Source organism: Sphingomonas sp. (assembly GCF_964263785.1).
Classification (GTDB): Bacteria; Pseudomonadota; Alphaproteobacteria; order Sphingomonadales; family Sphingomonadaceae; genus Sphingomonas.
Window position 1 is genome coordinate 1 of the sequence record NZ_CAXVWL010000008.1, and the last position, 55,851, is coordinate 55,851.

Here is a 55,851-nt window from a genome sequence, read left to right on the forward strand (position 1 = left end):
GCTTCCTCGAACACAGTCGTATCTTCTGCTTCGGCAACGGCAAGGCGCTGCCCAATGACGGGGCTGGCGTCTACATTTCGTCCGCCGACTGGATGCAGCGCAATTTCGATCGCCGCGTGGAATACATGCTGCCGATCGAGAACCCCACCGTTCACGACCAGATCCTGGACCAGGTCATGGTCGCGAACCTGCTCGACAACGAACAGAGCTGGGAATGCGAACCCGATGGCAGCTATGTACGCGAGACGCCCGGCGACCGGCCGTTCAACCTCCATCGCTATTTCATGATCAACCCGTCGCTCTCGGGTCGCGGTGCGGCGCTCGGGTCGAGCGATGCGGTGCCCACGCTATCGCTGCGTCGCCGCCGCTAGGATGGCGACCTCGCTCGACTGGCGACAAGCCGAACCGAAACGCGCGCGTACCGCGATCATCGACATCGGATCGAATTCGATCCGTCTGGTCGTATACGAAGGGCATCCGCGACTCCCTGCGATCCTGTTCAATGAAAAGGTCATGGCCGGATTGGGGCGTGGGCTCGCGGCGACCGGCGCGATCGATGCCGGCGCGCTCGCCATCGCGCAGGTCGCGCTGCGACGCTTCGCCGCGGTCGCGCGCGAGATGCAGGCCACGTCGGTTCGCACCGTCGCCACCGCCGCGGTCCGTGACGCCTCCAACGGCAACGTCCTGCTCGCCGCCGCCCGCGCATTGGGGCTCGATCCCGAGATCCTCACCGGCGAGCAGGAAGCCAAGGGCGCAGGCGAGGGCGTGCTCTCCGCCATCCCGCAGGCGGACGGCATCGTCGGCGACCTGGGTGGCGGCAGCCTCGAACTCGTCCGCATTCGCCGCGGCGCGATTCAGGACCGCGTGTCTTTCCCCTTGGGCGTCCTGCGCATCGCGGGCATGCGCGCCAAGCGCGGCCAGGTGCTCGAACGCCACGTCGCGCGGCTGGTCCGCGACGCGGGTTGGGCGGGGAAGGGGCGGGGGCTGCCCGTCTATCTCGTCGGCGGTTCCTGGCGCGCGCTGGCGCGGCTCGACATGAACCTGACCGGCTATCCGCTCCCCGTCATCCACCAATACCCGATGAGCGCGCCGACGATCGCCCGCCTGTCGCGCGCCATCGCCCACCTCGGCAAGCCCCGGATGCGCAGCGTCGAGGGGCTGTCGTCGGCCCGCGCCGCGACTCTGGGCGACGCCACCGCGCTCCTGGGCGTGCTGCTCCGCCAGCTCGGCAGCACGACGACGATCGTCTCCGCCTTCGGCCTGCGCGAGGGGCTGCTCTACGCCGGGCTCGACGCCGCCACCCGCACCCTCGACCCGCTGATCGTCGCCGCGCGCGAAGAAGGCCGCCTGCTCGGCCGCTTTCCCGAACACGGCGACCTGCTCGACCGCTGGATCGCGCCGCTGTTCGCCACCGAGACGCCGGCACAGGCGCGCATCCGCCACGCTGCCTGCCTGCTCGCCGACGTCGGCTGGCGCGCCAACCCTGAATTCCGCGCCGAGCGCGGGGTCGAGGTCGCGCTCCACGGCAATTGGGTCGCGATCGACGCGAGCGAACGCGCCTGCCTCGCGCAGGCGCTGTTCACCAGTCTCGGCGGCGGCACGGTTTCACCCGACCCGCTGGGACGTCTCGCGAGCGCCGCCGATCTGGCGATCGCGCGCATCTGGGGCCTGGCGATCCGCCTTGGCCAGCGGTTGAGCGGCGGCCTGGCAGGACCGCTCCAGCGCTCGGCGATCGAGCTCGGCACGGCGACGGTCCGGCTGAAACTCGAAGGCGAAGACCGCGCGCTCTATGGCGAAGCGGTCGAAAAGCGCCACGCTGTGCTGGCCGGCGGAATGGGCCGCAAGGCCTCGCTGAAGGCGTAAGCGGCTACGCCCCCACCTCGGCGCGCGTCATCTTGAGCTTTCCCCCGGTCACCGCGAAGGCCAGCCGTCCCTCGACCAGGTCCACCGCGTCGCGCCCGAACTGGTCGTAGCGCCAGCCCTCCAGCATCGGCAGCCCGGTCCGCACCCCCGCCGCCAGCGCCTCCAGCTCCTCCGATCGCGCGAGCAGCTTCGACGCCACGTCGATGTCGCGCGCGCGAATTTTGAGCAGCAGCTTGAGCAGATCGGCGACGAGCGCCCCCTCCTTGCCCAGCCCCGGCTTGCGATCGTCGCGCGGGGGCAGTTCGTCCTCGCCGAGCGGGTGCGCGGTTTCCAGCGCCGCCATCAGCCGCGCGCCGATATCGTTGGTGCCCCACGTCGCCGACAGCCCGCGCACCTTGGCCAGATCGGCCTGGCGCTTCGGCGGATGCCCGGCCATGTCGCCCAGCGTCTCGTCCTTGACGATCCGTCCGCGCGGCAAATCCTTGGCCTGCGCCTCCAGCTCGCGCCACTTGGCCAGCGCCTTCAGCCGCCCGAGCACCTCGGGCTTGCGCCCCGATATGCGCACCCGCTTCCACGCGAGTTCGGGGTCGTTGGCATAATTCGCGGGGTCGGCCAGCCGCTCCATCTCCTGATCGAGCCAGCCGCCGCGCCCGGTCTTCCTCAACCGCTCCAGCATCTTGGGAAAGATCACCGCCAGATGCGTCACGTCGCCGATCGCATATTCGATCTGCCGCGCGTCGAGCGGCCGCCGCGCCCAGTCGGTGAAGCGCGCGCCCTTGTCGACCTGGATGCCGAGCCAGCTGTCGACCAGGTTCGAGTAACCGATCTGCTCGCCCTGACCCAAGGCCATCGCCGCGATCTGCGTGTCGAACAGCGGATGCGGGGTCTTGCCGGTCAGATTGTAGACGATCTCGATGTCCTGACCGCCCGCGTGGAAGACCTTCAGCACGTCCTCGTTGTCGGTCAGCAGGTCGAGCAGCGGCTGCATGTCGAGCCCCGCCGCCATCGGGTCGATCGCCGCCGCCTCGTTCATGTCGGCGATCTGGATCAGGCAGAGCTCGGGGTAGAAGGTGCTCTCGCGCATGAATTCGGTGTCGACGCAGACGAAGGGCGCGTCGGCGAGACGGAAGCACAGGTTCGCGAGCGCGGCGCTGTCGGTGATAAGCGGATGGACGTGCATCCTCCCGCCATAGCGAGGGTCGCGCGCCTTGACAAAGGCGGGCGCGGCGGGGAAGCGCCCGCAACCTTTCGAGACCGGAACCGACCATGCACGCCTACCGCACCCACACCTGCGCCGCGCTCGATGCCGAGCAGGTGGGAACCACCGTCCGCCTGTCGGGCTGGGTCCACCGCAAGCGCGATCATGGCGGCATCCTGTTCGTCGACCTGCGCGACCATTACGGCCTCACCCAGATCGTCGCCGACAGCGACAGCCCCGCGCTCGCCATGCTGGAATCGCTGCGCGTCGAATCCGTCGTCACCATCGACGGCGAGGTCAAGCGCCGCTCGGAGGCGACCGTGAACCCCAATCTCGCCACCGGCGAGATCGAGGTGTTCGCGCGCGGCGTTACCGTCCAGAGCCACGCGCAGGAGCTGCCGATGCCGGTCGCGGGCGACGCCGAATATCCCGAGGACATCCGCCTGCGCTACCGCTTCCTCGACCTGCGCCGCGACCGCCTCCACCAGAACATCATGCTGCGATCGAAGGTCATTTCGTCGATCCGCCAGCGCATGATCGCCCAGGGCTTCACCGAATTCCAGACTCCGATCCTGACCGCGAGCAGCCCCGAAGGCGCGCGCGACTACCTTGTCCCCAGCCGCGTCCACCCCGGCAAGTTCTACGCGCTCCCGCAGGCGCCGCAGATGTTCAAGCAATTGCTGATGGTTGCGGGCTTCGACCGCTATTTCCAGATCGCGCCGTGCTTCCGCGACGAGGACGCGCGCGCCGACCGTAGCCCGGGGGAATTCTACCAGCTCGATTTCGAGATGAGCTACGTGACGCAGAACGACGTCTTCGCCGCGATCGAGCCCGTGCTGCACGGCGTCTTCGAGGAGTTCGCGGACTGGCAGGGCAAGGGCCGCACCGTCAGTGCGCTGCCGTTCAAGCGCATTCCCTATCGCGAATCGATGCTGAAATACGGCAACGACAAGCCCGACCTGCGCAACCCCATCCTCATATCGGACGTGAGCGACCAGTTCCAAGGCTCCGGTTTCGGGCGATTCGCCTCGATCGTGGAGGGCGGCGACGTCGTGCGTGCCATCCCCGCCCCGAACACCGCCGACAAGAGCCGCAAGTTCTTCGACGACATGAACGGCTGGGCGCAGACCGAAGGCTTTGCGGGGCTCGGCTACGCGACTCGCAAGGGTGGCGAATGGGGCGGCCCGATCGCCAAGAACCACGGCGAAGCCAAGATGACGCGACTCGCCGACGCGCTCGGCCTCGGCCCCGACGACGGCCTGTTCTTCGCCGCGGGGAAAGAAGCGCAGGCGGCCAAGCTGGCGGGTCTCGCACGCACCCGCGTCGCCGATCAGCTCGGGCTCATCGACCAGAGCAGGTTCGAATTCTGCTGGATCGTCGACTTCCCGATGTTCGAGTACGACGAGGAGGCCAAGAAGGTCGACTTCAGCCACAATCCCTTCTCGATGCCGCAGGGCGAGATGCAGGCGCTGGAGACCCGCGACCCGCTCGACATCCTCGCCTATCAATACGACATCGTCTGTAACGGCATCGAGCTCTCTTCCGGCGCGATCCGCAATCACCGGCCCGAGATCATGTACAAGGCGTTCGAGATCGCCGGCTATACGCAAGCGGACGTCGACACGAACTTCGCAGGCATGATCAACGCCTTCAAGTTCGGCGCTCCCCCGCACGGCGGCTCCGCCCCCGGCATCGACCGCATCGTCATGCTGCTCGCCGACGAGCCCAACATCCGCGAAGTCATCGTCTTTCCGATGACCCAGAAGGCCGAGGATCTGATGATGGGCGCGCCGAACTTCGCGACGGCCAAGCAGCTCAAGGAACTCAACCTGCGCTCGACGGCTGAGCAGGCAAAGGACGTGACGAAGTCTGTCGCGCCCAGCGCAGGCTAGAGATGCCTGGCGCGTAGACGACCCCCGAGGGGGCGTTCAGGAGGTGCATAGATGATCGACCTGTCCGACTATGAACGCGGCCGCAAATACCACGGCGACTACAAGGCCGATCTGGCGCACCTCCAGACCCGTCTCGAGCACATCCAGGTCGCGCACATCGTCCACGGCCGCGCCGCGGTCGTCATGTTTGAGGGTTGGGACGCGGCGGGGAAGGGGGGCATCATCCAGCGCCTCACCGCGCAGTGGGACCAGCGCAATTACGAGGTCTATCCGATCTCCGCGCCGACCGCCGAGGAGAAAGCCCACGACTTCCTCTGGCGCTTCCGCACCCATCTCCCCACGCCCGGCAACATCGCGATCTTCGACCGCAGCTGGTACGGTCGCGTCCTCGTCGAGCGGGTCGAAGGGTATGCGAGCGCGGAGGAGGTCGCGCGCGGCTACGGCGAGATCAACGCGTTCGAGGCCGAGCTCGAGGCCGCGGGCACGACGCTGGTCAAGCTCTTCGTCCACACCACGCAAGCCGAGCAGGACAAGCGCCTGCGCGCGCGCCTGGCCGAACCGTGGAAGCGGTGGAAGACCGGTCTCGACGATTTCCGCAACCGCGCGAAACGCCCTGAGTATCTCGAGGCGATGGACGCGATGTTCGCCCGCACCGACACCGGCGGCGCGCCCTGGCTGGCGATCGACGGCAACAACAAGAAGGCAGCGCGCATCGCCGCGCTGACCGCGATCGCCGACCGGCTCGAAGCGGCGGTGCCCATGGACCCGCCCCCGCTCGACCCGGAGGTGGCGCGCGTGGCGCACGAGGCGCTGGGGATTTAAGCCGCGCGGAACGCCCCGCCGGCGTCCATGATCCTGAGCATGCCGTCGGCAATCGCAAAATAGGCGCCGTGCAGCGTCAGCTTGCCCGCCGCTTCGCGCTCCGCGACGAAGGGGAAGGTCCTGAGGTTGGCAAGAGACACCCGCACCGTCTCCAGCTCCAGCGCGTGGATCGCCTCGCCGCCCGTGCCGTGCTCGGCGACGATGCGGTCGCGCGCTTCGTCGAGCAGGTCGATCCAGTGCGCGATGAACCCGCCTTCGCCGGGGGCCTGCCCCGAGAACGCCCGCGTCGCCGACGCCTTGACGCCGCCGCACGATTCGTGGCCCAGTACGACGATCTCGGGCACCTCCAGCTGGGTGACCGCGAACTCCAGCGCCGCCGACACACCGTGCCGCCCGCCGCCCGCCTCGTAAGGCGGCACCAGGTTGGCGACATTGCGCACTACGAAGGTCTCGCCTGGCGAGGTGTCGAAGATCTGCGCCGGATCGACGCGGCTGTCGGAACAGGCGATGATCATTACTTGCGGCGCCTGGCCCTGCGACAGCTCGGCCCAGCGCTCGCGCTGCTCGCGCCAACCGGTGCTGCGGAAGCGGTCGTAGCCGCGGACAAGATCGGCGAAGTCGGTCATGACGAGGCTCTCTAGCGCGTTGTACGCGTGCCTGTCAGTCGCTATCTCGCGCCAATGAACGAGATGACTCCGATCGTTGCTCGCCAGCGTAAGCCAGACTGGATTCGGGTGAAGGCGCCCACGTCGGCCGGGTTCGCCAGGACACGCGAGCTGATGCGCGCCAAGAGCCTGACAACGGTGTGCGAGGAGGCGGCCTGCCCCAACATCGGCGAATGCTGGTCGAAGAAGCACGCGACGGTGATGATCCTGGGCGACACCTGCACCCGCGCCTGCGCCTTCTGCAACGTCAAGACCGGCATGCCGCGCGCGGTCGACATGCGCGAGCCGCAGAACGTCGCCGATGCGGCGGCGCAGATGGGGCTGGCGCATATTGTCGTCACCTCGGTCGATCGCGACGACCTGCCCGACGGCGGCGCGTCGCAGTTCGTGCGCGTGATCGAGGCGATCCGCCGGTCGAACCCGGCGACGACCATTGAAATCCTCACCCCCGATTTCCGCAACAAGGCGCAAGCCGCCGTGGAGTCGATCGTCGAGGCGCGTCCCGATGTCTACAACCACAATCTGGAGACGGTTCCGCGGCTGTATCCGACGATACGCCCCGGCGCGCGCTACTATGCCTCGTTGCGGCTCTTGGAGAGCGTGAAGCGCCACGATCCGTCGATCTTCACCAAGTCCGGCGTCATGCTCGGGCTCGGCGAGGAGCGACTGGAGGTCCACCAGGTCATGGACGACATGCGCTGCGCCGACATCGACTTTCTAACGATGGGCCAATATCTCCAGCCGACCCCGCGCCACGCCAAGGTCGCCGAATTTGTCACCCCCAAGGCGTTCGACGCTTACGCTTCCATCGCGCGCGCTAAAGGCTTCGGGCTGGTCGCCTCGTCGCCGCTCACCCGGTCAAGTTATCACGCAGGCGAGGACTTCGCTAAGCTGCGTGCGGCACGCGAGACCAAATTGGCGCAGGGAGTCCGTTGATGGCCATGATGATGTCGAGCCGGTACGATAATCGCTTCGTGAAGGTGAAGAGCGAGCTGAACCTGGTTAAATGGGTAGCAGGCTTCAACCTCGCGTTGACCGCGGCGGTTCTGGCCAAACTGCTGATCTGACGCGTGCCCAAGCATCACGAAGTCCGCCACCTGCGCTACTCCGCCGAGCAGATGTTCGATCTGGTCGCCGACGTGAAGCGCTACGCCGAGTTCTTGCCATGGGTCTCGGCGATGCGCGTCCGCGCCGATTCGGCGACCGAGACTACCGCCGACATGATCGTCGGGTTCAAGGGGCTGCGCGAGAGCTTCACCAGCAAGGTCCGCAAGGAGCGCCCGACCTCGATCGAGGTCGACTACGTCGACGGCCCGCTCAAATACCTGCGTAACAGCTGGCGGTTCACGCCCGAAGGGGAAGGGTGCGCGGTCGACTTCACCGTCGATTTCGCGTTCAAGAACCGGGTGTTCGAGATGCTGGCGGGCCAGGTCTTCGGCGTCGCGCTGCGCAAGATGATCGGCGCGTTCGAGACGCGTGCGGACCAGCTTTACGGCGCAGGCGAAACCTCCGGGCGTGGCATCAGCAGTTCCAGCGCACACAGCGCCGCCTGAAGCCGGATACCGCCGCGGCCCAGATCGCCGAACGCCTTGCGGTCGGCATGGATGTCCGCCGGGTCCGCGTCGCGCTCGGCGCGGGCGAACACCACGGTGCCGACCGGCTTCTTCTCGCTGCCACCCCCAGGTCCCGCAATGCCTGTAATTGCGACCGCGACATCGGCGCCGCTCTTGCGCAACGCTGCTTGCGCCATGCTCCACGCCACCGCGATCGACACCGCGCCGAACGTCTCCAGCACGTCGGAGCTGACCCCGAGCATCGAGAGCTTGGCCTCGTTGGCGTAGGTAACGAAGCCCGCATCGAACACGTCCGACGCGCCCTGAACCTCGGTCAACGCCGCCGACACGAGTCCGCCGGTGCAGCTCTCGGCGACCGCGACGCGGCGCCCGGCGGCGCGGTTCGCCTCGATCACGCGCAGTGCGGCCTCGACGAGCACCTGCGGCAACAGCGTGTCCATCAGCGGCCTTCCGCGCAGAGCGGCAGGTCGGGGACGTCGACATTGCGCCCGTTCGCCTTCTCGGATTTCAGATATTGCAGGGTCGCGACGACGATCCCCGCCGTGTTGCGCGGCGGCAAGGGCTCCAGCAGCGTGATCAGCCGGTCGATCGTCGGGCAGTCGCCGACCGCGATCCGCCCGACCAGCTGCGGAACGAGCAGCGAGGTGATGAGCGGGCGCGCATATTCGGATTGCACCAGCATCTCGATCGCTGGATCGCTGAGCTTGACGATGGCAGTGCGCGCGATCGGCCAGGCGCGGTTCGCTTCGGCATCGTATTTGGCGAGGAAGGGTCCGTTCGCGCGACGGACGAGGCTGGCGGCGGGCAGGGCGGTCGCGCACACGCGCCCGGTCTGACGGATGATCTCGGGCATCGCGACAGAAGCAAAGGCCTGCGCCTCGGCACTGGTGACGCAGCGGGTCTGCGCACCGGCGGGTGTGGCGACCAGCGCCAGCAGCGCGGCCAGCCGCCTCATCGCGGCACCCGCACGGTCGCCACCGCCTGCGCCGCAATGCCTTCGCCGCGGCCGGTGAAGCCGAGCCGCTCGGTCGTCGTCGCCTTGATACTCACGCGGTCCTCGCTCAATGCCAGCAGCGCGGCAATCCGGGTTGTCATTGCCGCGCGGTGCGGACCGATCTTGGGGGCTTCGCAGACGATCGTCAGGTCGACGAAGTCGATTCGGCCGCCCTTGGTTGCGATCAGCTCCGCGGCATGGGTCAGGAAACGCGCCGAATCGGCACCCTTCCACTGCGGATCGCTCGGCGGGAAGTGGGTGCCGATGTCGCCCGCCGCGATCGTTCCCAGCAGTGCATCGGTCAGCGCATGGAGCGCGACATCGGCATCGCTATGCCCCGACAGCCCCTTGTCGTGCGGGATCAGCACCCCGCCGAGCCACAATTCCTCACCCGCCTCCAGCCGGTGGACGTCGAAGCCCATCGCGGTGCGCGTCTCCAGCGCGAGTCGCGCCTCTGCCGCCGCAAAGTCCTCGGGGTAGGTGATCTTTTCGAGCATCGAGTCGCCCTGCACCAACGCGACCCGCCCGCCAAGCCTGCGCACCATCTGCGCGTCGTCGGTCGCGGGCTCGGCGGTGTCCCACGCCGCATGGGCGACCATCAGCGTATCGAGGCGAAAGCCCTGCGGTGTCTGGATGCGGACAAGCGCCGATCGATCGACGGCGTCACCGAGCGTTTCACCGCCCACGGCCAGCGTATCGGCGACCGGCAGGACGGGAGTCGCACCGTCATGGCTCTCCAGCGCGCGCACCACGCGATCGATGACTGTGGCGGAAAGGAACGGCCGGGCGGCGTCGTGGACCAGCACGTGGGTTGCGCCGAGCGCCTTCGCCGCGTTCAGCCCCAAGCCGACTGACAGCTGCCGCGTCGGGCCGCCGGTGACGATATCGGCGTCCGGCAAGACCTCCGCCGCGGTGATCGGATCGGCGACGACCACGGTCGCGGCGATCGCAGGATGGTTCGCCAGAGCTTCATAGGCATAGGCGATCATCGGTCGCCCGGCGATCGGCACAAACTGCTTCGGGCGGGCGCCGCCGACGCGCGACCCGGTTCCGGCGGCGACGAGAATGGCGATGATGCGGCGGCTCATCGGCGCGCCTCTAGCGGCTTCGCTCGCGGGTTGCCAGCGACGGTGGCGTCGCGTACTGCCCGTTTTTCAGGCACATCATGAAGACGCTTTCCCCTATCCAGATCGGTCCCGTCCGGATCGACAGCCCCGTCGTGCTGGCGCCGATGACTGGCGTCACAGACATGCCGTTCCGCACGCTCGTGCGCCGCTACGGCTCCGGTCTCAACGTGACCGAAATGATCGCGAGCCAGGCGGCGATCCGCGAGACTCGCCAGTCGCTCCAGAAGGCGGCGTGGCACCTGTCGGAGGAGCCGGTGTCGATGCAGCTCGTCGGTTGCACCCCGTATGAAATGTCCGAAGCCGCCAAGCTCGCCGAGGATCGCGGCGCGGCGATCATCGACATCAACATGGGCTGCCCGGTGCGTAAGGTCACCAACGGCGATGCAGGCTCCGCGCTGATGCGCGACCTCAAGCTGGCGGCCGAACTGATCCGCGCGATCGTCGCGGCGGTGTCCGCGCCGGTGACGCTGAAAATGCGGATGGGCTGGTGCCATGACAGCCTCAACGCCCCCGAGCTCGCGCGGATCGCCGAGGATCTGGGCATCAAGCTCGTCACCGTCCACGGCCGCACCCGCAACCAGATGTACAAGGGCGAGGCCGACTGGCGCTTCATCCGCTCGGTCAAGGAGGCGGTGTCGATCCCGGTCATCGCCAATGGCGACATCTGTTCGATCCAGGACGCCCAGGCGGCGCTCGACCAGTCGGGCGCGGACGGCGTGATGATCGGCCGCGGCGCCTACGGTCGCCCGTGGCTGCTCGGCCAGGTCATGGAATGGTTCCGCACCGGACGCCGCGTCCCCGACCCATCACTCGACGAGCAATATCGCGTCATTACCGAACATTACGATGCGATGTTGAGTCACTATGGCACCATCACCGGGGTCAACATGGCGCGCAAACATATCGGCTGGTACACCAGGGGGCTGACCGGTTCGGCGGAGTTCCGCAACGCAGTCAACCAGGAACCCGATCCAGTTCGCGTCAGCGCGATGTTAGAGAAGTTCTACGCGCCCTGGTGCCACTACGCTGCCGCCTGATCGCCCTCGCAACGGCCGCCCGGGCTTTGCGGACCTGCTGGCCGCGCTGCCGGTCGCGGTCGTCGTCGTCGACCCCGAAGACCGGATCGCGCACGCCAACGCGCTGGCCGAGCAACTGCTCAACCTGTCCGAACGCCTGATGATCGGCCAGCCGCTCGCCGCAATCCTGCCGCCGCCCGAGGGCGCAGGGATGCGCGACGGGCAGGGCTTCGCGATCTACGACACCGAGATCGCGACCGCGAAGGGGCTGCGCATCCGCGTCGATTTCGTCGAGGCCGAGGTGCCCGATCACCCCGGCTGGCGGACGATTACGCTGCATGGGTCCGCGAGCTCGCGCCGCCTCGGCAATTCGGTGGACCGTACCGCCGGCGGCCGCGCGGCGATCGGCGCGGCGGCGATGCTGGGGCACGAGATCAAGAATCCGCTGTCAGGCATCCGCGGCGCGGCGCAGCTGCTGGGTGCGGGCGAGCTGACGAGGCTGATCGTCACCGAGGTCGACCGCATCGCTGCGCTGATCGACCGCATGCAGGATTTCGGCGACACCCGGCCGCTGCCATGCGCGGCAGAGAACATCTATCCGCTGCTCGACCACGCCCGCAACGTCGCGCTCGCCGGGTTCGCACGCGGCATCGTCATCGAGGAACGGTTCGATCCCTCGCTTCCGCCCGCCAGCATCAACCGCGACGCCTTGCTCCAGATCGTCATCAACCTGCTCAAGAACGCGCGCGAGGCGGTGCGCGCGGTGCGAACCCCTGTCATCGTGCTGACCACCGCCTATCGTCACGGCCTAGCGGTCAGCGTCGCGCCCGGCCGTCCGCGCCGCCCGCTGCCGATCGAGATCTGCGTCCTCGACAACGGTCCCGGCGCACCTGCCGATATCGCCGAGCATCTCTTCGATCCGTTCGTATCCGGCAGGCCGGAGGGGCAGGGGCTCGGCCTCGCGCTCGTCGACAAACTGGTCCGCGACATGGACGGCATCGTCCAATATGCCCGCGAGGGAACGCCCAAAATGACTGTTTTTCGTTTGCTCCTGCCCCGGGCCGGGTCGTGAGCGCCATCCTGGTTGTCGACGACGATGCCGCGATCCGCACCGTTGTCGCGCAGTCGCTGCGCCGCGCCGGGCACCGGGTGGCAACCGCGGACAGCCTGGCCCAACTCGACCGCGCGCTGGAAGGCGGGGCACCCGATGTCCTCGTCACCGATGTCGTCCTGCCCGATGGCGACGGGCTCGCGCATCTGGCCAGCATCGCCGCGCGCTTTCCCGAACTTCCGGTCATCGTGCTCTCGGCGCAGAACACGCTGACCACCGCCATTCGCGCCACCGAAGCAGGCGCCTATGATTACCTGCCCAAGCCCTTCGACCTCGACGTCCTCGGCAGCGCGATCGAGGGCGCACTTGCACGGGGCGGGGTGCAGGCGGGGGAGTCGCCGGTCGCCGAAGACCGCGCGCTGCCACTGATCGGTCGCTCGCCAGCGATGCAGGACATCTACCGCATCGTCGCACGGGTCGTCTCGAACGATCTGACCGTCCTGATCGCGGGTGAGTCGGGCACCGGCAAGGAACTCGTCGCGCGCGCGATCCACGATCTCGGGCCCCGCCGCGCCGCGCCGTTCGTCGCGATCAACATGGCCGCGATCCCGCGCGAGTTGATCGAGGCCGAGCTTTTCGGCCACGAACGCGGCGCCTTCACCGGCGCCGCCGCGCGCACTGCGGGGCGGTTCGAGCAGGCTGGCCGCGGCACGCTGTTCCTCGACGAGATCGGCGACATGCCGATTGAAGCGCAGACCCGGCTGCTGCGCGTGCTTCAATCGGGCGAGTTCACCACGGTCGGCGGCGCGCGCACGATCCGCGCCGATGTCCGCATCGTCGCCGCGACCAACCGCGATCTGGGCGCCCAGGTCACCGCCGGGCTGTTCCGCGAAGACCTCTTCTACCGCCTCAACGTCGTCCCGATGACGCTGCCGCCGCTACGCGAACGTGGGCCCGACGTGGCGCTGCTCGCGCACCACTTCCTCGATCGCGCGGTCGAGCAGGGTCTCCCACGGCGGCGCCTCACCGCCGATGCGCTGGTCGCGCTGGAGCGGCACGTCTGGCCGGGCAACGTCCGCGAACTCGAAAACGTCATGCGCCGCCTGGCGGTACTGGCGCGCGACGAGGTGATCGATGCCGACGCGATCCGGGTGATGATCGGCCCAGCCACGTCGTCGGCCGCCGCCACGGCGGACGCCGACATGGGCGCGACGGTGCGGACCTTGCTCGAACGGATCGCGCGCGAGCGGCCGGTGGCGCTCGACGACGGCACGCTCTACGAATTCGTCATCGGCGAAGTCGAACGGCCGCTGATCGAGTCCATGCTCGCCCGTCATGGTCACAACCAGCTTCGCGCCGCGCGCGCGCTGGGGATCAATCGCAATACGCTGCGCAAGCGGCTCGATACGCTCGGCATCGAGGCTCGGCCGGAGGAGCCCGCACGCTGACGCGGGCGATTATGTGGTTTCCATGCAACACCGGACCATGTATCCCGGCGCGAATGCTCGCATCAGCGATGACCGATATCGATCAAACGGAGCCAGACTCGCGGTTCGCGTTGACCCCGGCGCTGGAGCTGCTGGTGTTCGGCGTGGCCATTGCCGTGGCCGTCGCCAGCTATCTGGCGATTGCCGGTACGGATACCCATCACCCCCTGCTGGCGCCCTCCTTCGTCGCCGTCCTGCTCGTCGCCAATCTGGTCCCGGGCATTGCGCTCATCATGCTGCTGGGTCGCCGGATCGCGATGCGGCGCGCGGCGCGCTCGCCCGTCGGTGGGCGAGGGCGACTCCATGTCCGGCTAGTCGTGCTGTTCTCGGTAATGGCGGCGGTGCCGATCACGCTGGTCGCGATCGTCGCGTCGCTACTCATGCAATATGGCGTGGAGTTCGGATCGTCGCAGCGTGCGCGAGCGATCCTCGACAGCGCGACTGGCCTCGTGCGAGCCAGTGTCCAGCGCGAGATCGATCGTACGGCCAGCCAGACCATCGTCATGGCCGCCGACGTGGCGCGCTATCTTCGCGAAATGCCGATCGACGGCAAGCGGTTCAGCGAGCTCCTGCTTCTTCAGACCTACAATCGCGAACTGTCCGATGCGATGATCCTGCGCCGCGACGAGCGCGATCCGCTGGTCGTGCTGAACCCTTACGGCCGTCCGATGGACAATATCGTCACGCCGGCGATGATGGCGCGGATCGACGCGGGCGCGAAGGTGCTGACGCTGCGCAGCCGCGACCGCGCCGCGTCGCTCGTGCCGCTGGCTTACGGCGCACACGCCTATCTCTACACCTCGCGGGTGTTCGACGAGCAGGTCGCCGACCAGCTGCAGCGCGGCGCCGCGGTGTCGGCGGATTACCGCGCGCTGCAGTCGCGATCGCGGTCGCTCCAATTGCGCTTCAACGCGGCGCTGCTGGTGTTGTCGCTGCTGATCGTCGGTGTCGCGGTGTGGATCGCGCTGGCCGTCGCCGATCGCCTGGTCCGCCCGGTCGGCGAGCTGGTCGAGGCCGCGCGGCGCGTGGCGGCGGGCGACCTGACCGTGCGCGTTCCCGACCCGCGCGCGCGCGACGAGGTCGGCACGCTGGCGCGTGCGTTCAACCAGATGACCGGGCGCCTTCAGGAGCAGAACGGCGCGCTCGATGCACGTCGTGCGCTGATCGAGGGTGTGATGGCGGGGGTATCGGCGGGCGTGATCGCGACCGGCCTGGATCGGACGATCCGCATTGCCAATACGTCGGCGACCGCATTGCTGGGCACGGGTGACGACAGCCTTGTCGGGCGACGCCTGGCCGATGTCGCACCCGAGCTGGACGAATTGCTCGATACCGCGGGCCGTGAAGCCATCGCGGAGGTAAGCGGCGCCGGGGGGGAGGCGCGAACATTGGCTGTCCGGATCGTGCGTACCGGGGACGGTCCGATTTTGACGTTCGACGACATTACCCAGCAACTGCTGGATCAACGTCGCGCCGCCTGGTCCGACGTGGCACGCCGGATCGCCCACGAGATCAAGAACCCGCTCACCCCGATCCAGCTCGCCGCCGAACGGCTCCAGCGCCGCTATGGCGGCAAGATCGCCGCCGACGACGGCACCTTCGTACGGTTGACCGATACGATCGTGCGGCAGGTCGGCGACCTGCGCCGGATGGTAGACGAATTCTCGTCCTTCGCGCGCATGCCCAAGCCCGTGTTCCGCGAGGATTCGCTCGTCGATGCGGCGCGTCAGGCCTTGTTCCTGCACGAGGTGGCGCATCCGGCGATCGCCTTCACGCTGGTCGCCGACGATGCACCGCCGTCGCTCGTCATGGACCGCCGTCAGATCGGGCAGGCGCTGACGAATATCGTCAAGAACGCAGTCGAGGCGGTCGAGGCCAAGGGCGAGGGCGGCGGCGTGACGATGACGCTGGGCGGGGAGGGCGCCCGTTTCGCGACGATCGAGGTCGCAGATACCGGCGTCGGTCTGCCCGCCGAGCGCGACCGGATCATCGAACCCTATATGACCACGCGCGCACGTGGAACGGGGCTCGGCCTGGCGATCGTCAAGAAGATCGTCGAAGAGCATTTCGGCACGGTCGCGTTCGCCGACCGGCCGGGTGGCGGCACGATCGTGACGATGACGTTCGACACGCTGCAACTCGCCGCCTGCGACGAGGGGGAGACCTTGCCCGAATCCGCGGGGCGGGGCCGGCTCGCCGCACTCACGCGCAATCGGAACTGACATGGCCCTGGATATCCTCGTCGTAGATGACGAACTCGACATTCGCGACATCGTCTCCGGCGTCCTGGAGGACGAAGGCTATGACACGCGCTCGGCTGCCGACAGCGATGCCGCGCTGGAGGCGATCGCGGCACGGCGTCCGTCGCTGGTGCTGCTCGACGTGTGGCTGCAGGGATCGAAGCTCGACGGGCTCGACCTGCTCGACGAAATCAAGCGCCGCGACTCGTCGATACCGGTCCTCGTCATTTCCGGGCATGGCAATCTCGACACAGCGGTCGCGGCGATCCGCCGGGGCGCCGCTGACTTTATCGAGAAGCCTTTCGAGGCCGAACGTCTGTTGCTGATGGTCGCACGCGCGACGGAGACGGAGAGCCTGCGCCGCGAAGTCGCCAGCCTGCGCGCGGCGGTCGGGCGCGAGACGGATCTCACTGGCAGCTCGGCGGCGATCAACAATGTCCGTGCGACGTTGAAGCGCGTCGCGGCGACCGGCAGCCGGGTACTGCTCGTGGGACCCGCGGGCGTGGGCAAGGAGGTCGCCGCGCGCCTGCTCCACGGCTGGAGCAACCGCGCCGACGCGCCGTTCGTCATCGTCAGCGCGGCGCGGATGACCCCCGAGCGCGTCGAGGAGGAACTGTTCGGGGTCGAGGAGGCGGGCGATCTGGTCCGTCCCGGGCTGCTCGAACAGGCGCACGGCGGAACGCTGTTCCTCGACGAGATCGCCGACATGCCAATGGCGACGCAGGCGCGCATCCTGCGGGTGCTGACGGTCCAGTGCTTCACCCGCATCGGAGGCACGCGGGTCGTCCGTGTCGACGTGCGTGTCGTGTCGGCAACGGCGCGTGAGCTCACCCGGGAAATCGCCGACGGTCGCTTTCGCGAGGACCTGTACTATCGCCTCAACGTCGTGCCCGTCATCCTGCCGCCGCTGGCCGAACGCCGCGAGGACATACCCGCGCTCGTCCAGCATTTCGTCGCGCATTATGCGGTCGAGCGCCGCGTGCCGACGCCGGAGGTTGCCGCCGATGCGATGGTGGCGCTGCAATCCTACGATTGGCCGGGCAACGTCCGCCAGTTGCGCAACGTCGTCGAACGTACGATCATCCTGGCGCCGGGTGACCGGATGGGCAGCATCGACCTGGATCTCCTGCCGGCCGAAGTGATCGGTGATCCGGGGGAGATGGGCGGCGGCGGCACGACCGCGATCATGGGCGCGCCGTTGCGCGAGGCACGCGAGACGTTCGAGCGCGAGTATCTGCGCGTTCAAATCCGGCGATTTTCGGGCAACATCTCGCGCACCGCAAGTTTCATCGGGATGGAGCGCTCTGCCTTGCATCGCAAGCTGAAGCTGCTGGGGATCACCGAAACGCGCGAGGATTGACGGGGGGACCTTTACGCACGCGTGCAGCGTCCATAGATTGGGCTTGCCTCTCAAGGGCGATCGAACGCCGGCTAACGGCGCCATAGCGGAACAGGATTCCGCCAATAAGAAAGGGCTAGATCATGGCCGATAAGCAAGGTTCCCTTCAGGACCTCTTCCTCAATGCGCTGCGCCGGTCGAAGACGCCGGTCACGATGTTCCTGGTCAAGGGCGTCAAGCTCCAGGGGATCGTCACCTGGTTCGACAATTTCTCGGTGCTGCTGCGCCGTGACGGGCAGTCGCAGCTGATCTACAAGCACGCGATCTCGACGATCATGCCCGCCGGTCCGATCGACGTCGCGGCATTGGTGCAGGAGGTGGGAGAGGCACAGCGCAAGCAGCCGCTGCTACAGGAGATATTCCTGAACGCCGTCCGCAAATCGGGGACGAGCGTTACGATGTTCCTGGTCAACGGGGTCATGCTGCAAGGGCAGATCGCCGGATTCGACCTGTTCTGCATGGTCCTCCAGCGAGAGGGCATGGCGCAGCTGGTCTACAAGCATGCGGTATCCACGATCCAGCCCGCTCAGGCGCTGAACCTTGCCGAGGAACAATCCGGATCGGCGGAAGATTGAGCGCCGGAACCGATCGGGGATTCGAACGCGATCGCGACGAATTCGCGCGTGGCGCGCGGGCCATCGTCGTTCTGCCCGACCGCGGCGACGCGTCGCGCGATGCGGACGCCCGGCTGGCGGAGACCGCTGGTCTTGCCGCAGCAATCGGGGTCGTGGTGGTCGATCGTGTCGTACTGAAGGTCCGCGAGCCGCGAGCGGCCATGCTGATCGGCAGTGGTCAGGCCGAGCAGATCGCGACGCTGGTGCGGATGGAGGAGGCGGGGCTCGTCGTCTTCGACGCTGCGCTGTCGCCGATCCAGCAACGCAATTTGGAAACCGCGCTCGGCGCCAAGGTGATCGACCGGACCGGGCTAATCCTCGAGATCTTCGGCGAGCGGGCCGCGAGCGCCGAAGGACGATTGCAGGTCGAACTCGCGCATCTGGATTATCAGGCGGGGCGGCTGGTGCGCAGCTGGACCCACCTTGAGCGGCAGCGCGGCGGCTTCGGTTTTCTCGGCGGGCCGGGCGAAACCCAGATCGAGGCGGACCGCCGCCTGATCCGCGACCGCATGGCACGGCTGCGGCGCGAACTCGATCAGGTGATCCGCACCCGCAGCCTGCACCGGGACCGCCGCCAGCGCGCGCCATGGCCGATCATCGCATTGGTCGGGTATACCAATGCCGGCAAGTCGACGCTGTTCAATCGCCTGACCGGTGCCGACGTCATGACGGAAGACCTGCTGTTCGCGACCCTCGACCCGACGCTGAGGCAGATTTCACTCGCCGGCATCGAAAAGGCGATCCTGTCCGACACGGTTGGCTTCGTTTCCGACCTCCCGACCCAGCTCGTAGCCGCATTCAAGGCAACACTGGAGGAAGTCGTCTCCGCCGACCTCCTGATCCACATCCGCGATGTTGCACATCCCGACAGCGAAGCGCAGCGGGCCGATGTGGAGACGGTGCTGGCGGAGATCGGCGTCGCCGATATCACGCCTCGGTTCGAGGTGTGGAACAAGCTGGACCTGCTCGATGCGGACCGGCACGCCGAATTGATCGTCGAGGCGGCACGACGGACCGATGTCGTCGCAATCTCGGCTCTGGACGGGGAAGGGGTGAATATCTTGATCGACACCGTCGCCGCCAAGCTGACTGCGCAACACCGACGCTATCGTTTCGTACTGGATGCCGGCGACGGTGCGGGCGCGGCGTGGCTCCATGCGCATGGCGAGGTGCTTGGTACCGCGGTCGAGGGTGACGAAGCGCTGTACGATGTCAGGCTGTCGGCCGCCGACCACGACCGGTTTAACCGCCGCGACGCTTGACAGCCTGCCACACGGCTTCCTTTTCGCTAAGGTCCATTGCAGCGAAGGCTTCGCCGCCGCTCGCCTCCATGGCCGTGAAGCGGCGCTCGAACTTGGCGTTGGCGGTGCGCAAGGCCGCCTCGGCATCGACGCCGAGATGCCGGGCCCAGTTGACCGTCGCGAACAGCAGGTCGCCGATCTCCTCGGCGATCGCATCGCCCTCGGCGGCCTCGACCTCGGCGCATTCCTCGTCGATCTTGGCGCGCGGGCCGGAGGCGTCGGGCCAGTCGAAGCCGACGCGCGCGGCGCGCTTCTGGAGCTTATCGGCGCGTAGCAGCGCCGGGAGCCCGGATGCCACACCTGCAAGAGCGCCGGATTGCGCCTTGCGGCCACGCTCGTCCGCCTTGATCGATTCCCATCCGGGGGAGTCGGCCGCGCCGGCGAAGATGTGTGGGTGACGCCGTTCCATCTTGTCGGCGATCGCGGTTGCGACGTCGTCGAACGCGAAGACACCGGCTTCTTCGGCGATGCGGCTGTGGAACACGACCTGAAGCAGCAGGTCGCCGAGTTCGTCCTTGAGATCGCCGGCATCGTTGCGGGCGATCGCATCGGCGACCTCATAGGCTTCCTCGATCGTGTACGGCGCGATGGTGGCCCAGGTCTGGGCGCGATCCCATTCGCAGCCGGTGGCGGGGTCGCGTAACTTCTCCATCGTCGCGCGCAGACGCTCAACGGGGGTCACGAAGATAACAGTCCGATAATGTACATTATGTAAAACTCAGTTCGTGTTTGCGGAAGGGGGCTCAGGCGTCAGGATCAAGGTGCGGCCCTCCACCCGCCACGACGCGAGGCGCGAAAGGATGTTCATGCCGATCACGTCGGTGCCGCCGAAAGCAGGCGACACGACGACGCCGACGTTGCGCGCGGTCACGCCGCCGACCACGAGCCGATCGGCTGTGGCCGTGCGCGCAGTAACCCGACCGTTTGCGGTGTTGAGCACGACCGGAAATGGGCTGGCCTCAACATCCAACCCGGCGGCCTGCGCGGTCGCTTGCGAGATCGCGGTCGTGGTCGCGCCGCTGTCGATCAGCATGCGCCGCGAAACGCCGTCGATCGTGGCATCTGCCCAGAAATGGCCATCGTCCGCCATGGCGATGCGGGTCTCGCTTCCGTCGATCGATCGGCCCGCCAGCAGCGCACCCATGCGGCGAAAACCATCGCCTTCGCCGACGATCAGGAGCCCGACGGCGAAGATGCCGATCCACGCCGCAAGCGACAGCAAGGTTCGCGCGAGCGGCGGCCGTCGCGCGACCAGCGCTGCGACTGGGAGAATGACGAGCAGCGCGTAAACTGCGATATCCGCCATCCGGTCGCCGGTCACGGTGCGATCTCCAGGCCGTCGTAGCCGGGCTCGACACCCTTGGGCAGCGTCGCGCACAGCGCCGCATAGTCCATCGTCTGGTCCATGTGGATCAGGACGGTGCGCCGGGGCGCGAGCTCTTCCACCCACGCCAGCACCGTGTCGAGGTCGGGATGCGAGGGATGCGGGCGGCGGCGGAGTGCGTCGACGATCCACAGGTCGAGACCGGTGTACAACGTTCTCATCTCCGCCGTCATGGCGTGGAAGTCCGTGGCATAGCCAACGCTCCTGCCATCGACCGAAAACCGCAGCCCCGCCGAGACGATGCCACCGTGAGGCTGCTCGACGACGTCGATTGCCATGTCGCCACACGTCCAGTGTTCGGGCAGCGGCTCGGCGGTGACGACCGAAGGATAGCCCGAGCGGCCCGCAAAGATGTAGGTAAAGCGGCTCTGCAACGCGGCTAGGGTCCTCGGCTGCGCCAGCCCGCGGACCGGCTGGCCGATCGCATGGAATATCTGCCGCAGATCGTCGATGCCGTGGCAGTGATCGGCGTGGTCGTGGGTCCAGACGACCGCGTCGACGGTGGCGACGTCGGCGTCGAGCAGCTGCTGGCGCATGTCGGGGCTGGTGTCGACCAGCACGCGGTGGCCGTCGTGTTCGACCAGGATTGAGGCGCGGGTACGCCGGTTGCGGGGCTCGGCGGGATCGCACGTCCCCCAATCGTTGCCGATCCGTGGCACCCCCGAGGACGTGCCCGAGCCGAGGATGCGGACTTTCATGCGACAGTCTTGGCGAACAATGTGTGAAAGTTCGCGGCCGTCCGGCTTGCCAGTTCGGTCGGGTCCTCGCCGCGCAGCCTGGCGAGGAACGCAACGGTGTCGGCGACGAAGGCGGGTTCGCCCGGTTTGCCGCGGTTGGGAATGGGCGCGAGGAACGGGGCGTCGGTTTCGACCAGCAGCCGGTCGATCGGCAGGCGTGCAGCGATCGCCTGAAGATCGCGGGCGTTCTTGAAGGTCACGATGCCCGACATCGAGATATACAGGCCCAAGTCCAGTGCCTTGTCGGCGAAGTCGGACGACGCCGTGAAGCAGTGGATGACACCAGGATAGGCCCCCTTCCCCATCTCGTCCGCCAGAATGGCGTACGTGTCGTACTCGGCATCGCGGGTGTGCACGACGATCGGCAGCCCGGTTTGGCGCGCGGCGGCGATGTGGGCGCGGAAGCTCGTCTGCTGGCGGGCGCGATCGCTATGGTCGTAGTGATAGTCGAGGCCGCTTTCGCCGAGCCCGACGACGCGGGGGTGCTCGGCGCGCTCGATCAGGCGGGCGGTGTCGATGTGGGTGTGCTGGTCGGCCTCGTGCGGGTGGATACCGACGGTTGCCCAGACGTCCGGCTCGCGCTGGGCGGTGGCGAGGACGGCGTCCCATTCGCGCTCTCGGGTGGCGATGTTGAGCATGGCGGTGACGCCGCGGGCGCGGGCGCGGGCGATGACTTCGCCCTGAATTTCGGCGACGCCGTCGTAGTTGAGGTGGCAGTGGCTGTCGGCGAGCATCAGCCGGCGTCCGCCGGGAGTTCGAGCCGCGGGAAGGCGCCGGTCGGCGGAGCGATGCGAAAGCCGCTCGCGGCCATACGGTCGTACCAGCCTTCGTCGTCGACTGCGGCGTGATCGCGTTCTTCGGCGCCGACCTGATCCAGCACCTTGGCGGCGGCGGTGGGCACGACGGGCAGAATCGCGATGGCGAGCATGCGGATGGCGCGGACCAGCGTGCGCAGGACGGCGTGCATGCGCTCGGGATCGGTCTTGCGGAGTGCCCAGGGCGCCTGCGCGTCGATATATTGGTTGCAGGCGAAGACGCCGCGCATCCACGTTTCGATGCCTTGGCTGAGCGCAAGATCACCGAATGCGGTGCGCAAGCCGGCACAAGCGACGACAACCTCCTCGATCAGCATACCGTCTGCCTCGGCGACTGTACCCGTCGCGGGAAGAACGCCATCCAGGTTCTTGGCAATGAACGACAATGTCCGCTGGGCGAGGTTGCCGAAGCTGTTGGCAAGCTCGGCGTTGACACGCGTGACTATTGCCTCAGCCGAGTAGCTGCCGTCCTGCCCGAAGCTGACATCGCGGAGCAGGAAATAGCGGAGCGCGTCGACGCCGAAGGCGGCGACCAGCGCCTGCGGATTGACGACGTTGCCGATCGACTTGGACATCTTCTCGCCGCGGTGGAGCAGGAAGCCGTGACCGAACACCGATTTGGGCAGCGCTATCCCCGCCGACATCAGGAAGGCGGGCCAGTAGACCGCGTGGAAGCGGACGATGTCCTTGCCGATCAGGTGCACGTCGGCAGGCCAGTAGCGGCGCTCGGGCGAGTCCGGGTCGGGGTAGCCGGTACCGGTAAGATAGTTGGTCAACGCGTCGACCCAGACGTACATGACGTGGCCGTCGGCGCCGGGCACCGGCACGCCCCAGTCGAAGCTGGTGCGCGAGACCGACAGGTCGGTCAGCCCGCCTTCGACGAAGCGAACGACCTCGTTGCGGCGGCTTTCGGGGCGGATGAAGTCGGATTGCGCGGCATAATGGTCGAGCAGCGGCTGCTGGTATTTCGACAAGCGGAAGAACCAGCTCTCCTCGACCGTCCACTCGACCGGCGTGCCCTGCGGAGAGAGCTTGACGCCTGCTTCCTCGGTTACCTCGTCGTCGGCGTAGAAGGCTTCGTCACGCACCGAATACCAGCCTTCGTAGCGGCTGGGATAGAGGTCGCCCGATGCCGCCATCGCCGCCCACAATGCCTGGCTGGCGGCGTAATGCGCAGGCTCGGTGGTGCGAACGAACCGATCGTACGAGATGTCCAGAGCGTCGCACATATCACGAAAATAGCCCGACATTTCGTCGGCCAGGTCGGCTACGGGGCGGTCCTGCGCGCGTGCGGCCTGAACCATTTTCAGGCCGTGCTCGTCGGTGCCGGTTTGGAAGCGGACGTCGCGCCCGGCCTGCCGCTGAAACCGCGCGATCGCGTCGGCGGCAATGGCCTCATAGGCGTGGCCGATGTGGGGGCGGCCGTTCGGGTAGCTGATCGCGGTCGTGATGTAAAAGGGTTCGGCCATGCCGGCGTCCGTAGAGCATCGCCGGGACGAGGTGAAGACGGGTTGAGCCGCGGAAGGTGAGGCTAAGGTGAGGCCAACGCGCATCCGAGCAGGCTTTCCTTCCGGTCCGTCCGGACGAGCGGCCAGAGGCAAGGCGGTCCACTGTGAGAAAGAACCGGGACGGCGTGATCCGGCTTTTCCAACATCGCAAGAGCCCCTCAGGTGCGCAGGCGGGCGACGATGTCCGCCATCCCGAACACCGTCGCCTGCGGATCGAGCGACAGCCCGATTGCGGCACCGGCGAGGTCGCGCGCCGCGGCATGGGCGTCGAGCGCGGTGGCGAGGGCCGTTCCGCTGCGGGTGCGTGCCGCCTGCGCGATGTAGGCGGGAACGCGGTCGAGGAAGGCTTCGTAGCGCGGCTGCGCGGTCTTGCCCGCGAGCGCCTTGGCCAGTCTCACCCGGCGCGCGTTCTTCGGATCGCCGTCGTCGGCAATGCCTGCAATGGCCGCATCGAGCCCCGCGACGTCGAGCCCGGCGTAGCGCAGCGCACGACCGGGCGACCCCTGCCCGGCTGCGAGCAGCGCCGCCAGCTCCTGGTCGTCCGCTTCGGGGCGCGCATCGCGGATCGCCGCGGCCATGTCGCGGTCGTCGAGCGCCTCGAAGCGCAGCAGGCGGCAGCGCGAGCGAATGGTCGGCAGCAATCGGCCGGGCGCGTGACTGACGAGCAGGAAGATCGTGCCCGCGGGGGGCTCCTCAAGGTTCTTGAGCAGCGCGTTCGACGCGCCGGGGCGTTCGAGATCGTCGATCGAGTCGATAATGACGACGCGCCGCGGCCCCATCGAAGGAGTCGTTGCCAGCATCGGCTGCAGTGCGCGGACCTGGGCAATGGGGATACTGCGCGCGAGATCCTGGTCGGGCTTCTCGGCGTCCTTGGGCAGACGGCGGAGGGTCCGCAGGTCCGGGTGCGATCCGGCGGCCACGAGCGCGTGGACGGGATGTGTTTCCGGCACGGCAAGCCCGCTGCCGAGCGGAACACCCGCGGACGCTTGCGCCAACATGCGTGTCGCCGCAGCCTGGGCGAAGCGCATCTTGCCGACACCCTCGGGGCCCGCGATCAGCCACGCGTGGTGGAGCGCGCCCCCGCCGAGCGCCGCGAGGAAGGCGGCCTGGGCGGCAGCGTTGCCGCGAACCTGCGTCATGACGTCATCCAGCGGATCGCCCTTGCCCGAGTCCGTTCGTGCTGCGTGGATGCGATGCACCTGCGCCCGGTGCCTGCCCTTCGACTTCGCTCAGGGCGAACGGAGAGGTTTGTTGCCTCCGCTTCGATCATCCGAACAGTGACGTCAGCCCTGCCCAGGCGCGACCGAAGAAGCCCGCTTCGCCGACCGCGGTTTCGGCGACCAGGGGGAGGCGCTGTTCGGGCATGTCGGGCGAGGTGACGACGAGGTCGGCGATGTGCTGGCCGGCCTTGATCGGTGCCTTTATTGGGCCGTCGTACACGACCTTAGCGGACATTTCGGGGACCGCGCCCGCCGGGAGCGTGACCGTCAGTGCGGTCGGGGCGATCAGGCCGACGGTGCTGCTGCTGCCCATCTGGACGTCGGCGGTCTCGACGTGCTTGCCCTTGGCGACCAGCGGCTTGGCCTGCCACGCGCGGAAGCCCCAGTTCATGAAGCCGACCGATTCGCTGATCCGCTGGTTGAAGCTGGTAAGCCCCGCCATCACCATGACGAGCCGCCGCCCGTTCTGCTGCGCCGAGCCGGTGAAGCCGTAGCCGGCCTCGTCGGTGTGCCCGGTCTTGAGACCGTCGGCACCCGCGACGCGACCGAGCAGCGGATCGCGATTGGCCTGGGTGATGTCGGCACCCGCCCCTAGCGTCTTGCCCCAGGTGAAGCTCGGCAGGCTGTAGTACTTCTTGTACAGCGCGGGGTGGTTCTGGATCGTTGCGGCGGCGAGTTTCGCCAGGTCGCGCGCGGTGACATAGGTGACCCCGTTGTCGGGCCAGCCGTTGGAATTGCCGAAGTGGCTGTTGGTCAGCCCGAGTTCCTTGGCGGCCTGGTTCATCCGGCTCGCGAAGCCCTCCTCGGTGCCCGAGATGCCTTCTGCCAGTACGACGCAGGCGTCGTTGCCCGACAGCGTGACGATGCCCTTGAGCAGATTGTCGACGCTGACGTTCTCACCGGTCGACAGGAACATCGTCGAACCTGCGGCAGGGCCGTGCCATTTCTGCCACGTCTCGGGGCGCACCGGGAATTGCTGGTCGAGCTTCAGCTCGCCTTTCTTGATCATGTCGAACGCGACGTAAACCGTCATCATCTTGGCCATAGACGCGGGGGGCATCCGGCGGTCGGCATCGCGCGCATAGAGGATCGCGCCCGAGGACAGGTCCTGAAGGAAGGCGACCGGCGCGGGCGTCTGGAATTGCGGTGCGGCGGCGACCGAGGGGACGCCGGCGAGGAGCGCAACGAAGGCGGCGGCGATGGGGGTCTTCATGATTCGTCCCTGAGTCAGTAGATTTTCATCGGTGAATTTGGGGCGGGATAGCTGCGTCGCGTCGCCGCGTCACGCGTGCTTTAGCGCTCGACCGCATCGGCGAGCAGACCGACCGACAGCGCATAGAAGTTGGAGCAATTGTAGTCGAGGATAACGCGGTAGTTGCCGGTGAGGAGATAGGCGGTCGCGCCGGCGCCGTCGGGTTCGAACAGCGTCGCCAACGTGCTGTCTGCGGGCCAAGGGCCGGTCTGAGCGGCGACGCCGAGGGCGCGCCACTCGGCGATCGTCCGCCACGCGCTGTGACGCGCGAAGACGCGAGGACAGCGTGGGGAGAGCAGCCGGTTGCGGATCCCGGTGCGGTCGAATTCCGCGGGGACGTTCACCGCGACTCCCCAGGTCTCGCCCGCGCGCCAGCCGGCGTTGGCGAAGTAATTGGCGATGGAGGCAAGCGTATCGGGCTGGCTGGTCCAGATGTCGGCGCGGCCGTCGCCGTCGCCGTCGCGGGCCAGGCGCAGGTAGATCGAGGGCAGGAACTGCGGGTTGCCGGTCGCGCCCGCCCAGCTGCCTTTCAGTTGCTCGCGGGGCACCCCGCGGTCGATCATCTTCAAGGCGGCAACGAACTCGCCTTCGAACAGCGGGCGGCGGCGGCCGTCATAGGCCAGGCTGGCGAGGCTGCGGAGGAGGTCGAAATTGCCGGTGTAGGCACCGTAATTGGTCTCGTGCCCCCAGATGGCCACCATGATCGATTCGGGGACGCCGGTCTCGCGCTCGATCGCGGCGAGCCGGGTGCGCTGCGCCTGGTACACGCGCTGGCCACGGCCGATGCGGGCGGCGTCAACATGCTGCGCGCGGTATGGGGCGAAGGGGGGCGCGGCGGTGCTCGCCTCGTTGCCGGGCTGTGCGCGGTCGAGCTGGACGACGCGGGGATTGAGGGTGAGCGTCGGCGCGACCGCGTCGAAGGTGGCGGGCGATACGCCCTGTGCGATCGCCGACCCTCGCAGATTGGCGAGATAGGCCTGGAAACCGGCGTCGTCCTGCGCCTGCGCCGGCACGCCGCCGAGCGCGACCAGTGCCGCCAGCACCGCTGTGCGTATCGTCTTTGCCCCCGTCATTCGCGGACCCTGCCATAGCGCGTGCCCCGGCGGAACCCCGTGTCGTCGCAGGGCTTGCACGCGGCATCGCGGCGCGGCTAACGAGCGCCCTGAGGAAGAGTGGCCGAGTGGTCTATGGCAGCGGTCTTGAAAACCGCCGTGGGTTCACGCCCACCGTGGGTTCGAATCCCACCTCTTCCGCCGGACTTGCTATCCGCTCACGCGGATGCGGCACCGGCCCGCTCCCTACCCACCTCCCAGACAGTATAATGACGTGGGAGGCGGGGTGGGGGAGCGAGCCGGTGCCACCCAGGTTCGGCAAGGCCGAACCTGCAACTACAGCTTACTTGCGCAGCGTGAGCCCACCACCGAAGCGCTTGTTGAAGCGCGCGACCTGGCCGCCGGTGTCGAGCATCGTGCCGCGACCGCCGGTCCAGGCCGGATGCGCGAGCGGATCGATGTCGAGCGTCATCGTGTCGCCTTCCTTGCCCCAGGTGGAGCGGGTCTGGAACACGCTGCCGTCGGTCATCTGGACGTTGATCGTGTGATAGTCGGGGTGGGTATCGGGCTTCATGATGGGCTCCTGGAGTGGCTGGTTCCGACCAGCCTGAGGCGAAGCGGCGCGCTTAGTGCGGTGCCCGGCGAAAGTCAAAGGTGCGGCTAAGGTGAGGCCTAAACGGCCTTGGGCGGATCGGCGATCATGGCGGTGAAGTTGGCTTCAGCAACGACTTGACCGTCGATCTTCGCACGGCCTGCGAACTTGCACACCGAACTGCGCTTTTGCACGAATTCGGCCTCCAGGCGGAGCAGGACGCCGGGTTCGACGGGCTTGCGGAACTTGGCGCCGTCGATCGCCATGAAATAGACGAGCTTGCCCGACCCTGCGAGCCCCAGGCTCTCGACCGCGAGGATGCCCGCGGCCTGCGCCAATGCCTCGACGATGAGGACGCCGGGCATGATCGGGCGACCGGGGAAATGGCCTTGGAAGAAGCCTTCGTTGATCGACACCGCCTTGATCGCGACGATCGACGTGTCGGGGACCAGCTCCTCGACACGGTCGACCAGCAGCATCGGGTAACGATGCGGGAGCGCCGCCATGACGCGGGTAATGTCGAGCGCTCCCACGATCCTAGCGGCCCTGGTTGCGGCGCGGGGTCGCGGCGGGTGCGGCGGGGGTCGTCGGAGCGGTGGCGCCCTGCCCGCCTGGCTGCCAGTTGGCGGGCACCGCGGTGGAGACGGTCGGCACGAGTGCGTTCAGCTGCTGGGTGATGTCGCCGGTGATGTTCGAGGTCGGCATCGCGAAGGCGACCGCTTCGGGGCGGAGCAGGATGTTGACGCGCTTGGCGTTCATCGCGTTGCGGGTTGCCTGATCGAGCTTGGCGGTGATCTGCTCCTCGGCATAGGCGAGCGGACGCTCGAACGGTGCGGCGAGCGGCGCGAGCTCGGTCTGGATCGCCTGCTGACGATTCTGGAACGCCTGGATCTTCGGGTTCACCGTGGCTTCGGGCGAATTGTTCTGCTGCAGCGTGCGGATTTCGGTCGCCGAGCGCTGGAGCTCGGCCTGGAGCGGCTGGCTACGTGCGTTGTAGGCGTCGATCTGCGCCTTGTACTGGGTCTGCACCTGCTGGCTGGCGGTGCGGAACGCGTTGGACCCGCGCACCGCGGCAGCAAAATCGGCGATCGCGGGGTAAGCCGGAGCCGAAGCAACGGGTGCGGGCGCCGGTGCTGCGGCCTGTGCGAGGACGGCGGTGGGAGCGGCGAGTGCGGCGATGAGCGCTGCGATCTTCAGGATAGTCATCAGAACTGGGTTCCTACGTTGAAGGTGATGAGTTTGGGGTCGTCGCCCTTTTGCGTCACGAGCGCCTTGGCGACGTCGATGCGCAGTGGTCCGAAGGGCGAGTTCCAGTTGACGCCGATACCGACGGACAACCGGGGACGCGCGGTGCTGCCGTAGAACACTTCCTTGAACGGCGCGCTGCCTTGCGCACGCGCGGCGATGTTCAATTCGCTGCCGACGCAGGTTCCGCCGACCGTTGCCGAATAGCCCGTCATACACGTCGTCCCGCGCTGCGCGGTTACGCTCGGCTGGGTCGCGTCGGGTATGTAGGTGTTGCTGTAGAGCTGCAACCCGCTCGCCTGGTCCACGAGCAATGCACCCAGCGACGCGCCGACGACGGTCTGCCCCGAGGCGTTGACCGACGTCGGGAAGCAATTCTCGGTCTGGCCGGTAATGCATGTCGATATGGTCGGCAGCGGCCGGGTGATCGAGAACAGGCTGCCCGCCTGAACATAGATCGACGGCCGGAGCCCGAGCTCACGCGCACCTGCACCCAGCGGAATTTCCAGCTCGGCGCGGACCAGATAATAGGCATTGCCGCCGAGCGCATCGTCGACGACCTGATTGCGGTCGGTGATCAGCGCGGTGCCGTCGGCGGTGTACGGAATGCGCTGCACCCGCGGACCGACACCGCGGATGTCGAAGCCGCGGAACTGCGGTTCGCCGAGGTAGAAGCGATCGGTGATGCGGACACGGTCGACGCCCGGGCCACGGCTCTTTTCGAGCGACTTGATGTAGCCGCCTTCGGCCACGAGCGAGGCGATGAAGCCGGAGCCGATGTTCTTGAACTGCGATCCCTCGATGCGGGTGCGCAAATACTTCACGTCGCCACCGAGCCCGGCGAAATCCTGGCTGAACGACAGGCGGCGGCCTGCCGTCGGGCGCAGGCGGCTGTTAAGACTGTCGTAGATCAGCGAATAGCCGACCGACGAAGTGAAGCGGTTGCCGATCGCCTCGCACAGATAGCGTCCGGCCTTGAGCGGATCGCAGACGCCGTTGGTGAAGAAGCTCGCCCGATCCAACCCGACCTTGTCGTAGGACAGCCCATAGCGCCCCGAGAGCGACCAGAATTCGGTCAGCGGCACGCCCGCGCGAATCTGGAAACCGGTCGACACCTGCGAATAGGTCGTCTGGCGATTGCTGCCGATGTAGTTGAACGAATTGTAGTCGCGACGGAAGATATCGCCGCCGATCGCGATGTTCCTGTCGAACAGATACGGCTCGGTAAAGCCCAGCTCGATAGATTTCGAGTAGGTCGAGTAATTGACACCGGCGCGCAGCTCCTGCCCCTTGCCGCGGAAGTTGCGCTGGGTAATGTTCGCCTGAATGATGAAGCGTTCGAGGCTGGAATAACCGGCCGACAGCTGGAGCTCACCGGTCGATTTCTCCTCGACCGCGGCTTCAAGCACGACGCGGTCGGCCGACGATCCCTGGACGGGCTTGATCTCGAACTTGTCCTGAAAATAGCCCAGGCTGTTGATGCGGTCCTGCGAACGCTTCATCTGGAAGCTGTTGAAGGCATCGCCCTCCGCCAGGCGGATTTCGCGGCGGATCACCTTGTCCTGGGTCTGGGTGTTGCCGGTGATGTCGATCCGCTCGACATAGGAGCGCTGCTGCTGTGCGATGTGGAAGTTGATCCCCATCGTCAGCGTGTCCTTGTCCCGGTTGAACTCGGGACTGACATCGGTGAAGGCGTAGCCGAACAGGCCCGCCGACTGGCTCAAGGAGTCGACCGAATCCTCGACCAGCTTGGCGTTGTACCAGTCGCCCTTCTTGGGGGTGAGCGACGCTGCCAGCTTCTTGTTGTCGAAGTCACGGATTTCGCTGTCGACGGTGACGTCGCCGAACTTGTAGCGCGGCCCCTCCTCGACAACATAGGTGATGATGAAGTCGCGCTTGTCCGGGGTCAGCTCGGCGACCGCGGAGGTGACGCGGAAATCGGCGTATCCCTGTGTCAGGTAGAATTGGCGCAGCTTCTGCTGATCGTAGGCGAGGCGATCCTGGTCGTAGGAGGTGTTCGAACTCAGCAGGGTGGCGAGGCGCGCCTGCTTGGTCGCCATCTCGCCGCGGAGCTGGCCATCGGAGAATTTCTCGTTGCCGATGATGTTGATCTGGCGGACCTTGGATTTCGGTCCTTCGCTGATCTCGAACACCACGTCGACGCGGTTCTGGTCGAGGCTGACCTGCTTGGGCTCGATCGACGCGGCGAAGCGGCCCTGGCGGCGGTACAGCTCGATGATCCGCGCCACGTCCTGACGCACCGCGGTGCGGGTGAAGATCTGCCGCGGCGCGAGCTTGATCTCCTTCTTGATCTTGTCTTCTTTCAGGCGCTTGTTGCCCTCCAGGATGACGCGATTGATGATCGGGTTTTCGCGGATGCGCAGCACGATGTCGCCGGTCTCAGCGCCGCTGACCGAGACGTCGGCGAACAGGTCGGAGGCGTAGAGGTCCTTGATCGCCTGATCGAGGCTTTCGTTGGTATAGGCTTGGCCGATCCTGAGCTTGGTGTAGGACAGGACGGTATCGGGCTCGATGCGCTGCGATCCCTCGACGCGTAACGTCGTGATCGTGCGCTGGGTGGCGGGAACCGCAGGCGTCGCTGCTGGTTTGGTGGCCGGAGCAGTCTGCGTGGGCGTAGGCCGTGCGGCAGGCGCAGGGCGAGGCGCGGGCGCGGTTTGGGCGTGTACGGGCACGCCCGACAGCATCGTGCCCGCGAGCAGGAACGCGCCCGCGCGCACGTAATAAGAACTCGTCATTGCTGTCACTCGAAACCCACCCCAGAAAAGTCCGTACGACCCCCGTCGCGTGCGCCCTGCCCTACCTCGATCAACCGATCAACCCAGCGAGGTTCTTCCAAAGCCCGAGGCTGCCCAGATCGTTGACCGTCACCAGCAGCATCAGCGCGAGCAATGCCGCCAAGCCGCCACGATATGCCCACTCCTGAGTCTCCGGCGCGACCGGACGTCGCCGCACCGCCTCGATCGCATAAAAGAACAGGTGGCCGCCATCGAGCATGGGAACTGGCAGCAGGTTGATGAACCCGAGATTGATAGAGACGAAGGCGATGAGCAGGACCAGCGCGGTCCAGCCTAGCGAGAGTTGCTCGCCCGAAACCTTGGCGATCTGGATGGGGCCGCCGAGCTCCTTCACCGATCGCCGCCCGCTGACGATCTGGCCGATGCCGTCGAGCGTGCCGCGCAGGATATCGCCGACCATGCGGACACCCGCGACCGGGGCTTCGAGTAGCGGCACGGGTTCGTAGACGATCTCGCCCGAGCTGACGCCGAGACGTCCGATCGCGGTCTCGTTGCCGAAGCGATCACGCATCGTGGTGCGGGCGAAGGTCGCCGGGACGCTCGCAGCCGCGCCGCCTCGAACATAGTCGATGCGGACGCGCTCGCCTGGGCGCATAACCACATAGACCTGGAGGTCGCGGTAAGTGTCGATGCCGCGCCCGCCGAGTGCGGTGATGCGGTCGCCGGGACGCAGGCCCGCTTGCGCCGCCGGGCTCCCTGCCTGGATCGTGCCGACGACTGGCGGTGTGCGGTCCACGCCGACGGTCGCGGCGAAGCCTGCGAGAATGAGGATGGCGAGCAGGAAGTTCACGACCGGCCCTGCCGCGACGATGATCGCGCGTTGCCAGACAGGCTTGGCTTGGAAGGTGCGTCCGCGCTCCTCCGCGGGAAGCGCGAGCCAGTCGGCGGTGGGCTGGCTGGCGGGGCTCATGTCTCCTGCGAACTTGACGTAGCCGCCAAGCGGGAGCCAGCCGAGCTTCCAGCGGGTGCCGCGGCGGTCGGTCCAGCCGGCGATCTCGCGCCCGAAGCCGATCGAGAAGGCGTCGGCCTTTACCCCGAACCAGCGGCCGGCAAGGTAATGGCCCATCTCGTGGACGAACACGAGCGGGCCGATGACCAGCATGAAGGCGACGACCGTCAGCAGGAAGCCCGGGGTCTGGATCAAACGACACGGTCCTTTACGCGCTCGGTCGCCTGTCTGCGCGCTTCGGCATCGACGGCGAGCACGTCGTCGAGCGTTGCGGGTGCGGGCGGATCGTAGCGATCGAGCGTATCGGCGACGATTGCGGCAATTTCGAGGAAGCCGATGCGGTTCGCGAGGAAGGCGGCGACCGCTACCTCGTTGGCGGCATTGAGGATCGCGGGGCGCGCGCCGCCTGCGTCGAGCGCTTCGCGCGCCAGGCGGAGCGCGGGGAAGCGGATGGGATCGGGGGTTTCGAAGTCAAGACGGCCGATCGCGACCAGATCGAGCGGCTGCATCGGCGTCGCCATCCGCTCAGGGTAGGCGAGACAGTGTGCGATGGGGACGCGCATGTCGGAGGGGCCGAGCTGGGCCAGCATCGAGCCGTCGATATGGTCGACGAGGCTGTGGACGACCGATTGCGGGTGGACCACGATCTCGATTGCGGCGTGGGGCACGGGGAAGAGCCGGGCGGCCTCGATCAGTTCGAGGCCCTTGTTCATCAGGGTGGCGCTGTCGACCGAAATTTTGGCACCCATCGACCAATTGGGGTGCGCGACCGCCTGAGCCGGGGTGACATCGCGCATCCGCTCCAGCGACCAGGTGCGGAACGGACCACCGCTGGCGGTGAGGATGATGCGCCGGATGCCCTCGGGCCGGGCGGCATCGAGGCATTGGAAGATCGCATTGTGCTCGGAGTCGGCGGGAAGCAGGGTGGCGCCGCTCGCTTTGGCTGCGGCGAGGATGAGGTCGCCCGCGGAGACCAAAGGTTCCTTGTTGGCGAGGACGACGGTGCCGCCGGTGGCGACCGCGCGCATCGTGGGGCCGAGCCCCGCGCAGCCGACGATCGCGCCCATGGTCCAGTCGGCGCCGCTTTCGGCTGCCGTCTCCACCGCTTTCGCGCCGCCGCTCGCGCGGATGCCGGTGCCCCGCAGCGCGTCGCGGAGGGCAGGCAGGCAGGCCTCGTCCGCGACGACCGCGAGTTCGGCGCGGGTGCGGATCGCCGCGGCCGCAAGGCGCGCGACGTCGCAATTGGCGGTGAGCGCGACGACGCGGAAATCCTCGGGCGCCCGCTCGATCAAGTCGAGGGTCGAGGTGCCGACCGACCCGGTCGCACCGAGGATGGTGACGGTCTTCACGGCAAGAGCAGCGGCAACACGACGACCATCGCCGCGACCGGGGCCACCGGCACCACGCCGTCGAGCCGGTCGAGCACGCCGCCGTGGCCGGGCAGGATCGTGCCGCTGTCCTTGACGCCCGCGCGGCGCTTGAGCCCGCTCTCGTACAGGTCGCCGAGCTGCGCCAGGACCGCGAGCACGGGGGTCGCGAGGACCATGCGGAGCGGCAGCGCATATTGGTAGTGCATCGCGACGCCGAGCAGCGACGCCAGCACGACCCCGCCGATCAGCCCTGCCCAGGTTTTGTTGGGGCTCATCACCGGCGCCAGCTTGGGTCCGCCGATCGTTCGGCCCGCGAAATACGCGCCGATGTCGCACGCCCAGACGAGCGCCAGCGTCCACAGCGTATAGATCAGCCCCTCCGGCCGATCGCGGATCAGCAGCAGCGCGAACACCGGCAGGCCGACGTAGGCGACGCCGAGCGCCAGCGCGCGGCGACCGGTGACGATGACGAGGAAGAACGCTGCCCCCGCCAGCAGCCCGAGCGAGAGGAAGTTCGGTCCTGCACCCCAGGGCGACATCAGCGCCAGCGGCACGAACAGCGCATATTGCGCCAGCCGCTTGTGCCGGGGCGCGACCGCGTGGAGGTCCGCCCATTCGCCCATCATGAACACCGCCGCTACCGCGCACAGCAACCAGAAGACGAGCCCGCCGATCGTGAGCGCGACCAGCGCGACCGCAACCATCGCCAGCCCTGCGACGGCGCGCAAAGGAAGGTCGGACGCTCGCCTTGCCGGAGTGCCGTCGCTCACAGGCCGCCGTAGCGCCGCTGCCGCCGCCCGAACGCCGCGACCGCTGCGCCGAGCGCCTCGGCGTCGAAGTCGGGCCAGAGCGTATCCACGAACAACAGCTCGGCATACGCCGCCTGCCAGAGCAGGAAGTTCGACAAGCGGTGCTCGCCCGAAGTGCGGATCAGCAGATCGAGCGGGGGGAGATCGCGGGTATCGAGCTCGGCTTCGATCGCGGCCTCGTCGATCTCGTGCGGCGCAAGGCGTTCGGCGAGGCGGCGCGCGGCGGCGGCGAGTTCGGCCTGCGCGCCGTAGTTGAGCGCGATCGCCAGGATCGGGCCGGTGTTGGCGGCGGTGCGCGCGACCGCGGCATCGACCATGGCGACGAGATCGGGAGCCAAGCGGCTGTGATCGCCGATGACGCGCAGCCGCACGTTCTCGCGCACCAGTTCGTCGATGTCGCCGCGGATGAAGATGCGCAGCAGGCCCATGAGATCGGCGACCTCTTCTTCGGGGCGGCGCCAGTTCTCCGACGAGAAAGCGTAGAGGGTCAGCGCCTCGATGCCGAGCGCCCGCGCGGCGCGGGTGACCCGGCGGACCGCGTCGACCCCGGCCTTGTGCCCGGCGAACCGCGGCAGGTGGCGCTGCTTGGCCCAGCGGCCGTTGCCGTCCATGATGATCGCGACGTGGCGCGGGACGGCGGCGGCGGCGGCGGGGACCGCGACGAGGGGCGCGGTGCTCACTTCTTCTCTCCCCTCCCTACAAGGGAGGGGTTGGGGGTGGGTGCGAGCAAAGCGAGCGACAACGCCTGCCAAGCGTGCCGCAGTCGACGCTGGCGCGCCGATACCCACCCCCGGCCCCTCCCTTGCAGGGAGGGGAGAAAGGAGCCCCCAATGCTCACTTGCCCAGAATTTCTTTCTCTTTCGCCGACGCGGTCGCATCCAGATCGGCGATCGTCGTGTCGGTCAGCTTCTGGAGATCGGTCTCGTGGCGCTTGCGTTCATCCTCGCCGAAGACGTTCTTCTTCTCGTCGACTTTGAGGCTGTCCATGCCGTCGCGCCGCACGTTGCGGACCGCAATGCGCGCCTTTTCGGCATATTGGTTGGCCAGCTTGGCGAGTTCCTTGCGGCGCTCCTCGGTCAGGTCGGGGATCGGCAGGCGCAGCGTCTGGCCATCGGTGATCGGGTTTAACCCCAGCCCGGCCGAGCGGATTGCCTTGTCGACCGGCCCGACGTTGGTCTTGTCCCAGACCTGCACCGACAGCATCCTTGGCTCGGGCGCGGAGACGGTCGCGACCTGGTTCAGCGGCATCTGTGATCCGTAGACGGTGACGGTGACCGGATCGAGCAGCATCGTCGACGCGCGGCCGGTGCGCAGGCCACCGAGATCGTGCTTCAGTGCGTCGACCGCGCCGGTCATGCGGCGCTGGAGGTCGGCTTTGTCATACGCGGGCATCGGTCATCTCCTGCTGGACGCCATCTTTTTGAACTGTCGTCGATATGCCCTCGCCGCGCAGCACCGCGGCAAGGTTGCCGTGTTCGCGGATGTTGAAGACGACGATCGGGATGGAATTGTCGCGGCACAAGGCGATGGCGCTGGCGTCCATCACCTTGAGATCGTCCGAGAGGACGCGGCTATAGCTTACGGTCTCGTAGCGCTTCGCGGTCGGCACCTTCTTGGGGTCCGCATCGTAGACGCCGTCGACACTGGTGCCCTTGAACAGGGCGTCGCACTTCATTTCGGCTGCGCGCAAGGCGGCGCCGCTGTCGGTGGTGAAGAACGGCGAGCCGACCCCGGCCGCAAAGATCACGACGCGGCCCTTTTCCAGGTGACGTTCGGCGCGGCGGCGGATGAAGGATTCGCACACGCTGGCCATCGGAATGGCAGACTGAACGCGGGTGTCGACGCCGATCTGTTCCAAAGCGTTCTGGACCGCGAGCGCGTTCATGACGGTCGCGAGCATGCCCATATAGTCGGCGGTCGCGCGTTCGATGCCCTTGGCCGCGGCGGACAGCCCGCGAAAGATGTTGCCGCCGCCGACGACGACGCACAATTCGTACCCACAGGCGCGCGCGTCGGCGATCTCCTGCGCGACGCGCGCGGTGACCCCGGGGTCGATCGCGAGACCCCCCTCTCCCATCAATACCTCGCCCGAGAGTTTCAGCAGGATTCGTTTGAAGCGCGGCGGCGTCATGCGGTCTCGATCGTGGTTGGAAGCGGCGGACCTTAGGCGCGGGGTGTCGGTGGGGCAACCGGCGATCCGGGCACCGTTCCGCCATGCCCTCTCCCGCATTAGCGGGAGAGGAGGGACCCGCTCGCGCCAGCGAGTGGGAGGTGAGGGTCTTCTTCTCGGTTTCTACGCCGCTGAAAGAAGAAGACCCTCACCCAACCCTCTCCCGCGAAGGCGGGAGCAGGCTAAGAACAACGCGAGGATTTCAAGCCTCTGGCTGCGTATCCGGCTTCTGCGGCACGCCGCTGGCCGCCGCGACCTCGGCGGCGAAATCGGATTGCTCCTTTTCGATGCCCTCGCCGAGCTGGAAGCGGACATAGTCGACCAGCTTGATCTCGGCGCCGGCATCCTTGCCCGCCTTGGCAACGACGTCACTGATCTTGGTCTTGCCGTCGATCACGAACAGCTGGCTGACCAGGGCATGTTCCTTGCGATATTTGGCGATCGCGCCGTCGACCATCTTGGCGACGATGTCGGCGGGCTTGCCGCTCTCGCTCGCCTTTTCGGTCGCGATCGCGCGCTCGCGTTCGATCGTGGCGGCGTCGAGATCGGCCTCGTTCAGCGCCAGCGGGAAGGCTGCGGCGATGTGCATCGCGATCTGCTTGCCCAGCGCCTGGAGCGCCTCGTCCGGCGCCTCCGATTCGAGCGCGACCAGCACGCCGATCTTGCCGAGTCCGGGAACCGCTGCATTGTGGACATAGGGCACGACCGCGCCCTTGGTCACTTCGAGGCGGCGCGCGCGGCGGATCGACTGGTTCTCGCCAATGGTGGCGATGTTGTTGGTCAGCACCTCGGCAACCGTCGTGCCGGACGCCATCGATGCCGCCTTGATCGCGTCGACCGAATCGCCCTCGGCCAGCGCGACCTGGGTGACTTCGCGGACGAAATCCTGGAACTGCGCGTTCTTGGCGACGAAGTCGGTTTCCGAGTTGACCTCGACCGCGGCACCCTTGGTGCCCGCGACCGCGACGCCGACCAGGCCCTCCGCCGCGGTGCGGCTCGATTTCTTGGCGGCGGCGGCGAGGCCCTTGGTACGTAGCCAGTCCATCGCGGCGTCCATGTCGCCAGCGGTCTCGTTCAACGCCTTCTTGCAATCCATCATGCCCGCGCCGCTCTTCTCGCGCAGGTCCTTGACCATCGCTGCCGTGATATCGGCCATGTTCGTGTCCTCTTGTTCCGAATGTACGTGCGGGCGAGGCCGGGCGTCCGCCCTGCCCCGCCCGCGTTACGTGTCAGTGACGGTTACGCGTCGATCTGACGCTCGGCCTCGACGGCCTGTTCGCCCTGCGCCGAGGCATCTTCGACGATCGGGTCGGTGCTCAGCGCATCCTCGCTCGGCGGCTCCATCATCGAACCGATGTCGGCACCGGTGCGGCGCTGCTGCTCCTGGCCGCCACGCGTCGCGGCAATGGCGATGGCTTCGCAATACAGGCGGATCGCGCGGCTGGCGTCGTCGTTGGCGGGCACCGGGAAAGCGATGCCGTCGGGCGAGACGTTCGAATCGAGGATCGCGACGACCGGGATGCCAAGCGTGTTGGCTTCCTTGATCGCCAGCTCTTCCTTGTTCGCGTCGATCACGAACATGACGTCGGGCACGCCTCCCATGTCGCGGATGCCGCCGAGGCTGAGCTCGAGCTTATCCTTCTCGCGGGTGAGCTGGAGGACTTCCTTCTTGGTCAGGCCGTGAGTGTCGCCCGAAAGCTGCTCCTCCAGGCTCTTCAGGCGCTTAATCGAGTTGCTGATCGTCTTCCAGTTGGTGAGCATGCCGCCCAGCCAGCGGTGGTTGACGAAATGCTGGCCCGAGCGGCGCGCCGAATCGGCGATGGCTTCCTGCGCCTGACGCTTGGTGCCGACGAACAGCACCTTGCCGCCGCCAGCGACCGACGACGACACGAATTCCAGCGCGCGCGCGAACAGCGGCACGGTCTGGCTGAGGTCGAGGATATGAACGCCGTTGCGGTCGCCGAAGATGTAGGGCTTCATCTTCGGATTCCAGCGGTGGGTCTGGTGGCCGAAGTGCGCGCCGGTCTCGATCAGCTGCTGCATGCTGACGACGGGTGCCGCCATAGGTAATTCCTTTTCCGGTTAAGCCTCTGGGAAGCGGATGACGCGTCGGCTCAGAAGCCATGCGCACCGGGCTATGATGCTTCCCATGCGGGATTGAGAGGGCGCGCCGTTAGCCGAACGCGTTCCCTACCGCAAGGCGAGATTGATGCTTGACGTGGGAACGCAATAGGAACATAGAGGGTCCGTAGCAGGACATTGTCACTCGATTACGATGCTCTGAACGCAAGATCAGTAAGAAAATCGCGTAACATCGCGAGGTTAGCGGAACCTTTGGTACAAAGGAGGGTTGCGCTTTCTTAGTTGGCGTTCGCGACGGATAAGGGGCGAACATGATGACGGTTTTGGCGATTGTGATTTTTCTCGGTGCTTTTGCGGCCGCGGCATCGGTGATCGGGCTGTCGGTCGCACCCCAGTGGCAACGGATCGTGCGGCTGGCGACCGGCCATATCGAGGAATCGTTCTTGCCGCTTGCGGCGCCCGCTTATGCGGAGCGGCGAGTGTCGGTCAGATATTCGGCAACGATCCAGGCTCGCGTTTCGCGGCTGCGCGTAGCCGCCTGACTTTCGCATAGCTGGCGATGCCGAATGGGATCGTCAGCAGATAGCCCACCGTTAGCAGCGTCAGCGTGTGCCATGGCGCCGACACGAACCCCGCGCCGAGCAATACGACCACGGCCAGCGCCTCAAAGCGCACATTGCGCCGCAGCTTGAGCGACGACCACGAGAAGGTCGCGACGCTCGACACCATGAGGATCGCGATCACCGCAACCCACGGCGCGACAAGCAATGGCGAGCGAAACAGCGGCTCGCCGGTCCAGAACCACAGCACCATTGGCAGCAACGCACACCCCGCCCCTGCCGGCGCGGGAATGCCGGTCAGGAATCCGGCCGATTTATGGGGCTGTTCGCTCTCGTCGATCTTGGCGTTGAACCGCGCGAGGCGCAGCGCGCAGAATACCGCCAGTAGCAGCGCCGCGATCCAACCGAACCGCAGCAACGCGCTGAGCGACCAAAGATAAAGGATCAGCGCCGGGGAGACCCCGAACGAAATCGCGTCGGCAAGCGAGTCGAGCTCTGCGCCAAAGCGGCTTTCGCCATGGAGCAGCCGGGCGATGCGCCCGTCAACGCCGTCGAGCACCCCCGCGATGACGATCATCGCCACCGCGAGCTGCCAGTGCCAGGCAATGGTCTCGGCTAGTCGCGGCAACTGCGTCGCGACCGCGGTCGACAGGTCGTTTTCGAGCAATCTGGCTTTGATCGCGAACTGCACGCCGCTCAGCCCTGAACATAGCGCGAGCGCGGTGACCGCGTTGGGCGCGACCGCGCGCAAGGGCAGGCCACGCGGCGCACGGCGCATCTGCCCGAAGCGGCGGCGCGCGGCGATGCGGTCGTCGTCGGGCGGGATCATTGCGCAATGCCGGTGATGGCCACACCCCCGACTCGCCCGATCACGGTCTCGCCCGCGATGCTGCGCTGCCCCAGCGTGACCTGCGGCGCGCAATCGTCGGGCAGATAGACGTCGACCCGGCTGCCGAAGCGGATCAGCCCGATGCGTTGCCCGGCGACGACCATGTCGCCCGGCTTGACGAAGCCCAAAATGCGCCGCGCGACCAAGCCGGCGATTTGGGTGAAGCCGATACGCCGGCCGTCACGCCCCTGGACGACGAAATGCTGGCGCTCGTTTTCGTCCGATGCCTTGTCGAGATCGGCGTTGAGGAATTTACCGGAGATATAGACGACCTGGCGGATCGTGCCCGCGATCGGGGTACGGTTGATGTGGACGTCGAAGACCGACATGAAAATCGATACGCGGACCAGTGGCGCGGCGCCGAGATCGGCGACGAGTTCGCGCGGGATCGCCACCCGCTGGATCATCGTTACCAGTCCGTCGGCGGGGGCGACGATCAGCCCCTCCCCCTGCGGCGTGGTGCGCACCGGATCGCGAAAGAAGGTCGCGACCCATATCGCCAGACCGACAAACGGCCAGAACAGTACCTTGGTGACGATCGTCGCCAACAAGGTGAGCCCGAGCGCGATGGCGACGTATTTGCGTCCTTCGGGATGGACGGCGGGAAAGCGCCACTTGACGGTGGAGGTGACGACCGGCGGCGTATCGAGCGATGGCATTGCAGCCGTGTACCGCTCGGGGCGGTGCATGACAACGCCGCCTAACCTTTCAGCGCGCGGGCGGACGCAGTCGACTGCATGGAACTCGGCAGCGGGCTGCGGCTTGGCAGCAAGCGCAACGGGGCGGTCAGCCGGTTGCCAGTCGCGGACGCGCATCTTAGACGCAGGCCAAACCCGTTTGCTCAAGGAACCTGCGCATGGCCAAGATCAAGGTGAAGACCCCCGTCGTCGAGATCGACGGCGACGAGATGACCCGGATCATCTGGGAATGGATCCGCGAGCGCCTGATCAAGCCGTACCTCGAGATCGACCTCGATTATTACGATCTCGCGGTCGAGCATCGCGACGCTACCGACGACCAGGTGACGATCGACAGCGCCTATGCGACGCAGAAATACGGCGTTGCGGTGAAATGCGCAACGATCACCCCCGACGAGCAGCGCGTCGAGGAGTTCGGCCTCAAGAAGATGTGGAAGTCGCCCAACGGGACGATCCGCAACATCCTCGGCGGAGTGATCTTCCGCGAGCCGATCGTGATGCGCAACGTGCCGCGGCTGATCCCCGGCTGGACCCATCCGATCGTCGTCGGGCGCCACGCCTTCGGCGACCAGTATAAGGCGACCGACTTCAAGGTGCCCGGCAAGGGCAAGCTGACGATGAAATGGGAGGGCGAGGACGGCCAGACGATCGAGCACGAGGTGTTCGACTTTCCCGACGCCGGGGTGGCGATGGGGATGTACAATCTCGACGCGTCGATCACCGATTTCGCGCGGGCGAGCATGAACTATTCCCTCAACCGCAAATGGCCGCTGTATCTCAGCACCAAGAACACGATCCTGAAAGCCTATGACGGGCGGTTCAAGGATATCTTCGAGGAGGTGTTCGCGAGCGAATTCAGGGACAAGTTCCAGGCTGCTGGCATCGTCTACGAGCATCGCCTGATCGACGACATGGTCGCGAGCGCGCTCAAGTGGAGCGGCGAGTTCGTTTGGGCGTGCAAGAATTACGACGGCGATGTCCAGTCCGACCAGGTCGCGCAGGGGTTCGGGTCGCTCGGCCTGATGACATCGGTGCTGATGACCCCGGACGGCAAAACGATCGAGGCCGAGGCCGCGCACGGCACCGTCACCCGTCACTATCGCCAGCACCAGCAGGGCAAGGCGACCAGCACCAACCCGATTGCGTCGATCTTCGCATGGACCGGGGGCCTGAAATACCGCGGCCAGTTCGACGGCACCCCCGACGTGACCCGCTTCGCCGAAACGCTGGAGCGCGTGTGCGTCGCGACGGTCGAGGGCGGTCAGATGACCAAGGACCTCGCGATCCTGATCGGCCCGCAGCAGCCGTGGATGACGACCGAACAGTTCTTCGAGGCGGTGCGGGTCAATCTGGAGACCGCGATGGCTGGCTGGGCCTGATCGAAGCGGGGCGGGTCAGCGCCCCGCCCCCCTCTTCTGTCAGGAGAAGGTGTCTGCAAGTCGCCGTGCATCGCCCTGCGGCAGGCTGCGGGCGACGGCGGCGGCGCGCAATGCTTGGCAATAGGCTGCGCAGCCGAGCAGGTGTAGCGTGAACGGTAGGCGGGTCGCTCGCCAGTAATCTATGCGCACGGCGATGAGCCAGGCGAAGAAGATCGTCCCGGCTGTTCCCATCAGCGCCAGGAGTATCGACAAAGGCGACGCTCCGAAGAACGGTCGCAACGTTGCACCTCCGCGGTAACGGACCAAAAAGAGTGCCGCGAAGGCGAGCCACGTGCCCAACCACACGGGCGTCGTCATCACGACAGACATGAGCAGCATGCCCGGCCCGTCCGGGCTTTGACCGCCCTCGGCGTAGTAGAGCTGACCGCTGTACATCACGAGCGGGACCACTGCGAGGCCGAGCGAGATCGCAATGATCCACATGAGGGCAGGCTTCAGTTCGGCCATGGATGTCGCTCCTGCAAAAAGGCGTTTGCAAGGTGACTGCTATACCGACTGCGGCCAAGCTCGAATTTTCAAGCTCAGCGGGGTAGGTCCGTTATCGGCTGTCGAGTTCACGGGCTGACAATGTTCGTCAGCCCGTTAGAGTAGGTCGATGGCCCTCCACCTCGACAATGCCGGTTTCAGTGACACGCTCGTCATTCTCGGCGCGGCGGGGCTGGTAATTCCTGCGTTCGCGCGGTTTCGGGTCAGTCCGGTAATAGGGTTCATCCTGGTGGGCATGCTCGTCGGCCCGGCGGGGCTTGGCGCGCTGACCGCCAACGCGCCGTGGCTGTATTACGTCACCATCTCCGATCCGGCCTCGATCGAGCCGTTCGCGGAGTTCGGGATCATCCTGCTGCTGTTCTCGATCGGGCTGGAGCTGTCGTTCCGGCGATTGTGGGGGATGCGCCGGCTGGTGTTCGTCACCGGGGCGGCGCAGCTGATCGCGTCTGCGCTGCTGATCGGAGTCGCGTTGCATCTGATCGGGCAGAATTGGGCTGGAGCGATCGGGCTTGGCTTCGCGCTGGCGCTGTCGTCGACCGCCTTGGTGCTGCCGCTGGTCGGGATGACGGGCGCGGTCGGGCGTGGCGCGTTCGCGATGCTGTTGTTCGAGGATCTGGCGTTGGTGCCGATCATCTTCGTTCTCGGGGCGCTGGCGCCATCGGCGGACGGCGGCTGGCAGGGGATCGCGGGAGTGGCGCTGAAAGGCGGGATCACCGTCGTCGCGATGTACCTGGCCGGCCGAGTCGTCCTGCCGCGGCTGTTCGGGCAAGCAGCGCGGACCAAGAGTCCCGAGCTGTTCCTCGCCGCCTCGCTGCTGGTCGTCATCGTCGCCAGCGTTGCGACGACCGCGGCAGGTCTGTCGCCGATCGTCGGCGCATTGCTCGCCGGGCTGCTGATCGCGGAGACCGAATACCGCTCCGAGGTCGAGGTGATGACCGCGCCGTTCCAGGGGCTGGCGCTGGGCGTGTTCCTGATCACGGTGGGGATGAGCCTCGACCTGCTGCTGATCGCGGCGAACTGGCTGGCATTGATCGGCGCGGTGGCGGGGGTGGTCGCGGTCAAGGCGGCCGTCACCTTCCTGCTGCTGCGCATCGCCAACACCCGGCGCGGGGTGGCGGCGGAGACGGGGGTGCTGATGGGCAGCCCGTCCGAGACGACTCTGATCGTGCTGGCGACCGCGGCGCAGGCGCAGGTGATCCTGCCGTCGACCGCGGCGTTCTGGCAGACGGTGACTGCGATCGGCCTGACGATAACGCCGCTGCTCGCCAAGCTGGGGCGTACCGCGTCGCGGCGGATCGAGCGGGCGCCGGCCGAGATCGACATTGCCGAGGATGGGCCGGGTACTGTCGTTATCGGTTTCGGACGGGTCGGGCGGATGGTCGCGGACATGCTGGCGGTTCACGCGCAGCGCTACATCGCGGTGGAGGCAGATATCGACGCGGTGAGCGCCGGGCGGCGCGGCGGCTATCCGGTGGTGTTCGGCGACATCGCACGCGGCGAGCTCGTCGACCGGCTGCGCCTTACCGAGGCGCGCGCGCTGATCCTGACGATGGACGATCCGGTGCTGACGGTGCGGCTGACCAAGCGGGTTCGCGGCGTTGCGCCGCACCTGCCGATCATCGCGCGCGCGCGTGATGCCGCACACGCGGCGGAGCTATACCGCGCAGGCGTGAGCGAGGCGGTGCCCGAGACGCTGGAGAGCTCGCTGCAACTGTCCGAAGCGGTGCTGGTCGACTTGGGCATCGCGATGGGGCCGGTGATCGCGTCGATCCACGAAAAGCGCGACGAACTGCGCCAGACGATCCGGCGGGAGGCCAAGCTGGACCGCGAGCCGCGAATTCGGCGCGTGCGGCGCAAGGGCGAGACGGCGGGATAGAGCGGATACGTCCGGATGCCGTTCGCCCTGAGCGAAGTCGAAGGGCATGGAGGGTTCACCGCCCAGCCAAGTGCTTCGACTTCGCTCAGCACGAACGGAAATCGGGGGTGTCAGCTCCCGAACTGCCCCAGCGGGAGCAAGCGGTCCGCCAGCTTCTGCGCGCCCTTGCGATCGCCCTTGCGCAGAGGCACCAGAACCGCCGCGGCGGCGCGCTGGAACTGGCGGTCGATCGCGGTTGGGGTCGATCCGCGCACCGCAGCCTCGGCCAGTTGGCGTCCCCGGGCGTCGTCGGGGTCGATCTCGATCCGCAGCAGCCCGGCCAGCCCCAGGAACATCGCGCGGTCGCCGCCGAGCGCCACCGCCCGGTCGAGCGCGGCAAGCCCCGTTCCCTTCTGCGCGCCGACCGCGGCGCGGCCGATGAACCGGCCGAAGCTGATGATGACGCCAATGTGCCAGGCGCCGAGCGCGACCGACGCCTCCGGGTTGCGCGGATAGCGAGCCACCAGCGACTCGAATTGTTTGCGTGCGGCGACCGCATCGCCGCGGTTGCCGGTCAGCTTGGCGCGGTAGCCGAGCGCGGTCGCCTGGACGAGCGCTGCGTCCTGATCGTCCCTATTGCGCGCGAGCAAGGCCGTGGCACCCGCGCGGGCGCGGTCGATCCGGGCGAGTGCTGCGGCCTTGTCGGTGTCGTGGAAGGCGGCGTTGACCAGCATCTCGCGCGGCGTCTCCGCGACCGCGGGCGCGGCGCCGATGAGGCAGGCAATCGCGAGCAGGCGGGGCAGGAAGGGCCGGTTGGTTCGGATCATGCCTTCTCCAAAGCGAGGCGGTGCAAGCGATCCAGTCGCCTTAACCAGCGAAACGGCTGAATGGAAAGGACAATCCGTGTGGTGACGTCATGACGCCAGCTTCACGCGGATCGCGTCGAGTGCCGCCTCCGCCTGTGTGCCATCAGGTCCGCCGCCTTGCGCCATATCGGGACGTCCGCCGCCGCCTTGGCCGCCGAGCGCGGCGACGGCGACCTTGAGGAGGGTGACGGCGTTGTGGGTGGCGGTCAGGTCGGCGGTGACGCCGACTGCGACCGACGCACGGCCTTCGTTGACAGCCACCAACGCGGCAATACCTGAGCCGAGACGCTGCTTGGCTTCATCGACGGTGCCGCGCAGGCCTTTGGGGTCGAAACCTTCGAGGATTTGGCCGGAGAAGGCGACACCGGCGATCTGCTCGGGCCCGGCGGGAGCGCCCGGCCCGCCCCCGATGGCGAGCGCCTTCTTCGCGTCGGCGAGCACGCGTTCGAGGCGGCGGCGATCCTCGACCAGAGCGGCTACACGAGCGGGAACCTCGTCGGGAGAGGATTTGAGCGTGGCGGCGGCTTCGCGGAGCTTGTCGTCGCGCGCGGTCAGGTAGGCTCGCGCCGCTTCGCCGGTCAGCGCCTCGATGCGGCGGATGCCCGACGAGACTGCGCCCTCGCCCACCACCTTGAACAAGCCGATGTCGCCGAGCGCGGCCACGTGGGTGCCGCCGCACAGCTCGATCGAATAGGTCGCGCCGTCATCCTCGGTCGCCATCGAGACAACGCGGACCTCGTCGCCGTATTTCTCGCCGAACAGTGCCATCGCGCCCTCGGCAATCGCCTCGTCGGGGGTCATCAGGCGGGTGGTGACTGCGCCATTCTGGCGGACCTTGGCGTTGACTGCGGCCTCGGCGTCGGCGAGCTCGGCGTGAGTCATTGCAACCGGGTGCGACACATCGAAGCGCAGCCGTTCGGGGGCGACCAGCGAGCCCTTCTGCGCAACGTGGGTACCGAGCCGCTGGCGCAATGCTTCATGGAGAAGGTGCGTCGCGGAATGATTGGCGCGGATGCACGCCCGGCGGGCGACGTCGATGCTCAGGCGGACGCTGTCGCCGACCTTGATCTCGCCCGCGTCGATGACCGTGTGATGGACGAAGATGCGGCCCAATTGCTTCGACGTATCGGTAACGTGCGCCGCCAAGCCGTTGTCGTTGCTGATCGTTCCGGTGTCGCCGACCTGCCCGCCGCTTTCGCCGTAGAAGGGGGTCTGGTTGACCAAGACCGCGACCGTGTCGCCCGAAGTGGCCGCGTCGACGCGCGCGCCGTCCTTGACCAGCGCAACGACTTGGCCTTCCCCGACGTCCGAGGCGTAACCGAGAAACTCGGTACCGCCGGACTCCTCGGCGATGTCGAACCACAGATCGTCCGAGGCCTTCGCGCCCGAACCCTTCCAGGCGGCGCGGGCCTGACGCTTCTGCTCGGCCATCGCGGTGTCGAAGCCTGCGCGGTCGACGTGGAGGTCCTGCGCCCTGAGCGCGTCCTCGGTCAAATCATAGGGAAAGCCGAAGGTGTCGTAGAGCCTGAACGCGGTTTCGCCTGCCAGAGTGCCCCCGGGGGTGAGGCCCGCCGTCGCTTCGTCGAGCAGCTTCAATCCGCGGTCGAGCGTCTGGCGGAAGCGGGTTTCCTCCTGACGCAGCGTGGCCTCGATCAGCGGCTGGGCCCGGACGAGTTCGGGGAACGCCGCGCCCATCTCGGCGACGAGCGCGGGGACCAGCCGGTGCATTAGCGGGTCCTTGGCGCCAAGCAAATGCGCGTGACGCATCGCCCGGCGCATGATCCGGCGCAGGACGTAGCCGCGGCCTTCGTTGGCAGGAAGCACGCCGTCGGCGACGAGAAAGCCGCTGGTGCGCAGATGGTCGGCGATGACGCGGTGGCTCGCCTGATTGTCGCCGGTCGTCACCGTGTGAGTCAGCGCGCCCGAAGCGGCGATCAGCGCCTTGAACGTGTCCGTGTCGTAATTGTCGTGAACGCCCTGCATCACCGCGGCGATGCGTTCGAGGCCCATGCCGGTGTCGATCGACGGGCGCGGCAGGTCGCCGACGATCGTGTCGGCCGCCTGGACGAACTGCATGAACACGAGGTTCCAGATCTCGACAAAGCGGTCGCCGTCCTCGTCTGGCGATCCGGGCGGGCCGCCGGGGATGTGGTCGCCGTGGTCGTAGAAGATTTCCGAGCACGGGCCGCACGGTCCGTCTGCGCCCATCGCCCAGAAATTGTCCTTGGTCGCGATGCGGATGATGCGGTGGTCGGGGAGCCCGGCGATCTTGCGCCACAGGTCGAACGCCTGGTCGTCGTTGTGGTAGACGGTGACGGTCAGTCTATCGGCGGGGAGGCCCCATTCGCCCGTCAGCAGCGTCCAGGCGTGGACGATCGCCTGCTCCTTGAAATAATCGCCGAACGAGAAATTGCCGAGCATCTCGAAGAAGGTGTGGTGGCGCGCGGTGTAGCCGACGTTGTCGAGATCGTTGTGCTTGCCGCCTGCGCGTACGCACTTTTGCGAGCTGGTTGCGGTGACGTAGGGGCGGGTTTCGAGACCGGTGAAGACGTTCTTGAACGGGACCATGCCGGCGTTGACGAACATCAGCGTCGGATCGTTCTGCGGCACCAGCGGCGCGCTGGGCACGATCGCGTGTCCGTTGGCGCCGAAGTAATCGAGGAAGCCGCGGCGGATGTCGTTGGTCGAGGTCATGCAAGGGACTTAGGCGAGTGCGCGCCCGCCCTCAACACTTCCGTCACCCCGGGCTCAAGGCCGGGGCGACCGGGGGCTAAACAGGCGCATCGATCGAGCGCGGCGGCTCACTGAACCACTTCGGCCCGGTCGCCGTCATGTGGAAGCAGTCCTCCAGCCGCACGCCGAACTTGCCGGGCAGGTACAACCCAGGCTCGTCGGAGAAGCACATGCCGGGCGCAAGGAGGGTCGTTTCGCCGTGGACGAGGTTGACGGGTTCGTGGCCGTCCATGCCGATGCCGTGGCCGGTGCGGTGCGACAGGCCGGGGAGCTTGTAGCCGGGGCCGTAGCCTGCGGCTTCGTACATCCTGCGGACGGCGTCATCGACCGCGCCTGCTGGCGTGCCGACCCTGGCGGCGGCGAAGGCGCGTTGCTGTCCTTGGGCGACCTGATTCCAGACCTTGCGCTGTTCGGTCGTCGCTGCGCCGTAGACCCAGGTGCGCGAGATGTCCGACTGGTAGCCGCCGACGGTGCAGCCGCAGTCCATGAGCACGACCTGCCCCTCCGAGACGCGGTGGACGACCTTGCTGCCGTGCGGGTAGGCGGACGCTTCGCCGATCAGGACGAGCGCAAACTCCGGGTCGCCGCCGAGCTTGCGCGTCGCCGCGTCCATCAGCGCGCCGATGTCCGCGCCGGTCATCCCTGCCTCCACTCGCGGGTAGGTCCAGCGGTAGGCGGCGATCGTCACGTCGGTCGCGGCCTGCATGAGTGCGATTTCCGCGGGCGTCTTGATCATCCGGCAGCCGCGGACGACGGGGTTGGCGTTGATCAGCTTCGCGCCGGGCAGTTGCGCCGCGAGCCGGTCGACCAGGAAGAAGCGCGCGGTTTCCTCGATGCCGATCGGGCCGCTCGCAAGCTTGCGATCGCGCAGGAATCCCGCGACGAGGGCCAGCGCGTCCTCGTCCTCCTGCCAGACGCGGACCTCGGCCGGGATGGCCAGCGTCTCGCGAACCGAGGGTTCCTCGAAGAACGGGGTGACGATGCACGGCTCGCCTTCGACCGGCAGGACGGCCAGCGTCGGGCGTTCGCTGCGGCTCCAGCGGACGCCGGTGAAATAGTCGAGGCTGGAGCCGGGTTCGATCACGACCGCGCGCAGGCCGTTCGCCTTCATCAACGACTGCGCCCGCGCCAGCCGCCCTGCTCGCTCGCGTGCGTCGATCGGCTTCACGGCGCGGGTGATGTCGGAGAGCCCAGCCAGATCTGGCTCGGCGGCGCGCAGCACGCCGGCGAAGGGAAGCAGCGCGGCGGCGCTGACGAGGGTGCGGCGGGTGAGGGTCATCGCCGGACGATAGGGCGCTTGACCGCGGGGCCGCAATCCCGTTTGCCTGTGCGGCTCACTCGGGGGACGGCATGAAGTCGCGGCTTACCTATTACATTCTTGCCGGTTTGGTCGCCGGGTTGATCGTCGGGCTGGGGCTTCACTGGTCGATCGACGACGGCACCCCCGCTTCCGCCGCGCAGCTGGCGGAGATCGCGGGCTATCTGTCGATCGTCACGCAATTGTTCCTGCGGCTGATCAAGATGATCATCGCGCCGCTGGTGTTCTCCACCCTTGTGGTCGGCATCGCGCACATGGGCGACACCTCGGCGCTGGGCCGCGTCGGCCTGCGCAGCCTGTTGTGGTTCATCGGTGCGAGCCTATTGTCGCTGACGCTCGGGCTTATCCTGGTGAATTTGCTCCAGCCCGGCGTCCGCCTGGCGCTCGCGATCCCGCCGGCGACCGCGGCGAGCGGCGTGGATGCGGGGGCGTTCGACCTCGCCAAGTTCGTCAGCCACATCGTGCCCCAGTCGATGATCGAGGCGATGGCGACCAACGAGATCCTCCAGATCGTCGTCTTCTCGGTCTTCGTAGGAGTCGCGATCACCGCGGTAGGCGAGAAGGCGCAGCCGCTCGTCCGCGCGACCGAGGCCTTGGTCGCAGTGATGCTGCAGATCACCAACTACGTCATGCGGTGCGCGCCGTTCGCGGTGTTCGCCGCTGTCGCATCGACGTTGGCGGAGCGTGGGCCCGGGATCATCGGCGATCTCGGGTACTTCATGCTGACGTTCTACATCGGCCTGCTGCTGCTATGGGCGGTGCTGATCGGCATCGCCTTTTTGCTCATTGGGCCCCGGACGCGGTATCTGGTGCGCTACATCCGCGATCCGCTGATCCTAGCGTTTTCGGCTGCGTCGTCGGAGGCAGCGTACCCGCGGACGCTGGAGGCGCTCGACCGGTTCGGGGTGCCGCCGCGGATCGCCAGCTTCGTGCTGCCGCTGGGCTATTCGTTCAATCTCGACGGTTCGATGATGTACATGACGTTCGCGTCGCTGTTCATCGCGCAAGCTTACGGGATCGACTTGTCGATCGGGCAGCAGATCACGATGCTGCTGGTCCTGATGGTGACGTCGAAGGGCATCGCGGGAGTTCCGCGCGCGTCGTTGGTGGTGATCGCGGGGACGTTGTCGATGTTCCGGATCCCGGAGGCGGGGCTGCTGCTGATCCTGGCGGTCGACCACTTCCTCGACATGGGGCGATCGGCGACCAACGTCATCGGCAATGCGGTGGCGGCGTCGGTGATCGCCAAGTGGGAGGGCGGGCTCGATCCGCGCGGTGACGACGACCTCGACGCCGCGGCGCGGACGTTTCCTCAGGCGTAGGCGTAGGGTCCGCCCTTCTTCAGCGCGGTCTCATAGGCAGGCAGCGCGTGGACCTTGTCGAGCCAGGCAATCGTCGCCGGGCGCGAACTATCGAGCCCGCCGCGGGCACGCGCGGCTTCCAGCGGAAAGCTCATCATGATGTCGGCGGCGGTCATCGCATCGCCGGCGAACCAGGGGCGCTGGGCCAGTTCCGATTCGACGTAATCGAGGTGGACGTCGATCATCGGCTGGATACGCTTGATCGCCGCCTTGCCGAACAGGGGGATGCGCGCGAGCACCAGCTTGAGCAGCAGCGGCGGCATCATCGAGCCTTCGGCGTAATGGAGCCAGAAGCGATAGCGCAGCGCCGAATCGCGGTGCGCCGGCGCCCCCAGGCGGCCGTCGGCCTTCTCGACCAGATACTCCACGATCGCGCCCGTCTCGGCGACAACGCGTCCGTCGTCGTCGACCACCGGCGATTTACCGAGCGGGTGGACGCGCTTGAGCTCGGGGGGCGCGAGCATGGTCTTCTTGTTTCGCTCGTAGCGCTTGATTTCGTAAGGCAGCCCGAGCTCCTCGAGCATCCACAGGATGCGCTGCGACCGGCTGTTCTCGAGGTGGTGGACGGTGATCATGGCGCGCTCCGTGACAGGGTTGCGGACCATATCCACGCCGCGGCGGGAAAGTCGACCGCTCCCGCGTGGAGACGGCGCGTGCAGGCTTCGGCGACCGCGTGTTCCATAGCCGGGCGATCGGCGGCGGGGGTGTCCCTGAGCAGGCCTGCGACAGGGCCGATGCGGCGAAAGAACGCGACCGCATCGGCGACCGCGTCGGTCCCCTCGCCTGCCCGGTAGGCGAACGCTACGCGCGTGGCTTTGCCGTGCCAGCCTGCCGCGGCCAGGAGCGCAGCCGTATGTGCCGGATCGGCAAAGGCGAACGGACCGGACGTTGCACCGGCCGGTGCCTCGCCGTCCATTCCCATCGCGGCAAGCAGGTCGGCAGCGAAGCGGTTCGCGCGGCGCTCGGCGAAGCACGAGAAGACCAGGCGCGCGTCTGGCGCAGCGGCATCGGCGAACGCTGCGAAGGCGGCCACCGGATCGTCGAAGAACATGACGCCGTGGCGCGAGACGTACAGGTCAACCGGCTGGATCGAAGCAGCGGCGACGATGGCGTCACCGACGACGAAGCGCAGGTTCGCAAGCCGCGGGCGGACCTGTGCCGCGGCGACGAGCCCGGCCGAGAGATCGACGCCGATCACCTCCGCATCGAACCGCGCGGTGGCGAGTGCGTGCGACGTGGCGCCTGCCCCGCAGCCGATGTCGAGCGCGCGAAAGGGTCCGGCGGGTGCCGCGCGCAGGATCGCGGCATCGAGCTGCGGCGCCAGAGCGGCAAAGCTGCGGTCTGTCCGCCGCCACTCCTGCGCCCACACATCGCCGATCCTACCGGTCCAGTCTGCGGCTTGCGTCATGACGGCATCCTAAACGTTTTGTCGCACCGCGACAGCGGGTGTTGCGACGTTCCGGCGGCGCGGCTAGGCGATTGGCGGATGCGTTCGGCCCAGTTCTTCGCGCCGCGCCGGCCGCGCACGCCCGCTTCGCGCCGGGCGGTATCGTTCGGGCTCGCCGTCGCGGCGCACATCCTGATCATCTTTCTGCTGCTGCGCCTAGCCCCGGCACCGACTCCGCCGCCGGTCACCGACGAACCACCGACGACCTTCGTCATAGCGCCCGAACCGCAGGCCGCCGCCAAGCCCGCGCCGCGCGCGCAGGCGGTCGTCAAGGTGGCGCGCTCCACCGCCAGCGCGGCGCCCGCCGCCGCGACCCGCGCCACGCCCGCCGCCCCGGTGCAGACCCCGCCGCCGCCGGTCCTGCTCCCTGGCGGCATGGAATTGTTCGACGCTGCCGACATCGGCAAGCTCCGCGGTGATGCAGGCACGCGCGGCGGCGGCGATTCGGAGGGATCGGGCGACAGCGTGGCGGCCTATGGCCCCGGCGAAGGCCCGGGGGGGCAGCGGCTGTACAACGCCGAATGGTACCGGGAGCCGAGCCGCGCGGAGCTCGCCGGTTTCCTGCCCGCAGGTGCGCCGCCCGGCAGCTGGGCGCTGATCGCGTGCAAGACGATCGAGGATTACCACGTCGAGAACTGCCGCTCGCTCGGCGAAAGCCCGGTAGGATCGGGCCTGGCGCGCGCGATGCGGCAGGCGGCCTGGCAGTTTCGGGTTCGGCCGCCACGCATCGGGGGGAAGACGCTGATCGGCGCGTGGGTGCGTATCCGCTTCGATTTCGATCGGGCACCGTCCGGCTAGGCGGACGGCCTTCGCGTGTTGCGCCACCAGCGTCCGGTCGCGCCCCGGTGGGGAGCCCGACCGTGCCGAGCAGGCGGGCTGCTCAGGCCGGCTGGGCGATGTGAGCGGATTTTGGCGCGGATTGCCGGACACCCTCGTCCACCGCGTCGGCGAATTGCGCGAAGTTTTCGACGAACAGGTCGACCAGCCTGGCTGCTGCCGTGTCATAGGCGGCCTTGTCGGACCACGTCTCGCGCGGGTCGAGGATTGCGCCGTCTACACCGGGGACCGCGACGGGCACCTGGAAGCCGAAGTTCGGGTCGGTGCGGAATTCTGCCGAATTGAGGCTGCCGTCGAGCGCGGCGTTGAGCAGCGCGCGGGTCGCCTTGATCGGCATGCGCGTGCCGACGCCGTACTTGCCCCCGGTCCAGCCGGTGTTGACCAGCCAGCAATCGACTCCGCCCCTGGCGATCCGCTCCTTGAGCAGATTGCCGTAGACCGACGGATGCCGCGGCATGAAAGGCGCACCGAAGCACGTGGAGAAGGTCGCATCGGGCTCGGTGACGCCGATCTCGGTGCCTGCGACTCGCGCGGTGTAGCCCGACAGGAAATGGTACATCGCCTGGTCCGGCGTCAGCTTGGCAATCGGCGGCAGGATGCCGTAGGCGTCCGCGGTCAGCATGACGATGTTCCTGGGCACCCCGCCCAAGTTCTCGTCGGACGCGTTCGGGATGAAGTCGATCGGGTAGGCGCCGCGGCTGTTCTCGGCCAGGCTGTTGTCGTGGAGGTCGAGCTGGCGCGTGACCGGGTCCATGACGACGTTCTCCAGCACGGTGCCGAAGCGCTTGCTGGTCGCGAATATTTCGGGCTCGGCCTCGGCCGAAAGGCGGATCATCTTGGCGTAGCAGCCGCCCTCGAAATTGAAGACGTGGGTATCGGACCAGCCGTGCTCGTCGTCGCCGATCAGCGTGCGGCTGGCGTCGGCGCTGAGCGTCGTCTTGCCGGTGCCCGACAGGCCGAAGAACACTGCGGTCGATCCGTCGGCGCCCATGTTGGCCGAGCAATGCATCGGCATCACCCCGGTCGGGGGCAGCAGGTAGTTGAGCAGGCCGAACACCGACTTCTTCATCTCGCCCGCGTAGCGCGTGCCGCCGATCAGGATCAGCTTCTCGGTGAAGTTCACCGCGATCACGGTTTCGGTCCGGCAGCCGTGGCGCTCGGGGTCGGCGCGGAAGCTGGGCAAGTCGACGATCGTGTACTCGGCGTCGAAACTGCGCAGCTCGTGCTCTTCAGGCCGGACCAGCATCGTACGGATGAACGAATTGTGCCAGGCGAGTTCGGTGACGACGCGGACGCGGACACGGTGCTCGGGCTGCGAGCCGCCGTACAGGTCCTGGACGAACAGATCCTCCTTCTCGTGCAGCTCGGCGAGGAAGTCGGCCTTGAGCGCCGCGAAATGCGCAGGGGTCATCGCCTTGTTCGACTTGCCCCACCAGACGCTGCCTTCCGTCTCGGCATCGCGGACGATGAACTTGTCCTGCGCCGAGCGGCCGGTGTGTGCACCCGTCTCCACGACCAGCGGGCCGTCGGCGCTGAGCTTGCCCTCGCCGCGCGCGACTGCATTCTCGATCAGGCGCGCGGTGACCAGGTTCCAGTGGAGCGTCGCGCGGGTCTCGATGCCCTGCGCGCTCAGCCCACGCTCCGGAATACGTTCGTTCATGATGGCTTCCCCTCGTGCAAGCGACTCTTCGCCGGCCGGCATACGTATGCCGGCCGCATAGGACGGCGTCGCGAGAGCGTCAAACCGGCGCGGTTGAGCGGAATCCCGCTTTGTACTAGCATGGGGGCATGACCGCTTCGATCGCGCTCGTCGACGACGACCGCAACATCCTGACCTCGGTGTCGATCGCGCTCCAGACCGAAGGATTCACGACGCGCGTCTATTCTGATGGCGAAACCGCGCTCAAGGCGCTGGTCGATACCCCGCCCGACCTCGCGATCTTCGACATCAAGATGCCGCGGATGGACGGGCTGGAACTGCTGCGGCGGCTGCGCGAGAAGAGCCAGATCCCGGTCATCTTCCTGACCAGCAAGGACGACGAGCTCGACGAGGCGCTGGGTCTGGCGATGGGCGCGGACGATTACATCGCCAAGCCGTTCAGCCAGCGGCTGCTGATC

At 67.3% G+C, this 55,851-nt stretch carries 52 protein-coding genes, 1 tRNA gene and 1 pseudogene (1 of these 54 only partly in view); 20 read left to right on the forward strand and 34 right to left on the reverse strand.

The annotated features are described in order from the left end of the window. Both ACE5C1_RS00580 and ACE5C1_RS00585 read left to right on the forward strand, forming a co-directional pair. A pseudogene (locus ACE5C1_RS00580) lies at positions 1–371 on the forward strand (RNA degradosome polyphosphate kinase); the annotation flags it as partial. A gap of 1 nt (position 372) precedes the next feature. Continuing rightward, the gene (locus ACE5C1_RS00585) at positions 373–1,863 is read left to right on the forward strand and encodes a Ppx/GppA family phosphatase (RefSeq protein ID WP_374942121.1); all 1,491 of its coding nucleotides are present in this window, start codon (positions 373–375) and stop codon (positions 1,861–1,863) included. A 4-nt stretch (positions 1,864–1,867) separates the two neighbouring features. On the opposite strand, the gene rnd is transcribed toward ACE5C1_RS00585, so the two are convergent. Continuing rightward, a complete protein-coding gene (gene rnd, locus ACE5C1_RS00590) occupies positions 1,868–3,043 on the reverse strand; it encodes a ribonuclease D (protein WP_374942122.1) in 1,176 nt (391 codons plus the stop codon). 86 nt (positions 3,044–3,129) lie between these two features. Between rnd and aspS the strand changes: the two genes are divergently transcribed. Both aspS and ACE5C1_RS00600 read left to right on the forward strand, forming a co-directional pair. Beyond that, positions 3,130–4,953: an aspartate--tRNA ligase gene (gene aspS / locus ACE5C1_RS00595; RefSeq protein ID WP_374942123.1), complete on the forward strand. Its 1,824-nt coding sequence runs from the start codon at positions 3,130–3,132 to the stop codon at positions 4,951–4,953. Between the two features lie 51 nt (positions 4,954–5,004). Further along, on the forward strand, positions 5,005–5,775 hold the full coding sequence (locus ACE5C1_RS00600; protein ID WP_374942124.1) for a polyphosphate kinase 2 family protein: 771 nt from the start codon (positions 5,005–5,007) through the stop codon (positions 5,773–5,775). Here ACE5C1_RS00600 and ACE5C1_RS00605 read toward each other — a convergent pair. Continuing rightward, positions 5,772–6,401, reverse strand: a complete 630-nt coding sequence (locus ACE5C1_RS00605) for a carbonic anhydrase (RefSeq protein WP_374942125.1) — start codon at positions 6,399–6,401, stop codon at positions 5,772–5,774. The genes ACE5C1_RS00600 and ACE5C1_RS00605 overlap by 4 nt on opposite strands. Positions 6,402–6,455: 54 nt before the next feature. Here ACE5C1_RS00605 and lipA point away from each other — a divergent pair, with 54 nt between their 5' ends. The 3 genes from lipA to ACE5C1_RS00620 are packed head-to-tail and all read left to right on the forward strand — an operon-like array spanning position 6,456 to position 7,993. Further along, positions 6,456–7,376, forward strand: coding sequence for a lipoyl synthase (gene lipA / locus ACE5C1_RS00610; RefSeq protein ID WP_374942126.1), 921 nt, complete (start codon positions 6,456–6,458; stop codon positions 7,374–7,376). Continuing rightward, positions 7,376–7,507 carry a hypothetical protein gene (locus tag ACE5C1_RS00615; protein WP_374942127.1) on the forward strand — a complete coding sequence of 44 codons (132 nt, stop codon included), beginning with the start codon at positions 7,376–7,378 and terminating at the stop codon, positions 7,505–7,507. Before lipA ends, ACE5C1_RS00615 begins: the two co-directional genes overlap by 1 nt. A 3-nt stretch (positions 7,508–7,510) precedes the next feature. Next, positions 7,511–7,993, forward strand: coding sequence for a type II toxin-antitoxin system RatA family toxin (locus ACE5C1_RS00620; protein ID WP_374942128.1), 483 nt, complete (start codon positions 7,511–7,513; stop codon positions 7,991–7,993). Here the strand turns inward: ACE5C1_RS00620 and ACE5C1_RS00625 are convergent. Genes ACE5C1_RS00625 through ACE5C1_RS00635 form a run of 3 tightly spaced genes read right to left on the reverse strand, consistent with a single transcriptional unit; the run spans position 7,930 to position 10,096 of the window. After that, a complete protein-coding gene (locus ACE5C1_RS00625) occupies positions 7,930–8,454 on the reverse strand; it encodes a CinA family protein (RefSeq protein ID WP_374942129.1) in 525 nt (174 codons plus the stop codon). The two genes, ACE5C1_RS00620 and ACE5C1_RS00625, sit on opposite strands and share 64 nt — an antisense overlap. Further along, a complete protein-coding gene (locus ACE5C1_RS00630; RefSeq protein WP_374942130.1) occupies positions 8,454–8,969 on the reverse strand; it encodes a hypothetical protein in 516 nt (171 codons plus the stop codon). Before ACE5C1_RS00630 ends, ACE5C1_RS00625 begins: the two co-directional genes overlap by 1 nt. Next, positions 8,966–10,096: a bifunctional 2-C-methyl-D-erythritol 4-phosphate cytidylyltransferase/2-C-methyl-D-erythritol 2,4-cyclodiphosphate synthase gene (locus ACE5C1_RS00635; protein ID WP_374942131.1), complete on the reverse strand. Its 1,131-nt coding sequence runs from the start codon at positions 10,094–10,096 to the stop codon at positions 8,966–8,968. Before ACE5C1_RS00635 ends, ACE5C1_RS00630 begins: the two co-directional genes overlap by 4 nt. Positions 10,097–10,173: 77 nt before the next feature. Here ACE5C1_RS00635 and dusB point away from each other — a divergent pair, with 77 nt between their 5' ends. The 7 genes from dusB (at position 10,174) to hflX (ending at position 19,204) form a co-directional block, all read left to right on the forward strand. After that, entirely contained in the window at positions 10,174–11,172 is a 999-nt protein-coding gene (gene dusB / locus ACE5C1_RS00640) for a tRNA dihydrouridine synthase DusB (RefSeq protein ID WP_374942132.1), read from the forward strand. Beyond that, entirely contained in the window at positions 11,162–12,223 is a 1,062-nt protein-coding gene (locus tag ACE5C1_RS00645) for a nitrogen regulation protein NR(II) (protein WP_374942182.1), read from the forward strand. The genes dusB and ACE5C1_RS00645 overlap by 11 nt, the downstream gene beginning before the upstream one ends. Then, on the forward strand, positions 12,220–13,650 hold the full coding sequence (gene ntrC, locus ACE5C1_RS00650) for a nitrogen regulation protein NR(I) (protein WP_374942133.1): 1,431 nt from the start codon (positions 12,220–12,222) through the stop codon (positions 13,648–13,650). Before ACE5C1_RS00645 ends, ntrC begins: the two co-directional genes overlap by 4 nt. Before the next feature lie 68 nt (positions 13,651–13,718). Then, positions 13,719–15,911 (forward strand): ATP-binding protein, encoded by a 2,193-nt coding sequence (locus ACE5C1_RS00655; RefSeq protein WP_374942134.1) that lies wholly within the window; start codon positions 13,719–13,721, stop codon positions 15,909–15,911. Position 15,912: 1 nt separating this feature from the next. Continuing rightward, positions 15,913–17,289 (forward strand): sigma-54-dependent transcriptional regulator, encoded by a 1,377-nt coding sequence (locus ACE5C1_RS00660; RefSeq protein ID WP_374942135.1) that lies wholly within the window; start codon positions 15,913–15,915, stop codon positions 17,287–17,289. A 122-nt stretch (positions 17,290–17,411) separates the two neighbouring features. Next, positions 17,412–17,903 carry an RNA chaperone Hfq gene (hfq, locus tag ACE5C1_RS00665; RefSeq protein WP_374942136.1) on the forward strand — a complete coding sequence of 164 codons (492 nt, stop codon included), beginning with the start codon at positions 17,412–17,414 and terminating at the stop codon, positions 17,901–17,903. After that, positions 17,900–19,204, forward strand: coding sequence for a GTPase HflX (gene hflX, locus ACE5C1_RS00670; protein WP_374942137.1), 1,305 nt, complete (start codon positions 17,900–17,902; stop codon positions 19,202–19,204). Before hfq ends, hflX begins: the two co-directional genes overlap by 4 nt. Here hflX and mazG read toward each other — a convergent pair. The 8 genes from mazG to ACE5C1_RS00710 all read right to left on the reverse strand — a co-directional run bounded on the left by mazG (position 19,185) and on the right by ACE5C1_RS00710 (position 27,232). Continuing rightward, positions 19,185–19,895, reverse strand: a complete 711-nt coding sequence (mazG, locus tag ACE5C1_RS00675; protein ID WP_374942183.1) for a nucleoside triphosphate pyrophosphohydrolase — start codon at positions 19,893–19,895, stop codon at positions 19,185–19,187. The genes hflX and mazG overlap by 20 nt on opposite strands. 66 nt (positions 19,896–19,961) lie before the next feature. Further along, a complete protein-coding gene (locus ACE5C1_RS00680) occupies positions 19,962–20,564 on the reverse strand; it encodes a TIGR02281 family clan AA aspartic protease (RefSeq protein ID WP_374942138.1) in 603 nt (200 codons plus the stop codon). Next, on the reverse strand, positions 20,561–21,325 hold the full coding sequence (locus tag ACE5C1_RS00685; RefSeq protein WP_374942139.1) for an MBL fold metallo-hydrolase: 765 nt from the start codon (positions 21,323–21,325) through the stop codon (positions 20,561–20,563). The genes ACE5C1_RS00680 and ACE5C1_RS00685 overlap by 4 nt, the downstream gene beginning before the upstream one ends. After that, positions 21,322–22,098, reverse strand: a complete 777-nt coding sequence (locus ACE5C1_RS00690) for a TatD family hydrolase (protein WP_374942140.1) — start codon at positions 22,096–22,098, stop codon at positions 21,322–21,324. Before ACE5C1_RS00690 ends, ACE5C1_RS00685 begins: the two co-directional genes overlap by 4 nt. Then, positions 22,098–23,648, reverse strand: coding sequence for a methionine--tRNA ligase (gene metG, locus ACE5C1_RS00695; protein WP_374942141.1), 1,551 nt, complete (start codon positions 23,646–23,648; stop codon positions 22,098–22,100). Before metG ends, ACE5C1_RS00690 begins: the two co-directional genes overlap by 1 nt. Positions 23,649–23,845: 197 nt before the next feature. Beyond that, on the reverse strand, positions 23,846–24,826 hold the full coding sequence (locus ACE5C1_RS00700; RefSeq protein ID WP_374942142.1) for a DNA polymerase III subunit delta': 981 nt from the start codon (positions 24,824–24,826) through the stop codon (positions 23,846–23,848). A gap of 127 nt (positions 24,827–24,953) precedes the next feature. Next, positions 24,954–26,120 carry a D-alanyl-D-alanine carboxypeptidase family protein gene (locus ACE5C1_RS00705; RefSeq protein ID WP_374942143.1) on the reverse strand — a complete coding sequence of 389 codons (1,167 nt, stop codon included), beginning with the start codon at positions 26,118–26,120 and terminating at the stop codon, positions 24,954–24,956. An 80-nt stretch (positions 26,121–26,200) separates the two neighbouring features. Further along, positions 26,201–27,232 carry a lytic transglycosylase domain-containing protein gene (locus ACE5C1_RS00710; RefSeq protein ID WP_374942144.1) on the reverse strand — a complete coding sequence of 344 codons (1,032 nt, stop codon included), beginning with the start codon at positions 27,230–27,232 and terminating at the stop codon, positions 26,201–26,203. Between the two features lie 93 nt (positions 27,233–27,325). On the opposite strand from ACE5C1_RS00710, the gene ACE5C1_RS00715 reads away from it, so the two are divergent. Further along, positions 27,326–27,412: transfer RNA gene (locus ACE5C1_RS00715), tRNA-Ser, on the forward strand. A gap of 142 nt (positions 27,413–27,554) precedes the next feature. On the opposite strand, the gene rpmE is transcribed toward ACE5C1_RS00715, so the two are convergent. The 14 genes from rpmE to ACE5C1_RS00785 form a co-directional block, all read right to left on the reverse strand. After that, positions 27,555–27,785 (reverse strand): 50S ribosomal protein L31, encoded by a 231-nt coding sequence (rpmE, locus tag ACE5C1_RS00720; protein ID WP_374942145.1) that lies wholly within the window; start codon positions 27,783–27,785, stop codon positions 27,555–27,557. Positions 27,786–27,883: 98 nt separating this feature from the next. Continuing rightward, entirely contained in the window at positions 27,884–28,336 is a 453-nt protein-coding gene (gene fabZ / locus ACE5C1_RS00725) for a 3-hydroxyacyl-ACP dehydratase FabZ (RefSeq protein ID WP_374942146.1), read from the reverse strand. 4 nt (positions 28,337–28,340) lie between these two features. Then, complete coding sequence (locus ACE5C1_RS00730; protein ID WP_374942147.1) at positions 28,341–29,009, reverse strand: OmpH family outer membrane protein; 669 nt, start codon at positions 29,007–29,009, stop codon at positions 28,341–28,343. Continuing rightward, entirely contained in the window at positions 29,009–31,804 is a 2,796-nt protein-coding gene (gene bamA / locus ACE5C1_RS00735) for an outer membrane protein assembly factor BamA (RefSeq protein WP_374942148.1), read from the reverse strand. The genes ACE5C1_RS00730 and bamA overlap by 1 nt, the downstream gene beginning before the upstream one ends. 70 nt (positions 31,805–31,874) lie before the next feature. Continuing rightward, complete coding sequence (gene rseP / locus ACE5C1_RS00740) at positions 31,875–33,008, reverse strand: RIP metalloprotease RseP (RefSeq protein WP_374942149.1); 1,134 nt, start codon at positions 33,006–33,008, stop codon at positions 31,875–31,877. Further along, the gene (locus tag ACE5C1_RS00745) at positions 33,005–34,162 is read right to left on the reverse strand and encodes a 1-deoxy-D-xylulose-5-phosphate reductoisomerase (RefSeq protein WP_374942150.1); all 1,158 of its coding nucleotides are present in this window, start codon (positions 34,160–34,162) and stop codon (positions 33,005–33,007) included. Before ACE5C1_RS00745 ends, rseP begins: the two co-directional genes overlap by 4 nt. After that, positions 34,159–34,953 carry a phosphatidate cytidylyltransferase gene (locus ACE5C1_RS00750; RefSeq protein ID WP_374942151.1) on the reverse strand — a complete coding sequence of 265 codons (795 nt, stop codon included), beginning with the start codon at positions 34,951–34,953 and terminating at the stop codon, positions 34,159–34,161. Before ACE5C1_RS00750 ends, ACE5C1_RS00745 begins: the two co-directional genes overlap by 4 nt. Next, entirely contained in the window at positions 34,950–35,672 is a 723-nt protein-coding gene (locus ACE5C1_RS00755) for an isoprenyl transferase (RefSeq protein WP_374942152.1), read from the reverse strand. The genes ACE5C1_RS00750 and ACE5C1_RS00755 overlap by 4 nt, the downstream gene beginning before the upstream one ends. 154 nt (positions 35,673–35,826) lie before the next feature. Next, positions 35,827–36,384 (reverse strand): ribosome recycling factor, encoded by a 558-nt coding sequence (gene frr / locus ACE5C1_RS00760; RefSeq protein WP_374942153.1) that lies wholly within the window; start codon positions 36,382–36,384, stop codon positions 35,827–35,829. After that, positions 36,371–37,123 carry a UMP kinase gene (gene pyrH, locus ACE5C1_RS00765; RefSeq protein ID WP_374942154.1) on the reverse strand — a complete coding sequence of 251 codons (753 nt, stop codon included), beginning with the start codon at positions 37,121–37,123 and terminating at the stop codon, positions 36,371–36,373. Before pyrH ends, frr begins: the two co-directional genes overlap by 14 nt. Before the next feature lie 241 nt (positions 37,124–37,364). Then, complete coding sequence (gene tsf, locus ACE5C1_RS00770) at positions 37,365–38,318, reverse strand: translation elongation factor Ts (RefSeq protein WP_374942155.1); 954 nt, start codon at positions 38,316–38,318, stop codon at positions 37,365–37,367. An 83-nt stretch (positions 38,319–38,401) separates the two neighbouring features. After that, positions 38,402–39,226, reverse strand: a complete 825-nt coding sequence (rpsB, locus tag ACE5C1_RS00775) for a 30S ribosomal protein S2 (RefSeq protein WP_374942156.1) — start codon at positions 39,224–39,226, stop codon at positions 38,402–38,404. 504 nt (positions 39,227–39,730) lie between these two features. Next, entirely contained in the window at positions 39,731–40,633 is a 903-nt protein-coding gene (locus ACE5C1_RS00780) for a CDP-alcohol phosphatidyltransferase family protein (RefSeq protein WP_374942157.1), read from the reverse strand. Further along, on the reverse strand, positions 40,630–41,352 hold the full coding sequence (locus tag ACE5C1_RS00785) for a phosphatidylserine decarboxylase (RefSeq protein WP_374942158.1): 723 nt from the start codon (positions 41,350–41,352) through the stop codon (positions 40,630–40,632). Before ACE5C1_RS00785 ends, ACE5C1_RS00780 begins: the two co-directional genes overlap by 4 nt. Positions 41,353–41,549: 197 nt before the next feature. On the opposite strand from ACE5C1_RS00785, the gene ACE5C1_RS00790 reads away from it, so the two are divergent. Beyond that, the gene (locus ACE5C1_RS00790; RefSeq protein ID WP_374942159.1) at positions 41,550–42,770 is read left to right on the forward strand and encodes an NADP-dependent isocitrate dehydrogenase; all 1,221 of its coding nucleotides are present in this window, start codon (positions 41,550–41,552) and stop codon (positions 42,768–42,770) included. A gap of 39 nt (positions 42,771–42,809) precedes the next feature. Here ACE5C1_RS00790 and ACE5C1_RS00795 read toward each other — a convergent pair whose 3' ends face one another. Then, complete coding sequence (locus tag ACE5C1_RS00795; protein WP_374942160.1) at positions 42,810–43,277, reverse strand: hypothetical protein; 468 nt, start codon at positions 43,275–43,277, stop codon at positions 42,810–42,812. A 148-nt stretch (positions 43,278–43,425) separates the two neighbouring features. Between ACE5C1_RS00795 and ACE5C1_RS00800 the strand changes: the two genes are divergently transcribed. Further along, positions 43,426–45,192 carry a cation:proton antiporter gene (locus tag ACE5C1_RS00800; RefSeq protein ID WP_374942161.1) on the forward strand — a complete coding sequence of 589 codons (1,767 nt, stop codon included), beginning with the start codon at positions 43,426–43,428 and terminating at the stop codon, positions 45,190–45,192. Positions 45,193–45,302: 110 nt separating this feature from the next. On the opposite strand, the gene ACE5C1_RS00805 is transcribed toward ACE5C1_RS00800, so the two are convergent. The 3 genes from ACE5C1_RS00805 to ACE5C1_RS00815 all read right to left on the reverse strand — a co-directional run bounded on the left by ACE5C1_RS00805 (position 45,303) and on the right by ACE5C1_RS00815 (position 50,049). Continuing rightward, on the reverse strand, positions 45,303–45,998 hold the full coding sequence (locus ACE5C1_RS00805) for a hypothetical protein (RefSeq protein WP_374942162.1): 696 nt from the start codon (positions 45,996–45,998) through the stop codon (positions 45,303–45,305). An 87-nt stretch (positions 45,999–46,085) separates the two neighbouring features. Next, positions 46,086–48,731, reverse strand: a complete 2,646-nt coding sequence (gene alaS / locus ACE5C1_RS00810) for an alanine--tRNA ligase (RefSeq protein ID WP_374942163.1) — start codon at positions 48,729–48,731, stop codon at positions 46,086–46,088. A gap of 76 nt (positions 48,732–48,807) precedes the next feature. Further along, positions 48,808–50,049, reverse strand: a complete 1,242-nt coding sequence (locus tag ACE5C1_RS00815; protein ID WP_374942164.1) for a M24 family metallopeptidase — start codon at positions 50,047–50,049, stop codon at positions 48,808–48,810. Between the two features lie 71 nt (positions 50,050–50,120). Here ACE5C1_RS00815 and ACE5C1_RS00820 point away from each other — a divergent pair, with 71 nt between their 5' ends. Continuing rightward, on the forward strand, positions 50,121–51,410 hold the full coding sequence (locus ACE5C1_RS00820) for a dicarboxylate/amino acid:cation symporter (protein WP_374942165.1): 1,290 nt from the start codon (positions 50,121–50,123) through the stop codon (positions 51,408–51,410). Here the strand turns inward: ACE5C1_RS00820 and ACE5C1_RS00825 are convergent. Next, positions 51,401–52,024: a glutathione S-transferase family protein gene (locus tag ACE5C1_RS00825; RefSeq protein WP_374942166.1), complete on the reverse strand. Its 624-nt coding sequence runs from the start codon at positions 52,022–52,024 to the stop codon at positions 51,401–51,403. The two genes, ACE5C1_RS00820 and ACE5C1_RS00825, sit on opposite strands and share 10 nt — an antisense overlap. After that, a complete protein-coding gene (locus ACE5C1_RS00830) occupies positions 52,021–52,857 on the reverse strand; it encodes a class I SAM-dependent methyltransferase (protein WP_374942167.1) in 837 nt (278 codons plus the stop codon). The genes ACE5C1_RS00825 and ACE5C1_RS00830 overlap by 4 nt, the downstream gene beginning before the upstream one ends. Positions 52,858–52,935: 78 nt before the next feature. Here ACE5C1_RS00830 and ACE5C1_RS00835 point away from each other — a divergent pair, with 78 nt between their 5' ends. Continuing rightward, complete coding sequence (locus tag ACE5C1_RS00835; protein WP_374942168.1) at positions 52,936–53,694, forward strand: hypothetical protein; 759 nt, start codon at positions 52,936–52,938, stop codon at positions 53,692–53,694. A gap of 82 nt (positions 53,695–53,776) precedes the next feature. On the opposite strand, the gene ACE5C1_RS00840 is transcribed toward ACE5C1_RS00835, so the two are convergent. Continuing rightward, complete coding sequence (locus ACE5C1_RS00840; RefSeq protein WP_374942169.1) at positions 53,777–55,393, reverse strand: phosphoenolpyruvate carboxykinase; 1,617 nt, start codon at positions 55,391–55,393, stop codon at positions 53,777–53,779. Positions 55,394–55,521: 128 nt separating this feature from the next. On the opposite strand from ACE5C1_RS00840, the gene ACE5C1_RS00845 reads away from it, so the two are divergent. After that, positions 55,522–55,851, forward strand: the beginning of a protein-coding gene (locus ACE5C1_RS00845; RefSeq protein WP_374942170.1) for a response regulator. 378 nt of this gene lie beyond the right edge of the window; only the first 330 of its 708 coding nucleotides appear in the window; its start codon is at positions 55,522–55,524; its stop codon lies off the right edge, out of view.

Excerpts from the sequence above, each read along its gene's own strand:
- ACE5C1_RS00585 (WP_374942121.1), top strand. The coding sequence starts at position 373 with ATGGCGACCTCGCTCGACTGGCGACAAGCCGAACCGAAACGCGCGCGT.
- rnd (WP_374942122.1), bottom strand. The coding sequence starts at position 3,043 with ATGCACGTCCATCCGCTTATCACCGACAGCGCCGCGCTCGCGAACCTG.
- aspS (WP_374942123.1), top strand. The coding sequence starts at position 3,130 with ATGCACGCCTACCGCACCCACACCTGCGCCGCGCTCGATGCCGAGCAG.
- ACE5C1_RS00600 (WP_374942124.1), top strand. The coding sequence starts at position 5,005 with ATGATCGACCTGTCCGACTATGAACGCGGCCGCAAATACCACGGCGAC.
- ACE5C1_RS00605 (WP_374942125.1), bottom strand. The coding sequence starts at position 6,401 with ATGACCGACTTCGCCGATCTTGTCCGCGGCTACGACCGCTTCCGCAGC.
- lipA (WP_374942126.1), top strand. The coding sequence starts at position 6,456 with ATGAACGAGATGACTCCGATCGTTGCTCGCCAGCGTAAGCCAGACTGG.
- ACE5C1_RS00615 (WP_374942127.1), top strand. The coding sequence starts at position 7,376 with ATGGCCATGATGATGTCGAGCCGGTACGATAATCGCTTCGTGAAGGTG.
- ACE5C1_RS00625 (WP_374942129.1), bottom strand. The coding sequence starts at position 8,454 with ATGGACACGCTGTTGCCGCAGGTGCTCGTCGAGGCCGCACTGCGCGTG.
- ACE5C1_RS00630 (WP_374942130.1), bottom strand. The coding sequence starts at position 8,969 with ATGAGGCGGCTGGCCGCGCTGCTGGCGCTGGTCGCCACACCCGCCGGT.
- ACE5C1_RS00635 (WP_374942131.1), bottom strand. The coding sequence starts at position 10,096 with ATGAGCCGCCGCATCATCGCCATTCTCGTCGCCGCCGGAACCGGGTCG.
- dusB (WP_374942132.1), top strand. The coding sequence starts at position 10,174 with ATGAAGACGCTTTCCCCTATCCAGATCGGTCCCGTCCGGATCGACAGC.
- ACE5C1_RS00655 (WP_374942134.1), top strand. The coding sequence starts at position 13,719 with ATGACCGATATCGATCAAACGGAGCCAGACTCGCGGTTCGCGTTGACC.
- ACE5C1_RS00660 (WP_374942135.1), top strand. The coding sequence starts at position 15,913 with ATGGCCCTGGATATCCTCGTCGTAGATGACGAACTCGACATTCGCGAC.
- hfq (WP_374942136.1), top strand. The coding sequence starts at position 17,412 with ATGGCCGATAAGCAAGGTTCCCTTCAGGACCTCTTCCTCAATGCGCTG.
- mazG (WP_374942183.1), bottom strand. The coding sequence starts at position 19,895 with ATGGAGAAGTTACGCGACCCCGCCACCGGCTGCGAATGGGATCGCGCC.
- ACE5C1_RS00685 (WP_374942139.1), bottom strand. The coding sequence starts at position 21,325 with ATGAAAGTCCGCATCCTCGGCTCGGGCACGTCCTCGGGGGTGCCACGG.
- ACE5C1_RS00690 (WP_374942140.1), bottom strand. The coding sequence starts at position 22,098 with ATGCTCGCCGACAGCCACTGCCACCTCAACTACGACGGCGTCGCCGAA.
- metG (WP_374942141.1), bottom strand. The coding sequence starts at position 23,648 with ATGGCCGAACCCTTTTACATCACGACCGCGATCAGCTACCCGAACGGC.
- ACE5C1_RS00700 (WP_374942142.1), bottom strand. The coding sequence starts at position 24,826 with ATGACGCAGGTTCGCGGCAACGCTGCCGCCCAGGCCGCCTTCCTCGCG.
- ACE5C1_RS00705 (WP_374942143.1), bottom strand. The coding sequence starts at position 26,120 with ATGAAGACCCCCATCGCCGCCGCCTTCGTTGCGCTCCTCGCCGGCGTC.
- ACE5C1_RS00710 (WP_374942144.1), bottom strand. The coding sequence starts at position 27,232 with ATGACGGGGGCAAAGACGATACGCACAGCGGTGCTGGCGGCACTGGTC.
- rpmE (WP_374942145.1), bottom strand. The coding sequence starts at position 27,785 with ATGAAGCCCGATACCCACCCCGACTATCACACGATCAACGTCCAGATG.
- ACE5C1_RS00730 (WP_374942147.1), bottom strand. The coding sequence starts at position 29,009 with ATGACTATCCTGAAGATCGCAGCGCTCATCGCCGCACTCGCCGCTCCC.
- bamA (WP_374942148.1), bottom strand. The coding sequence starts at position 31,804 with ATGACGAGTTCTTATTACGTGCGCGCGGGCGCGTTCCTGCTCGCGGGC.
- frr (WP_374942153.1), bottom strand. The coding sequence starts at position 36,384 with ATGCCCGCGTATGACAAAGCCGACCTCCAGCGCCGCATGACCGGCGCG.
- pyrH (WP_374942154.1), bottom strand. The coding sequence starts at position 37,123 with ATGACGCCGCCGCGCTTCAAACGAATCCTGCTGAAACTCTCGGGCGAG.
- tsf (WP_374942155.1), bottom strand. The coding sequence starts at position 38,318 with ATGGCCGATATCACGGCAGCGATGGTCAAGGACCTGCGCGAGAAGAGC.
- rpsB (WP_374942156.1), bottom strand. The coding sequence starts at position 39,226 with ATGGCGGCACCCGTCGTCAGCATGCAGCAGCTGATCGAGACCGGCGCG.
- ACE5C1_RS00780 (WP_374942157.1), bottom strand. The coding sequence starts at position 40,633 with ATGATCCCGCCCGACGACGACCGCATCGCCGCGCGCCGCCGCTTCGGG.
- ACE5C1_RS00785 (WP_374942158.1), bottom strand. The coding sequence starts at position 41,352 with ATGCCATCGCTCGATACGCCGCCGGTCGTCACCTCCACCGTCAAGTGG.
- ACE5C1_RS00790 (WP_374942159.1), top strand. The coding sequence starts at position 41,550 with ATGGCCAAGATCAAGGTGAAGACCCCCGTCGTCGAGATCGACGGCGAC.
- ACE5C1_RS00795 (WP_374942160.1), bottom strand. The coding sequence starts at position 43,277 with ATGGCCGAACTGAAGCCTGCCCTCATGTGGATCATTGCGATCTCGCTC.
- ACE5C1_RS00800 (WP_374942161.1), top strand. The coding sequence starts at position 43,426 with ATGGCCCTCCACCTCGACAATGCCGGTTTCAGTGACACGCTCGTCATT.
- ACE5C1_RS00805 (WP_374942162.1), bottom strand. The coding sequence starts at position 45,998 with ATGATCCGAACCAACCGGCCCTTCCTGCCCCGCCTGCTCGCGATTGCC.
- alaS (WP_374942163.1), bottom strand. The coding sequence starts at position 48,731 with ATGACCTCGACCAACGACATCCGCCGCGGCTTCCTCGATTACTTCGGC.
- ACE5C1_RS00815 (WP_374942164.1), bottom strand. The coding sequence starts at position 50,049 with ATGACCCTCACCCGCCGCACCCTCGTCAGCGCCGCCGCGCTGCTTCCC.
- ACE5C1_RS00820 (WP_374942165.1), top strand. The coding sequence starts at position 50,121 with ATGAAGTCGCGGCTTACCTATTACATTCTTGCCGGTTTGGTCGCCGGG.
- ACE5C1_RS00825 (WP_374942166.1), bottom strand. The coding sequence starts at position 52,024 with ATGATCACCGTCCACCACCTCGAGAACAGCCGGTCGCAGCGCATCCTG.
- ACE5C1_RS00830 (WP_374942167.1), bottom strand. The coding sequence starts at position 52,857 with ATGACGCAAGCCGCAGACTGGACCGGTAGGATCGGCGATGTGTGGGCG.
- ACE5C1_RS00835 (WP_374942168.1), top strand. The coding sequence starts at position 52,936 with ATGCGTTCGGCCCAGTTCTTCGCGCCGCGCCGGCCGCGCACGCCCGCT.
- ACE5C1_RS00840 (WP_374942169.1), bottom strand. The coding sequence starts at position 55,393 with ATGAACGAACGTATTCCGGAGCGTGGGCTGAGCGCGCAGGGCATCGAG.